The 54,676-nt window shown below is 64.8% G+C and carries 54 protein-coding genes; 30 read left to right on the plus strand and 24 right to left on the minus strand.

Features of this window, described 5'->3' with window-relative positions:
* Positions 1-135 precede the first annotated feature (135 nt).
* From KVT37_RS29285 to KVT37_RS29295, 3 genes are all read right to left on the minus strand, one after another.
* Positions 136-987 (minus strand): sugar phosphate isomerase/epimerase, encoded by an 852-nt coding sequence (locus KVT37_RS29285; protein ID WP_217578508.1) that lies wholly within the window; start codon positions 985-987, stop codon positions 136-138.
* 168 nt (positions 988-1,155) lie between these two features.
* Positions 1,156-2,343 (minus strand): Gfo/Idh/MocA family protein, encoded by a 1,188-nt coding sequence (locus KVT37_RS29290; protein ID WP_217578509.1) that lies wholly within the window; start codon positions 2,341-2,343, stop codon positions 1,156-1,158.
* Positions 2,344-2,492: 149 nt separating this feature from the next.
* The gene (locus KVT37_RS29295) at positions 2,493-3,548 is read right to left on the minus strand and encodes a sugar phosphate isomerase/epimerase (protein WP_217578510.1); all 1,056 of its coding nucleotides are present in this window, start codon (positions 3,546-3,548) and stop codon (positions 2,493-2,495) included.
* Between the two features lie 398 nt (positions 3,549-3,946).
* On the opposite strand from KVT37_RS29295, the gene KVT37_RS29300 reads away from it, so the two are divergent.
* The 5 genes from KVT37_RS29300 (at position 3,947) to KVT37_RS29320 (ending at position 8,346) form a co-directional block, all read left to right on the plus strand.
* Positions 3,947-4,834, plus strand: coding sequence for a sugar phosphate isomerase/epimerase (locus KVT37_RS29300; protein ID WP_112096661.1), 888 nt, complete (start codon positions 3,947-3,949; stop codon positions 4,832-4,834).
* A 56-nt stretch (positions 4,835-4,890) separates the two neighbouring features.
* A complete protein-coding gene (locus KVT37_RS29305; RefSeq protein WP_217578511.1) occupies positions 4,891-6,060 on the plus strand; it encodes a mandelate racemase/muconate lactonizing enzyme family protein in 1,170 nt (389 codons plus the stop codon).
* Between the two features lie 2 nt (positions 6,061-6,062).
* Entirely contained in the window at positions 6,063-6,779 is a 717-nt protein-coding gene (locus KVT37_RS29310; RefSeq protein WP_217578512.1) for a FadR/GntR family transcriptional regulator, read from the plus strand.
* Positions 6,780-6,937: 158 nt separating this feature from the next.
* The gene (locus tag KVT37_RS29315; protein ID WP_217578513.1) at positions 6,938-7,915 is read left to right on the plus strand and encodes a hydroxyacid dehydrogenase; all 978 of its coding nucleotides are present in this window, start codon (positions 6,938-6,940) and stop codon (positions 7,913-7,915) included.
* A gap of 44 nt (positions 7,916-7,959) precedes the next feature.
* Entirely contained in the window at positions 7,960-8,346 is a 387-nt protein-coding gene (locus KVT37_RS29320; protein WP_217578514.1) for a DUF6748 domain-containing protein, read from the plus strand.
* 22 nt (positions 8,347-8,368) lie between these two features.
* Here KVT37_RS29320 and KVT37_RS29325 read toward each other — a convergent pair whose 3' ends face one another.
* Positions 8,369-9,664, minus strand: a complete 1,296-nt coding sequence (locus KVT37_RS29325; protein WP_217578515.1) for an amidase — start codon at positions 9,662-9,664, stop codon at positions 8,369-8,371.
* A 118-nt stretch (positions 9,665-9,782) separates the two neighbouring features.
* Between KVT37_RS29325 and KVT37_RS29330 the strand changes: the two genes are divergently transcribed.
* A complete protein-coding gene (locus KVT37_RS29330; RefSeq protein ID WP_217578516.1) occupies positions 9,783-10,130 on the plus strand; it encodes a GFA family protein in 348 nt (115 codons plus the stop codon).
* Between the two features lie 68 nt (positions 10,131-10,198).
* Here KVT37_RS29330 and KVT37_RS29335 read toward each other — a convergent pair whose 3' ends face one another.
* Positions 10,199-11,413 carry an MFS transporter gene (locus KVT37_RS29335; protein WP_217578517.1) on the minus strand — a complete coding sequence of 405 codons (1,215 nt, stop codon included), beginning with the start codon at positions 11,411-11,413 and terminating at the stop codon, positions 10,199-10,201.
* 171 nt (positions 11,414-11,584) lie between these two features.
* Here KVT37_RS29335 and KVT37_RS29340 point away from each other — a divergent pair, with 171 nt between their 5' ends.
* The gene (locus KVT37_RS29340) at positions 11,585-12,553 is read left to right on the plus strand and encodes an AraC family transcriptional regulator (protein WP_217578518.1); all 969 of its coding nucleotides are present in this window, start codon (positions 11,585-11,587) and stop codon (positions 12,551-12,553) included.
* A 110-nt stretch (positions 12,554-12,663) separates the two neighbouring features.
* Positions 12,664-13,095 (plus strand): DUF4437 domain-containing protein, encoded by a 432-nt coding sequence (locus KVT37_RS29345; protein ID WP_217578519.1) that lies wholly within the window; start codon positions 12,664-12,666, stop codon positions 13,093-13,095.
* A 36-nt stretch (positions 13,096-13,131) separates the two neighbouring features.
* Here the strand turns inward: KVT37_RS29345 and KVT37_RS29350 are convergent, their stop codons facing one another.
* The 7 genes from KVT37_RS29350 to KVT37_RS29380 form a co-directional block, all read right to left on the minus strand.
* Entirely contained in the window at positions 13,132-14,217 is a 1,086-nt protein-coding gene (locus tag KVT37_RS29350; RefSeq protein WP_217578520.1) for an ABC transporter ATP-binding protein, read from the minus strand.
* Positions 14,217-15,323 (minus strand): ABC transporter ATP-binding protein, encoded by a 1,107-nt coding sequence (locus KVT37_RS29355; RefSeq protein ID WP_217578521.1) that lies wholly within the window; start codon positions 15,321-15,323, stop codon positions 14,217-14,219. Before KVT37_RS29355 ends, KVT37_RS29350 begins: the two co-directional genes overlap by 1 nt.
* Positions 15,320-15,541, minus strand: a complete 222-nt coding sequence (locus KVT37_RS29360) for a hypothetical protein (protein ID WP_217578522.1) — start codon at positions 15,539-15,541, stop codon at positions 15,320-15,322. The genes KVT37_RS29355 and KVT37_RS29360 overlap by 4 nt, the downstream gene beginning before the upstream one ends.
* Complete coding sequence (locus tag KVT37_RS29365; RefSeq protein WP_217578523.1) at positions 15,538-16,494, minus strand: carbohydrate ABC transporter permease; 957 nt, start codon at positions 16,492-16,494, stop codon at positions 15,538-15,540. Before KVT37_RS29365 ends, KVT37_RS29360 begins: the two co-directional genes overlap by 4 nt.
* A 1-nt stretch (position 16,495) precedes the next feature.
* Positions 16,496-17,401: a carbohydrate ABC transporter permease gene (locus tag KVT37_RS29370; RefSeq protein WP_217578524.1), complete on the minus strand. Its 906-nt coding sequence runs from the start codon at positions 17,399-17,401 to the stop codon at positions 16,496-16,498.
* 66 nt (positions 17,402-17,467) lie between these two features.
* Complete coding sequence (locus KVT37_RS29375) at positions 17,468-18,784, minus strand: ABC transporter substrate-binding protein (RefSeq protein ID WP_217578525.1); 1,317 nt, start codon at positions 18,782-18,784, stop codon at positions 17,468-17,470.
* 354 nt (positions 18,785-19,138) lie between these two features.
* Complete coding sequence (locus KVT37_RS29380) at positions 19,139-19,834, minus strand: TetR/AcrR family transcriptional regulator (RefSeq protein ID WP_217578526.1); 696 nt, start codon at positions 19,832-19,834, stop codon at positions 19,139-19,141.
* 155 nt (positions 19,835-19,989) lie between these two features.
* On the opposite strand from KVT37_RS29380, the gene KVT37_RS29385 reads away from it, so the two are divergent.
* Genes KVT37_RS29385 through KVT37_RS29395 form a run of 3 tightly spaced genes read left to right on the plus strand, consistent with a single transcriptional unit; the run spans position 19,990 to position 22,485 of the window.
* Positions 19,990-21,186: a Tm-1-like ATP-binding domain-containing protein gene (locus KVT37_RS29385; protein WP_217578527.1), complete on the plus strand. Its 1,197-nt coding sequence runs from the start codon at positions 19,990-19,992 to the stop codon at positions 21,184-21,186.
* An 11-nt stretch (positions 21,187-21,197) separates the two neighbouring features.
* The gene (locus tag KVT37_RS29390) at positions 21,198-22,064 is read left to right on the plus strand and encodes a phosphoenolpyruvate hydrolase family protein (protein WP_217578528.1); all 867 of its coding nucleotides are present in this window, start codon (positions 21,198-21,200) and stop codon (positions 22,062-22,064) included.
* Positions 22,065-22,068: 4 nt separating this feature from the next.
* Positions 22,069-22,485 carry a cupin domain-containing protein gene (locus KVT37_RS29395; protein WP_217578529.1) on the plus strand — a complete coding sequence of 139 codons (417 nt, stop codon included), beginning with the start codon at positions 22,069-22,071 and terminating at the stop codon, positions 22,483-22,485.
* 75 nt (positions 22,486-22,560) lie between these two features.
* On the opposite strand, the gene KVT37_RS29400 is transcribed toward KVT37_RS29395, so the two are convergent.
* Positions 22,561-23,751 (minus strand): Xaa-Pro peptidase family protein, encoded by a 1,191-nt coding sequence (locus KVT37_RS29400; RefSeq protein ID WP_217578530.1) that lies wholly within the window; start codon positions 23,749-23,751, stop codon positions 22,561-22,563.
* A gap of 335 nt (positions 23,752-24,086) precedes the next feature.
* On the opposite strand from KVT37_RS29400, the gene KVT37_RS29405 reads away from it, so the two are divergent.
* The 6 genes from KVT37_RS29405 to KVT37_RS29430 all read left to right on the plus strand — a co-directional run bounded on the left by KVT37_RS29405 (position 24,087) and on the right by KVT37_RS29430 (position 30,064).
* On the plus strand, positions 24,087-25,697 hold the full coding sequence (locus KVT37_RS29405) for an ABC transporter substrate-binding protein (protein WP_217578531.1): 1,611 nt from the start codon (positions 24,087-24,089) through the stop codon (positions 25,695-25,697).
* A 267-nt stretch (positions 25,698-25,964) separates the two neighbouring features.
* Complete coding sequence (locus KVT37_RS29410) at positions 25,965-26,951, plus strand: ABC transporter permease (protein ID WP_217578532.1); 987 nt, start codon at positions 25,965-25,967, stop codon at positions 26,949-26,951.
* Positions 26,948-27,778: an ABC transporter permease gene (locus KVT37_RS29415; protein ID WP_217578533.1), complete on the plus strand. Its 831-nt coding sequence runs from the start codon at positions 26,948-26,950 to the stop codon at positions 27,776-27,778. The genes KVT37_RS29410 and KVT37_RS29415 overlap by 4 nt, the downstream gene beginning before the upstream one ends.
* The gene (locus KVT37_RS29420) at positions 27,775-28,779 is read left to right on the plus strand and encodes an ABC transporter ATP-binding protein (RefSeq protein ID WP_217578534.1); all 1,005 of its coding nucleotides are present in this window, start codon (positions 27,775-27,777) and stop codon (positions 28,777-28,779) included. Before KVT37_RS29415 ends, KVT37_RS29420 begins: the two co-directional genes overlap by 4 nt.
* Positions 28,776-29,561, plus strand: a complete 786-nt coding sequence (locus KVT37_RS29425; RefSeq protein ID WP_217578535.1) for an ABC transporter ATP-binding protein — start codon at positions 28,776-28,778, stop codon at positions 29,559-29,561. The genes KVT37_RS29420 and KVT37_RS29425 overlap by 4 nt, the downstream gene beginning before the upstream one ends.
* Positions 29,558-30,064: an L-2-amino-thiazoline-4-carboxylic acid hydrolase gene (locus tag KVT37_RS29430; RefSeq protein ID WP_217578536.1), complete on the plus strand. Its 507-nt coding sequence runs from the start codon at positions 29,558-29,560 to the stop codon at positions 30,062-30,064. Before KVT37_RS29425 ends, KVT37_RS29430 begins: the two co-directional genes overlap by 4 nt.
* Before the next feature lie 111 nt (positions 30,065-30,175).
* Here KVT37_RS29430 and KVT37_RS29435 read toward each other — a convergent pair whose 3' ends face one another.
* The 3 genes from KVT37_RS29435 to KVT37_RS29445 all read right to left on the minus strand — a co-directional run bounded on the left by KVT37_RS29435 (position 30,176) and on the right by KVT37_RS29445 (position 33,759).
* The gene (locus KVT37_RS29435; RefSeq protein ID WP_254634339.1) at positions 30,176-30,964 is read right to left on the minus strand and encodes a DeoR/GlpR family DNA-binding transcription regulator; all 789 of its coding nucleotides are present in this window, start codon (positions 30,962-30,964) and stop codon (positions 30,176-30,178) included.
* Between the two features lie 120 nt (positions 30,965-31,084).
* Complete coding sequence (locus tag KVT37_RS29440) at positions 31,085-32,386, minus strand: FAD-binding oxidoreductase (protein WP_217578537.1); 1,302 nt, start codon at positions 32,384-32,386, stop codon at positions 31,085-31,087.
* A 2-nt stretch (positions 32,387-32,388) separates the two neighbouring features.
* Complete coding sequence (locus tag KVT37_RS29445) at positions 32,389-33,759, minus strand: glutamine synthetase family protein (protein WP_217578538.1); 1,371 nt, start codon at positions 33,757-33,759, stop codon at positions 32,389-32,391.
* A gap of 220 nt (positions 33,760-33,979) precedes the next feature.
* Between KVT37_RS29445 and KVT37_RS33885 the strand changes: the two genes are divergently transcribed.
* On the plus strand, positions 33,980-34,102 hold the full coding sequence (locus tag KVT37_RS33885) for a hypothetical protein (protein ID WP_306797030.1): 123 nt from the start codon (positions 33,980-33,982) through the stop codon (positions 34,100-34,102).
* Between the two features lie 42 nt (positions 34,103-34,144).
* Here KVT37_RS33885 and KVT37_RS29450 read toward each other — a convergent pair whose 3' ends face one another.
* The 5 genes from KVT37_RS29450 to KVT37_RS29470 all read right to left on the minus strand — a co-directional run bounded on the left by KVT37_RS29450 (position 34,145) and on the right by KVT37_RS29470 (position 38,951).
* On the minus strand, positions 34,145-34,906 hold the full coding sequence (locus KVT37_RS29450; protein ID WP_217578539.1) for an SDR family NAD(P)-dependent oxidoreductase: 762 nt from the start codon (positions 34,904-34,906) through the stop codon (positions 34,145-34,147).
* Positions 34,907-34,917: 11 nt separating this feature from the next.
* Complete coding sequence (locus KVT37_RS29455) at positions 34,918-35,730, minus strand: ABC transporter permease (protein ID WP_217578540.1); 813 nt, start codon at positions 35,728-35,730, stop codon at positions 34,918-34,920.
* Positions 35,730-36,593 (minus strand): ABC transporter permease, encoded by an 864-nt coding sequence (locus KVT37_RS29460; RefSeq protein ID WP_217578541.1) that lies wholly within the window; start codon positions 36,591-36,593, stop codon positions 35,730-35,732. Before KVT37_RS29460 ends, KVT37_RS29455 begins: the two co-directional genes overlap by 1 nt.
* Before the next feature lie 77 nt (positions 36,594-36,670).
* Complete coding sequence (locus KVT37_RS29465; protein ID WP_217578542.1) at positions 36,671-37,834, minus strand: PotD/PotF family extracellular solute-binding protein; 1,164 nt, start codon at positions 37,832-37,834, stop codon at positions 36,671-36,673.
* Positions 37,815-38,951 (minus strand): ABC transporter ATP-binding protein, encoded by a 1,137-nt coding sequence (locus tag KVT37_RS29470; RefSeq protein ID WP_217578543.1) that lies wholly within the window; start codon positions 38,949-38,951, stop codon positions 37,815-37,817. Before KVT37_RS29470 ends, KVT37_RS29465 begins: the two co-directional genes overlap by 20 nt.
* Positions 38,952-39,069: 118 nt before the next feature.
* On the opposite strand from KVT37_RS29470, the gene KVT37_RS29475 reads away from it, so the two are divergent.
* Positions 39,070-39,882, plus strand: coding sequence for a LuxR C-terminal-related transcriptional regulator (locus KVT37_RS29475; protein WP_254634340.1), 813 nt, complete (start codon positions 39,070-39,072; stop codon positions 39,880-39,882).
* Here the strand turns inward: KVT37_RS29475 and KVT37_RS29480 are convergent.
* Positions 39,860-40,513, minus strand: a complete 654-nt coding sequence (locus KVT37_RS29480; RefSeq protein ID WP_254634341.1) for a GntR family transcriptional regulator — start codon at positions 40,511-40,513, stop codon at positions 39,860-39,862. The genes KVT37_RS29475 and KVT37_RS29480 overlap by 23 nt on opposite strands.
* 338 nt (positions 40,514-40,851) lie before the next feature.
* On the opposite strand from KVT37_RS29480, the gene KVT37_RS29485 reads away from it, so the two are divergent.
* The 8 genes from KVT37_RS29485 to atzF are packed head-to-tail and all read left to right on the plus strand — an operon-like array spanning position 40,852 to position 49,192.
* A complete protein-coding gene (locus tag KVT37_RS29485) occupies positions 40,852-41,979 on the plus strand; it encodes a BMP family ABC transporter substrate-binding protein (protein ID WP_217578545.1) in 1,128 nt (375 codons plus the stop codon).
* A 28-nt stretch (positions 41,980-42,007) separates the two neighbouring features.
* Entirely contained in the window at positions 42,008-43,132 is a 1,125-nt protein-coding gene (locus KVT37_RS29490) for an ABC transporter permease (RefSeq protein ID WP_217578546.1), read from the plus strand.
* Entirely contained in the window at positions 43,132-44,058 is a 927-nt protein-coding gene (locus KVT37_RS29495; RefSeq protein WP_217578547.1) for an ABC transporter permease, read from the plus strand. Before KVT37_RS29490 ends, KVT37_RS29495 begins: the two co-directional genes overlap by 1 nt.
* Before the next feature lie 52 nt (positions 44,059-44,110).
* The gene (locus KVT37_RS29500; RefSeq protein WP_135870884.1) at positions 44,111-44,812 is read left to right on the plus strand and encodes a cysteine hydrolase family protein; all 702 of its coding nucleotides are present in this window, start codon (positions 44,111-44,113) and stop codon (positions 44,810-44,812) included.
* 10 nt (positions 44,813-44,822) lie between these two features.
* Positions 44,823-46,352, plus strand: a complete 1,530-nt coding sequence (locus KVT37_RS29505) for an ABC transporter ATP-binding protein (RefSeq protein WP_217578548.1) — start codon at positions 44,823-44,825, stop codon at positions 46,350-46,352.
* Positions 46,352-47,020: a cysteine hydrolase family protein gene (locus KVT37_RS29510; RefSeq protein WP_217578549.1), complete on the plus strand. Its 669-nt coding sequence runs from the start codon at positions 46,352-46,354 to the stop codon at positions 47,018-47,020. Before KVT37_RS29505 ends, KVT37_RS29510 begins: the two co-directional genes overlap by 1 nt.
* A complete protein-coding gene (locus KVT37_RS29515) occupies positions 47,013-47,363 on the plus strand; it encodes a cupin domain-containing protein (RefSeq protein WP_217578550.1) in 351 nt (116 codons plus the stop codon). Before KVT37_RS29510 ends, KVT37_RS29515 begins: the two co-directional genes overlap by 8 nt.
* The gene (gene atzF / locus KVT37_RS29520) at positions 47,360-49,192 is read left to right on the plus strand and encodes an allophanate hydrolase (RefSeq protein ID WP_217578551.1); all 1,833 of its coding nucleotides are present in this window, start codon (positions 47,360-47,362) and stop codon (positions 49,190-49,192) included. Before KVT37_RS29515 ends, atzF begins: the two co-directional genes overlap by 4 nt.
* A gap of 22 nt (positions 49,193-49,214) precedes the next feature.
* On the opposite strand, the gene uxuA is transcribed toward atzF, so the two are convergent.
* Positions 49,215-50,399, minus strand: a complete 1,185-nt coding sequence (uxuA, locus tag KVT37_RS29525; protein WP_217578552.1) for a mannonate dehydratase — start codon at positions 50,397-50,399, stop codon at positions 49,215-49,217.
* A gap of 208 nt (positions 50,400-50,607) precedes the next feature.
* On the opposite strand from uxuA, the gene KVT37_RS29530 reads away from it, so the two are divergent.
* From KVT37_RS29530 to KVT37_RS29540, 3 genes are all read left to right on the plus strand, one after another.
* Positions 50,608-51,390 carry an SDR family NAD(P)-dependent oxidoreductase gene (locus KVT37_RS29530; RefSeq protein ID WP_217578553.1) on the plus strand — a complete coding sequence of 261 codons (783 nt, stop codon included), beginning with the start codon at positions 50,608-50,610 and terminating at the stop codon, positions 51,388-51,390.
* Positions 51,391-51,549: 159 nt separating this feature from the next.
* Positions 51,550-52,248 (plus strand): GntR family transcriptional regulator, encoded by a 699-nt coding sequence (locus KVT37_RS29535; protein WP_217578554.1) that lies wholly within the window; start codon positions 51,550-51,552, stop codon positions 52,246-52,248.
* A gap of 237 nt (positions 52,249-52,485) precedes the next feature.
* Positions 52,486-53,841 carry a glutamine synthetase family protein gene (locus KVT37_RS29540; RefSeq protein ID WP_217578555.1) on the plus strand — a complete coding sequence of 452 codons (1,356 nt, stop codon included), beginning with the start codon at positions 52,486-52,488 and terminating at the stop codon, positions 53,839-53,841.
* A 10-nt stretch (positions 53,842-53,851) separates the two neighbouring features.
* Here KVT37_RS29540 and KVT37_RS29545 read toward each other — a convergent pair whose 3' ends face one another.
* Positions 53,852-54,493, minus strand: coding sequence for a ThuA domain-containing protein (locus KVT37_RS29545; protein WP_217578556.1), 642 nt, complete (start codon positions 54,491-54,493; stop codon positions 53,852-53,854).
* Positions 54,494-54,676: the final 183 nt, after the last annotated feature.

Below are 54,676 nucleotides of genomic sequence, written 5' to 3' on the forward strand. Positions count from 1 at the left end.
TGTCCGAAAGGACGACCAGGATCCACTCGGTCTCCTTCCCACTTCAACCATACACCAGAACCAACACACAGGATCCTTGGGTCTCCGCGTCCGCTTCGCTCCCGCTCCGCCCGTGGATGACGAACGGAGAGGCGCCTACGCGGCAGCCTTCCACCCATCCCTGATATGCCTGTATCCCTCGCGATAAACCGCCTCCGGGCTCTCCGCGAAATCCCGCCAAACCTTCGTCGCCGCCGCGAGGTCCTTCAGCGAGCGGCCAAACGACTCGATCGTCAGCCAGTCGTCATAGCCGCTTTTGCGGATGGCGGAAAAAGTCTCTTTCCAGGGAATGTTGCCGCGCCCCGGCACGCCGCGGTCGTTCTCCGAAATATGGATATGGACGACATTCCTGCTATTGCGGGTATAGGCGCCGATCGGATCGGCCTCCTCGATATTGGCGTGAAAAGTGTCGTACATCGCCTTGATGTGCGGCCGGTCGATCGCGTCGATATGTTCCGACAGATCGGCCATGGTGTTAACCAGATAGCACTCGAAGCGGTTGAGCGCTTCGAGCCCGATGGTGACGCCCTTCTTGCCGGCATGGTCGCCGATGGTGCGCTGCGAGGCGACCGAGCGCTTCTTCTCGGCAGCTGTCGGCCCGCTGCCGGAGAAGGCGCCGAGTGTCGAGTGCAGCGGCCCGCTCAGCCTGTTGGCGCCGAGCGCGGCACCGCAGTCGATCGCCCATTTCATATAGTCGATGCCGGCCTTGCGCGTGGCGGCATCCGGCGAGATCAGGTTCATTGCCGGATCACCCATCGCCGAGACCGCGGTGCGCTCCAGACCGATACGGTGGAGCATTTCGCCGAGCCTCCTGTAGTCGTCGGGCGCGCCGGCAAAGACAGGTATCTCGACGCCGTCGAAGCCGGTCGCCTTGATGTCCTTGAGCAGCGCCTCGTGCTTCTTCGAGACGCTGGTCGTCCACAAGAACATGCACATGCCGATCTTCATCGACACCCCTCCCCATCACCTACGATCTAGGGATGATGAGATTCAGGTCAGGCCGAGTCGAGAACGGTGGCTTCCGAGAACCGGAGCGGAGCGTACTTAAAGTACGTGAGCACCGGAAGCGCAGGAAGCCGCCGTTCACAGGCCCGCCTCACCTGAATATCGGCGCCCCTAGAGCTTCGTCCACGCCCCGTTTTTCTTCGACGATTTCACGCAGGCCTCGATGAACGCCATGCCTTCGACGCCGTCCTCGATCGTCGGGAAGACCACATCCTTAGCCAGCTTACCGCCCTTCCTGCGTGCCGCGCGGATGGCGCGGGCGGCCTCCTGGTAGATGTTGGCGAAACCTTCGAGATAGCCTTCCGGATGGCCGGGCGGCACGCGCGTGACACGCGCCGCGACCGGCATCGCGCCGGCGCCGGCGCGAGTTAAAAGCTGCTTCGGCTGGCCGAACGGCGTGTACCAGAGATAGTTCGGGTCGGCCTGCACCCATTCCAGCCCACCCTTCGAGCCGTAGATGCGCAGTTTCAGCCCGTTCTCATGGCCGGGTGCCACTTGGCTTGCCCAGATCATGCCCTTGGCCGCATGCTTGTTGCCGACCGGCTTGAAGCGCAGCATGACATTGACATTGTCGTCGAGCTGACGGCCCGGCACGAAGGCGTCGAGATCGGCCGAAAGCGAATCCAGCTCCAGCCCGGAAACGAAGCGGGCAAGGTTATAGGCATGCGTGCCGATGTCGCCAAGCGCACCGCCGGCGCCGGCCTGTTTCGGATCGGAGCGCCACGAGGCCTGCTTCTGGCCGGTGGCGGCGAGATCCTCGGTCAGCCAGTCCTGCGGATATTCCGACTGCACGATGCGGATGTCGCCGAGCTGGCCCTTGGCCACCATCTCGCGCGCCTGGCGGATCATCGGATAGGCGGTGTAGTTGTGGGTGAGCACGAACACCTTGCCGGTCTTCTCGACCAGGGCGGCGAGCTTCTTCGCCTCGGCCAGCGAGGTTGCCAGCGGCTTGTCGCAAATGACATGGATGCCGGCCTCGAGGAAGGCTTTCGCGGCCGGCACATGCACGTTGTTGGGCGTGACGATCGCCACCGCCTCGATGCCGTCCGGGCGCTTGGCTTCGGCCTTGGCCATCTCGGCATAGGAGCCGTAGCTGCGTGACGGATCGAGCCCGAGTTCCTCGGCCGAGGCCTTGGCCCGTTCCGGATTCGACGACAGCGCGCCGGCCACCAGCACGAAATCGTTGTCCATGCGTGCCGCGATGCGATGCACCGCGCCGATGAACGCGCCCTGCCCGCCACCGACCATGCCATAGCGGATCGGGCCGCCTCCTGTTTCCGACTTCGATGCGCCGACCATTTTTTCGTCCTCTCCTCTTTGGCTCCTCACCCTCTCCCTTGCGGAGAGGGCCGACGCGCAGCGTCGGGGCGGGGTATAAGGGTCCGCTGCGGCTTGGAATTCAATCCCACCCGGACCCGTGGTCGCGTCTTCTCAAGGAAATTCGCGGGTCAAATCCCCATCATCGCGCGCAGCAGCTTCTTGTCGGTCGTGCCGGCGGCGAAATCGTCGAACGCCTTCTCCGTGACCCGGATGATGTGGTGTTGGATGAAAGGCGCGCCTTCGGCGGCGCCGTCCTCGGGATGCTTCAGGCAGCACTCCCATTCCAGCACCGCCCAGGAATCGTAATTGTACTGGGTGAGTTTTGAGAAGATGCCGCTGAAATCGACCTGGCCGTCGCCCAGCGAGCGGAAGCGGCCGGCCCGGTTCACCCAGCCCTGGTAGCCGGAATAGACGCCCTGCCGCCCCGTCGGGTTGAACTCGGCATCCTTGACGTGGAACGCCTTGATCCGCTCATGGTAGATGTCGATGAACTCCAGATAATCGAGCTGCTGCAGCAGGAAATGCGACGGGTCGTAGTTGATGTTGCAGCGCTTGTGCCCGCCGACCGCGTCTAAAAACATCTCGAAGGTCGCGCCGTCGAACACATCCTCGGAAGGATGGATCTCGTAGCCGACATCGACGCCATTGTCCTCATAGACATCGAGGATCGGCTTCCAGCGCTTGCCGAGCTCGCCGAAGGCTTCCTCGATCAGTCCGGCCGGCCGCTGCGGGAAGGGATAGAGGTAGGGGAAAGCCAGCGAACCGGTGAACGACACCGAGGCATTGAGCCCGAGATTGCGCGATGCCTTGGCGCCGAACTTCATCTGTTCGACGGCCCATTTCTGCCGCGCCTGGGGATTGTTGTGCACCGATGGCGGCGCGAAGCCATCCATCTGCGCGTCATAAGCGGGATGCACGGCCACCAGTTGGCCCTGCAGATGCGTCGACAGTTCGGTGATCTCGACGCCGGCATCGGCGCAGATGCCTTTCACTTCGTCGCAATAGGTCTTGGACGACGCCGCCTTCCCGAGGTCGAACAGGCGTGCGTCCCAGGTCGGGATCTGCACGCCCTTGTAGCCGAGCCCGGCCGCCCATTTGGTGATCGAGGCCAGTGAATTGAACGGCGCGGCATCGCCCGCGAACTGCGCCAGAAACAGGCCGGGACCCTTCATCGTCGTCGGCATCGGCATCCTCCCTCGTTTGTTTTCGCAACCAAGCATAGCGTCGATTGGAGCGAGGGCCAGCCTGTTTGGGCAAACTTACCGGCATCTCAGCGCCATGCCATTCTGGTATTACCAAATCTCGCAAGTCGGTCAAGCGCCTGAAAACCACGAGGAAGCCGCCGCGTTGCCGCCGAGTTTCAAAAATTATCTTATGAAATCAGAGCATTGATCATGCAACTGAGCCTCGCCCTCCCCGTTCTTGCCGCGCATGAAAATTTGCTGTAGAGGTCATCATAGGCCCAATTGGTCGAACCAGTTTCGAAGAAATGCTGGCAACGCCTTGGGGAGGAAACATGCGGCCACCTCGGACGGAGGCGTCGCGGGTGAACGTGACAGGCGAATTCTGGGAAGGATAGACCATGCATCTTTCGACGCACAATTGGATGCGGGCGGAGCCACTCGAGGTGACGCTGAAGCGCATCAAGAAATTCGGCTACGAGTCGATCGAGATTTCTGGCGAGCCCGAGCAGTACAAGACCAAGGAGACGCGCGCGCTCCTGAAGGAGCACGGCATCCGCTGCTGGGGTTCGGTGACGCTGATGCTCGGCGAACGCAACCTCGCTGCCAAGAACCAGGGCCAGCGCGAGCGGTCGGTCCAATACGTCAAGGACGTGCTAACCATGGTGAGCGAGCTCGACGGCGAGATCATCACGCTGGTGCCTGCCACCGTCGGCAAGGTCGTGCCCGACGGCACCGAGGCGGAGGAATGGGGCTGGGTGGTCGACGCGACGCGTGAGTGCTTCACCCACGCCAAGAAGGTCGGCGTCAGGATCGCCGTCGAACCGCTCAACCGCTTCGAGACCTACCTGTTCAACCGCGGCGCCCAGGCGCTCGCGCTCGCCGATGCGGTGAGCCCCGAATGCGGCGTCTGCCTCGACGCCTACCACATCCACATGGAGGAATTTAACGTCTATGACGCCATCCGTCAGGTCGGAAAGCGCCTGTTCGACTTCCATGTCGCCGACAACAACCGCTTCGCCGCCGGCCTTGGCCAGATCGACTGGCCGAAAATCGTGCGCACGCTGAAGGACATCGGTTATGACGGCGCGCTGACCAACGAGTTCGTTGCCCCCGTCGACCGCACGCCGGCCGCGCCCTATCCGGAGATGGTCGAGCGCAATCCGGTCGACATCTCGCCCGAGCAGCTCAAATTCATCCAGGACCACGGCTCCAGCGTGCTCACGGAGAAGTTCTACACCGACCAGATGCGCATCACCGCCGAGACGCTGCTGCCGCTGATCAAGTAGGCCTCCGACTGAACCTGTCCTTTCTGCCCGGTGGGCGGAGAGGCCGAAGGGAAAACATGCGCATCAAAAGCGTCCAGGCCTGGTGGGTCCGTATCCCGATCGAAGTCGCGAGGCAGCATCGCAGCGACTTCGGTCAGGTGACGACGTTCGACGCCGCTATCCTGCGCATCGAAACCGATGACGGCCTGGTCGGCTGGGGCGAAGGCAAGAACGCCGCCGGCAGCGCTGGCAGCTATGGCGCGCTCGTCCACATGCTCAACCACGAAATCGGCCCGCAGCTCATCGGCCGCGATCCGGCCGACATCGGCGTCATCTGGGAAATGCTCTACAACGGCGTGCGGCATGAGACGGCCGCGCATGCCGGCCATGCCATGCCGCAGCTGGCGCGGCGCGGCATGAGCGTGGCGGCGATCAGCGCCGTCGACATCGCGCTCTGGGACATTCTTGGCAAGTCGCTCGGGCAGCCGGTGTGGCGGCTCATCGGCGGCCGCAAGGTCGAGCGCATGCGGGCCTATGCCTCGGGCGGCTGGGCTTCTACCGAGGCCATCGGCGAGCAGTTGAAATCCTACATCGCCAAAGGCGGCTTCAAGGCGCTGAAGATGCGCGTCGGCGCCATGGACGGCGCCCCGCATCTTTCGGCCGCGCGCGTGCGCGCCGCGCGGCAGGCGATCGGGCCGGATGTCGATCTCATGGTCGACGCGCACGGCACCTACACCGTCGCCGAGGCCAAGCGATTCATTGGTCTCACCGCCGATCTCGACCTTGCCTGGTTCGAGGAACCGGTGATCGCCGACGACAAGCCGGGCATGGCCGAAGTGCGCGCCTCGGGCTCCACGCCGATCGCCACCGGCGAAAGCGAGGCGACGCGCTACGCCTTTCGCGATCTGGCGGTGCTGAAATCGGCCGACATCTTCCAGCCGGATCCCGCCTTCTGCGGCGGCATCAGCGAGGCGATGAAGATCGGCACCCTCGCCAGCGCCTTCAACCTGCGCTTCGCCCCGCATCTGTGGGCCGGCGCGCCCTGCTTCTTTGCCGGGCTGCATGTCTGTGCCGCCTCGCCCGCCAGCTTCATCATCGAATATTCGCTCGGTGCCAATCCGATGATCCACGACCTCGTCGAGGAGACTGTCGAAGCAAAGGACGGTATGATAGCGATCCCTGAAAAACCTGGATTGGGATTCACCATCTCCGAGCGGTTCCTGGAGGCGCACGCGCAACGTATTTGACGATGAAAGAAAAGAACCTTCTCGCGGAACTTGCCGCCTATCTCTTCTCCAACTCGGACAACGAGTCCGGCCGCACGCCGTCCGAGCGCGAACTGGCCGAGCATTTCGGCGTCAGCCGCGGCCAGATCCGCGAGGCTCTCGCCATCCTCGAGGCCATGCGCATCGTCGAGCGTCGCGCCAAGTCCGGCATCTATATCGACACCAAGCAGGCGAGCGTGGAAGCGCTGGCGCTTTTCGCCCGCGCCGGCCTGCCGCTCGATCCGGTGCAGATCTACGAAACGGTCGAGCTGCGCAAGATCCACGAGATCAAGGCCGCCGAGCTGGCTTGCTCGCGCGCCACGGAAGAAAATTTCGAACGCCTTCGCGAGATCCTGAAAGCCTCGGAGGAGCGCATCGCCGCCGGCGAAGGCCTCGCCAAGGAAGACCGCGAATTCCACCTCGAGATCGTGCGCGCGACCAAGAACAGCGTCTTTCACAACATCTGCAGCGTCTATTACCTGATGGGCGAGCAGCGCCTGCCGATCTATTTCAACGACCCCGAACGCAGCGTCCGTTCGCATGCCGAGCATATCCAGATCTACGAGGCGCTGCTGCGCCGCGACGGCAATCTCGCCCAGGCCTTGATGAACGCCCATTTGCAGGGCGCCGAGAGCTACTGGAAGGGAATAATCGAAGGCCGCGGCAGCGAGCCGAAAAGCGCGGCGCTGGAAAAGGCCTGAGCAATTTCCAGGAAAAGTGTGAAACGGTTTTCCGTCCGGAATTGCGTGAAACAACGAGACAGGGCAGTTCGCCGTTTCCATAAACGGTGAAATGCCGTTGAGCATTTTGCAGCCAAGCGTTTAGCTTGGCGTCGCACAAATGCGGAAATGGAACGCCCATGCGCAAAATCCTTTCGACGCACCCGCTGCATCCGCGCGCCACGGCCATGCTGGCGGGCGCAGGCCGGCTTGCAATCGCTTCGGCGCTCGATCCCAAGACACTGACCAGCGAAGCCCACGACGCCGACATCGTCATCGTGCGCGCGCCGCTGCCGCTGGAGCTGTTTCAAGGCGCGGCGAATTTGCGCGCCGCGATCCGCCACGGCGCCGGGGTCGACATGATCCCGGTCGAGGCGGCGACCGCCGCCGGCGTGCTGGTCGCGAACGTGCCGGCGGTCAACGCGCGCTCGGTCGCCGAGCATGTGATGTTTACCGCGCTGGCTTTGCTGCGGCGCTTCCGCGTGATGGACCGCGACCTGCGCGCCAAGGGCTGGCTTGCCGGGCGCGAGCATGCCAATTCGACCAGCGAGTTGGCCGGCAAGACTATCGGCATCGTCGGCCTCGGCGCGGTCGGCCAGGCCGTCGGCCACATCGCTGCGCACGGTTTCGACCTCAATGTCGTGGCGACCACGCGCAGCCTGCGCCCGGCGCCCGAGCGCGTCGGCTTCCTGTCGATCGACGCGCTTGTCGAGCAGAGCGACATCATCGTGCTTTGCTGCCCGCTGACGGAGGAAACACGCGGCCTGATCAGCCGCGAGCGCATCGCCCGCATGAAGCCCAACGCGCTGCTGATCAACGTCTCGCGCGGGCCGGTGGTCGACGACGAGGCGCTGATCGAAGTTTTGCGGACGGGTCGCATCGGCGGCGCCGCGCTCGATGTCTTTTCCACGCAGCCGCTGCCGCCCAACCATCCCTATTTCGGCTTCGACAATGTCATCGTCACTCCGCATATGGCCGGCATCACCGAGGAATCGATGATGCGCATGGGCGTCGGCGCGGCGAGCGAGGCGCTGCTGGTGCTGGCCGGCAAGCTGCCCGTCAACCTGCGCAACGCGGAAGTCATCGAGCACTACCGGCGACGCTTTCCGGCTGGCTGACGCTCGCCTCAATTTTCCCGGATTTGACGACGACCTTCGTGTAAATGCGCAAGCGTGTCGCGAACCCCCTCATGATCGCTATTTGCTGTCTATCCGCGGCCGCAGCCCGCGCCGACGCACAAGGCAGCTACGTGCCGTGCGACAACGGCCTGCGCTGTGTGACGGCGCCCTGCCCTTCGACCAGTGCGCTCGACCTCGCCTCCGGCAAGATCATCAAGGGTGTGTCGGTCGACATTGACGGCCTACCGCAGCAGGACAGGGCTCTCGACCTGGCGGACAAGCTTTATGTCGGCAAGCTTGTCGTTGCTGGCACGATCGAAAACCGGCCGCATACCTTCAACGGCAAGCAATACAGCCTGCCGACGCTGGTGGCGACCGGCATTGAGCGCGCGGCGAAGGACGGCGAGCGCGGGCACTGCTCGGCGCGCTGAGGCTCGCGCCTCGCGGGCGCATTCAACCTGCAAGCAAAACCTCAACGGTCGCTGCAATCGCCAGCAACCGCCGATCTTCCCCATGCCTGCCTACCAGCATCAATCCGGCCGGCAGCTTGGTGCCGGGCATCGGCAGCGAGATCGCGCAGAGATCGAACTGGTTGGCGACTTGCGTGTTGCGCAAGAGCAGCCCTTCGGTCCTGTCGCGCCGCGCCTCGTCACCGGCCATGGCGGCAAGGGACGGCGCAAGCACCGGCACGGTCGGCAATGCCAGCATGTCGACCGGCTCCAGGCGCTCCGCCATGGCCGCCACGAGCTCGCCGCGACGGCGGATCGTGCGGATATAGGCCGAGGCGGGAATGGCCAGCGCGCGCGACAACGGCCCGGTGACATGCGGATCGACCGGCACCGGAGCGCCGCCAGCCAGCCAGTCGGCATGCACTTCGGCGCCTTCCATCGACGCGATCGTGCCGCGTTTGGTTGCCAGGCGCATCTCGGCGATGAGATCATCGATGGACAGATCGGCGGCGCGGGCGCCGGCCTGCCCGATCTTGTCGATGCAAGTCTCGAAAGCCGTGGCTACTTCGGTTTGTGTCTCGCCGAACAGCACGCCGCGCGGGATGCCGATGCGCAAGGTCGCGAGCGGGACCGGCTGAAGCGCTGCGGGCTCTTCACCCGCCATGATCGCATCGGCGATCGCGCAATCGGCGACGCTGAGGGCAAGCGGCCCGATCGAATCCAGCGTCATCGACAGCGGAAAGGCGCCCGCCAAAGGCACGCGCTTCGCCGTCGGCTTGAAGCCGACGACACCGTTGAGCGAGGCCGGAATGCGCACCGAGCCGCCGGTGTCCGAACCGATGGAGATTTCACTGGTGCCCTCGCCGACCGCGACGCCCGCCCCCGACGACGAGCCGCCCGGGATCAGGCTGGCGTCGGCGGCATTGCCCGGCGTGCCATTGTGCAGGTTGTCGCCGATCGCGGTGAAGGCGAATTCGGTCATGTTGGTCTTGCCGAGGATGACGGCGCCCGCCTGACGCAGCCTTTGCACGATTGCCGCATCCCGCGTCGCCGGCGCGGCGCCGGCGCGGATCAGCGACCCGGCCGCCGTCGGCTCGCCGGCGACATCGAACAGGTCCTTGATCGAGACGATGCGCCCGTCGAGCGGCCCGAGGCTCACACCGGCCTCGCGGCGGGCATCGGACGCGCCGGCGGCTGCCCGCGCCGCCTCGGCATAGAGCTTCGTGTAGACCTTCTCGTCCCCCGCGCGATTGGCAAGACGTGACAGGATGATTTCAAGACGGTCGCGGACGGATTGCATTTTCGATGTCGGGCCCCGCAAAATTGCAACGTCTTTTAGGCACGGCCTGATGTTGGGCCGGCGAAGAGATAACCCGGCAAGCGTGCTTTTGCATCCTGCCAGCGATAGGAAGATGCTGATGCTGTACAAAGGCGGTTGCCACTGCGGCAAGGTGGCATTCGAGGTCCAGGGCGAGCTCGGCATGGCCGTGCGCTGCAACTGCTCGATCTGCCGGCGCAAGGGCGCGCTGCTATGGGCCGTGCCGCATGACAAGCTCAATCTGGTCGCCTGGGGCGACGATCTCGGCCGCTACACTTTCGGCAAGACCCAGATCGCGCATCGTTTCTGCCGCACCTGCGGCATCCATCCGTTTGCCGAGGATGTCGGCCAAAGCAGCGAACGCTCCGCCTATATCAACATAAACTGCCTGGACGATATCGACCCTACCGCCATCGAAATCTTCGAGTTCGACGGCCGCGCGGCCTGAGCGACAGGCAACGCAATCGGCCCGGCGCTCCTGAGAGCCGCCGGACCGATGCTTGAGAGAGCGAGCGGCTACTCGGCGGCCTGCTTCGGTCCCATCAGGAAGGCCACCAGCGCTGCGAGCAAGGTCGCCGCGCCGCTATAGCCAAAGGCGCTGGCGACGCCGGCATGATCGACCAGGAGCCCGCCGACGATGGCGCCCAGCGCGATCGCCACCTGGAAGGTCGCGACCATCAGGCCGCCGGCACTCTCGGCCTGATCTGGCGCCGCTCGCACCAGCCAGGTCTGCAGCCCCACCGGCACGGCGCCGAAGGCAAAGCCCCAGGCGGTGACTGCGACCGCCGCCGCGATCGGCGAGGCGCCGAGCACCAGCAACGCCACCGCCGACAGGGCGATCAGCAGCGGAGCCAGGCCGACGGCCATCTTGAGGTTGCGCTCGGCGAGGAAGGCGCCGGCGAAATTGCCGAAGAAGCCGCCAATGCCATAGGCGAGCAGCACCAGCGAGATGGTCTCGATCTTCATCGCCGGAACCGTCTCGAGGAACGGCCGCACATAGGTGAAGCCGGCAAACTGTCCGGACGCCACCAGCAACACCACCAGCAGCGCCACGCGGATCATCGGCCGCTTCAGCACCGCGATCAGCGTGCGGAAGCTTGCGACGGTTGCCGGCGGCAGGCTGGGCAGAGTGGCGAGCTGCACCAGCAGCGCCAGCGCGCCGACGACCGCCGCGATCATGAAGGCGGTGCGCCAGCCCCAGATATCGCCGACATAGGCGCCGACCGGGGCGGCGGTCACGGTGGCGACCGAGACGCCGGTCAGGATGATCGACATGGCGCGCGGCATCAACCGCATCGGCACGAGCCTGAGCGCCATGGCGGCCGACATCGACCAGAAACCGCCAAGCGCGATGCCCAGCACGACACGGGCAAGAAGCAGCATGGTGAGCGAGGACGCGAAGGCGGCAAGCAGGTTGGAGACGATCAGCAGCGCGGAGAGCATCCACATCACCAGCCGGCGGTCGAGCCACTTGGTGATGATCGCCATGGTCGGCGCCGCGATCGCGCCGACGACCGCCGTCGCCGTCACCGCCTGGCCGGCGGCGCCTTCGCTGACGCCGAGGTCCTGCGCCAGCCGCGTCAACAGGCTGGCGGGCAGGAACTCTGCGGTGACCAGGCCGAAAACACCGAGCGCCAGCGAGACCACCGCGCCCCATGCCGGTTCCGTTCGTTCCTCCGGTTCGGTTTTGACGAGGGCGGCGTCGATGGCGCCCGTGGCGGGTTCGGTCATGGCAAATTCTCCGCTCTGTCTGCGGCGCCAGCTAGGGGATAACCAGTCATGGGCTCCACCCGTTACATGCCTGGCGGGCGGCTCGTCAGTTGATCTGGTTGCGGCGCAACATTTAGCTGCAGTGCAACATAGGGAGTGACCGACTGGAGTTTCCATGCTAGAAACGCCGAAATGAATTACAATTCGTCCAAAACCACTCTGCAGGCTTCCGGCGACCCGCTGACCGATATGCTGCGCGGATTGCGGCTCGACGGCGTCGATTACGGGCGCTGCGTTCTGGGCGAACCCTGGGCCGTTTCCTTTCCCGCGCAGAAGGCGGCGCGTTTCCATTTCATCGGGCAGCAGGGCTGCTGGCTGTTCTCGCCGGCAAAGGAATGGATAGAGCTCTCGGTCGGCGACGCGCTGCTGATCCCGCGCGGCGCTGAACATGTGCTTGCGAGCGCGCCCGGCGTTCCGCCGGTGCCGATCGGCCGCTACACCATCGAGCCGGTTTGCGAGAACATCTATGACGTCTCAAATGGCTGCGACGGCAACAAGACGCTGCTGTTTTGCGGCAGCATGCATTTCAATCTCGACGGCTCGCATCCGCTGCTGGAGATGATGCCCGACCTGATGCAGGCGCATAAGCTGATGGCGAACGCGCCGGGCATCCAGCATCTGCTCGACGCGATGGCCGGCGAGGTGACGATGGACCGCGTCGGCTCCGGCGGCATCCTCGCTCGACTGGCTGACGTGCTTGCCGCCACCATCATCCGCTCCTGGGTGGAAAATGGATGCGGTGATGCCACCGGATGGATCGCCGCCGTGCGCAATCCGGATGTCGGCAAGGTGCTCGCCGCCATCCACCTGCAGCCGGAGCGCGACTGGACGGTCGAGGCGCTGGCCAGGATGATGGGCGCCTCGCGCTCCGCCTTCGCGCAGCGCTTCGTCACCGTCGTCGGCGAGACGCCGGCTAAATATGTGCTGCGCGTGCGAATGCACCAGGCGCGGCAGTGGCTTGCCCGCGACAGCATGCGGGTTTCGGTGGCGGCGTCGCGGCTGGGCTACGATTCGGAGGCCTCTTTCAGCCGCGCCTTCAAGCGGGTGATGGGCGTGGCGCCGAGCCATTTCCGCAACATCGCAGGCGACGAACCAGCCTAGGCATCGCCGGTCCACGGGCTGCCAGGCTGGAGGAATTGCCAAGTCTTTTGGACGCCGCGCCATTCCGCGCCGGCCGGCACGGCATAAGCTCAATGGCGGAGGAAATCGCCATGCCCAATCATCTCGCATCGCTTGCATTTGCAGTAGCCGCCATCCTGCCGGGCCGGGCTTTTGCGCTCGAAGACAGCTACTTGCCCGCCGACAAGATCCCCTACGCCGTCGAAGCGCCGGGCCAGCCACAGCGCCTTGGTGCGCTTTGGGGCGAGCGCGCAAAAGGCCCGGCCGGAACGTTGCTGAAAGTTCCCGGCAACTGGCGCGCGCCCGTCCACGCCCACACCGCCGACTACCGCGCCGTGGTCATCAAGGGCCTGTGGGCGCACTGGCAGATGCAAGGCGGCGAAGCGACCAAGGTCGAGCTGCCGCCCGGTTCCTACTGGACCCAGAAGGCAAACGAGATGCATGACGATGCCTGCCTGTCGGACACCGAATGCGTGATCCTGTTGATCAACGACACGCCTTATGAGACCTACCTGCCGAAATAGGCGCAGGTCGACAGCAAACAGCCGCGACGCCGGACTCTATCCGGCGTGCCGCAAGCTGACGCCGCTGCCCTTGTCGAACATCACCACTTTGTCGGGGTTCCAGGCGAAGCGCACCGGCTGCTCGATGGCGACAGCTGTCCGCGCCGGTACGGTGGCCCGCAGCATCGTGTCGCCGACCCTGAGCGTCACGATCTTCTCGACGCCGTGGTTCTCGACATCGTGGACCTGCGCTTCGACCGGCGCGCCGCTTTCCAGATAGACGTCCTCCGGACGGATGCCGAAGACGAGCGGGCGACCGTCGGCCGCTCCGCTCGCCTTGGTCCCCCCTGATAGCGGCAGTTCGAAATTCATCGGCGCCATTACCGCGCGGTTTTCGACCAGTCTGCCGTCGATGAGGTTCATCGGCGGCGAGCCGACGAAGCTCGCGACATAGGTGTCGCGCGGATTGTTGTAGATCTCCTGCGGCGTGCCGGTCTGGACGATGCGGCCATGGTTGAGCACGCCCACCTTGTCGCCCATCGACATCGCCTCGATCTGGTCGTGGGTGACGAACAGGAAGGTGGCGCCGAGCTGCATCTGCAGGTTCTTGAGTTCCGTGCGCAGCGCCTCGCGCAGCTTGGCGTCGAGCGCCGACAGCGGCTCGTCCATCAGGAAGACGCGCGGCTTGCGCACGATGGCGCGGCCGATCGAGACGCGCTGCATCTCGCCGCCGGAAAGCCGGTCGGTCTTGCGGTCGAGCAGATGCTCGATCCGGAGCGTGCGAGCCGCGCGCGCGACGCGGTCCTTGATTTCGGCGTCCGGCAGCCGGCGGATCTTCGGCTTCAGCGGGAATTCGAGGTTCTCGCGCACCGTGTAGCGCGGATAGAGCGAATATTGCTGCAGCACCAGTGCCACGTCGCGCTCCGCCGCGCCCCATTCGGCGACATCGACGCCGTCGATGAAGACCTGGCCCTCGGTCGGCTTTTCGAGCCCTGCGATCAGTCGCAAAGCCGTGGTCTTGCCGGCGCCGGTTTCGCCGAGCAGCACGAAGAACTCGCCGTCGGCGATGTCGAGGTTCAAGCCCGTCAGCGCGGTGTGGCCGCCGAACTTCTTGGTGATGTTCCTGAGTTCGATATGGGCCATTACAGCCTTACTCCGAGTGACTTGCCGCTTGCCGTGTCGAAGAAATGCGCCTGCTCCGGATCGATGCGGACATGCACCTTTTCGCCCGGACCCGAAACGTAGCCCGCCTTGGTGCGGGCGCGCAGCATCTTGGAGCCGACCTTGAGGTCGACGATGTCGAAGGAACCCAACGGCTCGATGATGTTCGCCTCGACTGGAATGTAGCCGGGCGCCGCATCGTGCCGTACGAGCACGCCCTCCGGGCGGATGCCCAGCGTCAGGCCGCCATTGGCTGCATGCCCGTTGAGCTTGGACAGGAGCTGGCCCGGGAACTCGAAGCCGGCCGGCGCGTCGCCGACCGTGACCGAGGCGGCGCCGGCCTGATCCGCGACGCTGGCCTCGGCGATGTTCATCACCGGGCTGCCGACGAATTGCGCCACGAACAAATTAGCCGGATGCGAATAGACATCATCGGGCGTGCCGACCTGCTGGATGAAGCCTTCATGCATGATGACGATGCGGTCGGCGAGGCTCATCGCCTCGATCTGGTCGTGCGTGACATAGATCGTCGTCGACCCTTGCTTGACGTGCAGGCGCTTGATCTCGGCGCGCATCTCCTCGCGCAGCTTGGCGTCGAGCGCGCCGATCGGCTCGTCCATCAGCATCGCCTTCGGCCGCCGCACCAGCGCGCGCCCGATCGCCACCCGTTGCATGTCGCCGCCCGAAAGCGCCGACGGCCGCTTGTCGAGCAGGTCGGTGATGCGCAGGACCCTTGCGACCTCGCGCACCGACTTGTCGACCTCGCCGCTGCTCATGCGCGTGGCGCGCAGCGGAAAGGCGACGTTCTCGTACACCGTCATATGCGGGTAGAGCGAGAAGGACTGGAACACCATGGCGATGTCGCGGTCGGCGGCCTTGAGGTGCTGCACCGCTTTGCCGTCGATCAGGATGTCGCCTTTGTCGATCGTCTCCAGCCCGGCGATCGCGCGCAGCGTCGTGGTCTTGCCGCAGCCCGACTGTCCGAGCAGCACGATGAACTCGTTGTCGGCGATGGCGAGGTTCAGATTGTGGATGACCTGGACGGCACCGAAGAATTTCTCGATGCCGCGAAGTTCGATCTGTGTCACTGCCGGGCTCCCTCATGCGCCGCGGCGCCGGTTTCCTCGCTCTGCTCCGGTGCGATCTTCGACGTGATGTTGAAGCCGATCAGGCCGGCCAGGATGATCGTCACGCCGTAGGAATGCAGGTTGAGGCTCCATGGCTGGCAGAGCGCGACGATGCCCAGCACCATCAGGATCTGCGAGGCCGGGAACAGGTACTTCTCGTTGATGGCGCGAAAACTCATTTGCGGATCGCTCCGAACGTCACGCCGCGAAGCAGATGGTTGCGCAGCAGGAAGGTGAAGATCGCGACCGGCAGCAGGAACAGGAAGGTGCCTGCCGCGATCGTGGTCCAGTCCGGCAGGCCGGAGCCGATCTGCGACGGGATGAAGGGCGGCGCCGTCTGGGCTCGCCGGTTGGTCATGATCAGCGCGAAGGCGTATTCGTTCCAGGCGGTGATGAAGCAGAACACGGCGGTGGCGGCGATGCCGGTCGCCGCTTCCGGCAGCACGATCTTGAAGAAAGCCTGCATGCGCGTGTAGCCGTCGACGAGCGCCGCTTCCTCATACTCCTTCGGGATCTCGTCCATGAAGCCCTTCATCAGCCAGACCGAGAAGGACAGGTTGAAGGCGACATAGAGGATGATCAGGCCGATATGCGAATCGTTGAGACCGACCATCCGGTACATCAGGAACATCGGGATGGCGACCACCACCGGCGGCAGCATGCGCGTCGACAGGATGAAGAACAAAAGATCCGCTTCGCCGGCGATCTTGAAGCGGGAAAAACCATAGGCGGTGAAGGTTCCCATGCCGACGGCGAGCACCGTGCTGATGACCGCCACGATCAGGCTGTTCATGAACCGATTGGGATATTGCGAAAGCTGCACGTCGTTGCCGACCTTCAGCACCCGCTCGCCGCCGTCATAGATGCGCTTTTCCCACCACGGCGCGGCCTCGTAGACCTGCGGGTCGACGGGCTTCTGCATCTGCACGCGCTTGGTGAACAGACGGATGAACGGCGTGACCTCCGGCTCGAACAGCACGGTGGGCGGCACGCTGACGGCGAGCTCCTTCGGCTTGAACGCCGTCGAGGCGATCCAGTAGATCGGCGCCAGGAAGATCAGCGTCGCGATCAGCACCGCGGCAATCGCGATGCGGTTGAAGGCGACTTCGGAAGAAGTGCGGACGGCGGCCATCTCAGCGCTCCTTCACCTTGTTGAGGTACTTCACGTAGAGGTTGGTGATGGCCAGCACCATGATCAGCACGATGTAGGCCAGCGCGCAGGACTTGCCCGTGTCCCACTGCTGGAACGCCTGTTTGTAGAGCCGGATCGCGATCAGTTCGGCGGTCGGCTGCGTCGTCATCGTGTAGGCGATGTCGAAGGTCTTGAAGGCTTCCATGGTGCGGAAGATCAGCGCGATCAGAAGGATGGGCGAGACCAGCGGCAAGGTGATGCGGGTGAAGGTGTACCACCATCCGGCGCGGTCGATCGCGGCGGCCTCGTAGAGATGCTGCGGCACCGCCGACAGGCCGGCGAGCGACAGCAGCATGACGAAGGGCGACCACATCCAGATATCGGTGATCGCGACCGCGTAGAGCGCGCTGTCGGGATTGGAGAGCCAGGCGAAGTCGCCAAGGCCGAAGACGTAGTTGATCGGGCCCCAGGACGGGCTGTAGAGCAGCTGCCAGAACAGGCCAACGACCGCAGCCGACATCATCATCGGCAACAGCAGCAGCGTGGTGATCAGGCCCTTCATCGGAAAGCTGCGGTTGAGCAGCAGCGCAAGGCCGAAGCCGACGATCATCTGCCCGGCCACCGAAACGATGACATATTTCGCCGTGATGACGAAGTTCGACCAGATGTGGTCGTCGCTGAGCAGCTCGCGATAATTCTGCAAGCCGACGAACTGCCATGGCTCGCTGCGGTTCGCGGCGAAGTTCGTGAAGGAATAGCCGAGCGAATAGATCAGCGGAAAGATGTTGAAGACGATCAGGAAAACCAGCGTCGGGATGATGAACAGGTTGCGGATGGTCAGATCCGACCAGCCGCGCGCGGCGGCCCTTGAGGCCGGATCAAGATGGGTGAGGGCTACCGAAGCCAACGAATGTCTCCCTGAAAACAGGAATGCCGGAGGGGAAACCCTCCTCCGGCATTCTGACTGTGGTGCTTACTTGTAGCGGTTGTACTTGGTGAACGTCGCCTTCCAGTCGGCGGCGGTCTTGTCGAGCGCTTCCTGGGCTGTGCCCTTCCCGCCGACCACGAACGGATAGATGTTCTGGTTCAGCTGATCGAGCACTTCGGCGTATTCAGGCGTCGCCCAGAAGTCCTTGACCATGAACATCGTGTCGTAGAACGCCTTGTTGTAAGGCGTGGCCTTCTGAAAGGCTTCCGACTTCAGCACGGCCTGGCTGCAGGTGTAGCCGCCGAGCTCGGCCCACTTCTTCTGGGTCTCGTCCTTGATGAACCATTCGAGGAACTTCATCGCCTCGTCCTTGTTCTTCGAATACGAGACGACCGAAACGCCCTGGCCGCCGAGAGCGGCGAAGCGCTTTCCGTCCGGGCCGGCCGGGTTGGCGAAGAAGCCCGTCACGTCGGCGTATGGGTTGGTGGCCTTGTTCACCAGCGGCGGGAAGAAGGCGAAGAAGTTCATGCTCATCGCGGCGAGGCCGCCGGTGATCGCCTGGTTGTCCTCCACGAAGAAGGTCTTGCCCCAGCCGGGAGGCGTGAACTTGTAGAGCTCCTTGTACATGTCGAGGCCGGCGGCGGCCTCTTTCGAATTGGTGATGCCGTCGACCTTGTAACTTGCATAGTCGCCGAGATCGCCGCCGTAGCTGAAGATGGCGCTTTCGACGCCCATCGCCATCGCGTCATAGGAATTGTCGGTGTAGATGGCGACGCCGTAGCGCTTCTGGTCCGGACGGTGGAAGAACTCGGCGATGTCGCGCAGCTGCGCGTAGGTCGTCGGCACGGCGAGGTCGTACTTGTATTTCGCCTTGAAGGCTTCCTTCTCCTTCGGGTCCTCGAACCAGTCCTTGCGGTAGGACCAGCCGATCGCATCGCCTTCCAGCGGGATCGCCCAGTATTTGCCGGAACCGCCGGGATATTCGGCGTAATATTTGATGGTCGCGGGCGCCATCACGTCGGTGAGCTTGTGCTGGTTGAAGAAGTCGGTCAGGTCGACATAGTGGCCCTGCGTCGAACCGGCGCCCAGCCATTGCGAGTCGCCGACGACCAGATCGTAGGCGTCGCCATGAGCGTTGAACTCGGTGAAGGCCTTGGTCTGGAAATCAGGCCATGGCGTCGTCTGAACCGTGACCTTCACGCCGGTCTCGGCCGTGTAATCATTGACGAGTTCCTGCAGATAGTTCGCCGGATCCCATTCCGCCCAGAAGATGGTGAGTTCCTTGTCCTGCGCGCGGACGGATGTCCCGCAGGCAAGCGCCAGCCCGATACCAGCAATCACGCTGGTCACTATCTTGCGCATAGTTTTCCTCCCTTGTGCGCATTCTACCGCGTCATGCGAGCCGGCAGCGAAACCGGCCCTGGTAGTTCCTCCTGTGATGGCACCTCTCCGGTTCCAGGCCTCCTCGCCCCTGCCGGAAATGGATCGCAGCCCTTCACTTTTGATCCGCTTTATCCGTCTTGATCTGGTATTACCAATTCCGGCTTGGCGTCAAGCGCTTTCTTGAGGCGACGGAACCAGCCACACAAGCCAAACATCGCGATATCTGTCTGTTTTGCCTTGTTTTTCCTACTATTTGATATGTGTGACCCTTGTCACGGGCGGCTCATCGCAACTAACATTCAAAACTGCTCACGCAATCTGGTCGAACCAGATTTAAGCGATTGCAGTCTTCGAGGCCGCCGGGATTCCTGCCGATCCAACCCCTGATTCCGCCATCGCGGCGCGAACCAGCGCGCCAGCCGCCCATTGCGCCACCGACATCATCTCGGTGCTGTCCAGCCCCCAGATATCCTTCAGCACCGTCACCACCTCGACGCCGAACATCAGCGACAGCGCCTGGGCAAGGCGCCTCAGCTGGCGCGGCTTCAGGCGGCCCTTGAGCGGCGCGATCGCATCTTTCAGCAGGTCGACGCGATGGCCGCGCGTGAAGGCAGGCTCCGATCCGAGCGTGCCGGCCTGACGCCGCGCCCATTGGTCGAGGGACAGCTTCAATGCCGCCTTGAAGGTCGCCTCGAAGGCCTCGATGCGCGGCATCGCGGTGGCAAACAGATCCGCCACGCGCCGCTCGGCATCGTTCGACGCGGATTTCCAGGTCAGGATAGGGCCGAGCCCCTCATCGACCACAGCCTGCACCAGCGCTGCCTGGCTTGGGAAATACCGGTAGGCGGTCGCGCGCGACACCGCCGCTGCCTCCGCGACCTCGCTGACCGAAGGCGTCATGCCGGACTGCATCAGCCTTGTCGCCGTTTCCAGCATCAGCCGCCTGGTGCGGGCGCGCGCCCCCCTCTCGACGGCCGGCACCGGGGCGGCCTCGTCATTGGCGGCGGCTTGTTGACGTGAGACATCCATATCAATACGATACGCGCGTCTCAAAAATTTGCAATGGCGCAATGCCGGGCAATGACGGGGTCCCCACCAGCGACGAGGCTTTTGCCGAGGAGCTTAAGGGTGGGCGAAAAGGCAGGCGGCGATGCCGAACATGCCGGATGACGGGGAGCCACGGGATGAGGCACATCTATGTGGTCGGCACCGCCGACACCAAAGGTGAGGAACTCGCCTTCCTGGCCGATGTAATCGCCAACGCCGGTGGCGCGGTCGTTCGTGTCGATATCGGCACGCGCAGCGCGGCCGTCCCGGTCGATATTCCCGCCAGCGAGGTTGCCGCGCATCATCCCCGGGGAGCCGGCGCGGTTCTCGGCATCGACGACCGCGGCGCGGCGGTTGCCGGCATGGGCGCCGCCTTCGCCAATTTCATCCGGTCGCGCGACGACGTCGCCGGCGTGATCGGTATCGGCGGCGGTGGCGGCACCTCGATCATCACCGCCGGCATGCGCGCGCTGCCGCTCGGCCTGCCTAAAATCATGGTCTCGACGCTGGCCTCCGGCGACACCGCGCCTTACGTCGACGTCTCCGACATCATCATGATGCCGTCGGTCACCGATATGGCGGGACTGAACAGGCTCTCGCGTGTCGTGCTGCACAACGCCGCCCAGGCGATCGCCGGCATGGCGGCAAAGCCGGCCCCGGCCGCTGCAGGCAAACCGGCGCTCGGGCTCACCATGTTCGGCGTCACCACCCCTTGCGTGACCGCAATCGTCGACCGCTTGCGCGCCGACTATGACTGCATGGTCTTCCACGCCACCGGCACCGGCGGCCGCTCGATGGAGAAGCTGGCCGATTCCGGCTTGCTTGCCGGCGTCCTCGACATCACCACCACCGAAGTCTGCGATTTGCTGTTCGGCGGCGTGCTGCCGGCGACGGAAGATCGCTTCGGCGCCATCGCACGTACAAAGCTGCCTTACGTAGGCTCGGTCGGCGCGCTCGACATGGTGAACTTCTGGGCGCCGCCGACTATCCCGGAAAAATATCGCGGGCGGTTGTTCTACGAGCACAATCCCAACGTCACGCTGATGCGCACCACGGCCGACGAATGCCGCAAGATCGGCGAATGGATCGGCGGCCGCCTCGCGCGCTGCGATGGCCCGGTCCGCTTTCTCATTCCGGAAAAAGGCGTCTCGGCGCTCGACATCGAAGGCGGCGCCTTCTTCGACCCGGAAGCCGACACCGCGCTGTTCGAAGCGATCGAACGCACGATCAAACCGAATAGGAACCGCACGGTGACGCGGCTGCCGCTGCACATCAACGAACCCGCATTCGCCACGGCCGCCGCCGAGGCTTTCCTCGACATCGCCAACAAGTGAGACCGATAAGCATGGCCGCCATTCCGCGCAAAAAGATCCTGGAAAAATTCCGCAAGATGATCGCCGACGGCGTGCCGATCGTCGGCGGCGGCGCCGGCACCGGTCTGTCGGCCAAGGCCGAGGAAGCCGGCGGCATCGACCTGATCATCATCTACAATTCCGGCCGCTACCGCATGGCCGGACGCGGCTCGGCCGCCGGCCTGCTCGCCTATGGCAACGCCAACGAGATCGTGAAGGAGATGGCCTATGAGGTGCTGCCGGTGGTGAAAAAGACGCCGGTGCTGGCCGGCGTCAACGGCACCGATCCTTTCGTCATCATGCCGCTGCTTCTCGCCGAGCTGAAGACGATGGGCTTTTCCGGCGTACAGAATTTTCCGACCGTCGGCCTGTTCGACGGCACCATGCGCCAGAGCTTCGAGGAGACCGGCATGGGTTTTGGACTCGAGGTCGACATGATCGCCGAGGCGCACAAGCTCGACCTTCTTACCACGCCCTATGTCTTCAACCCGGAGGAAGCCCGCGCCATGACCAAGGCCGGCGCCGACATTGTCGTCGCCCATATGGGTGTGACGACCGGCGGCTCGATCGGCGCCACTTCGGCGAAAACGCTCGACGCCTGCGTCAAGGAGATCGACGCCATTGCCGATGCCGCGCGTTCGGTGCGCAAGGATGTGATCCTGCTTTGCCATGGCGGGCCGATCTCGATGCCCGACGATGCCCGTTACATCCTCGACCGCTGCAAGGGCCTGCACGGCTTTTACGGCGCAAGCTCGATGGAACGGCTGCCGGCGGAAGCCGCGATCGCCAGGCAGACGGCGGATTTCAAGGCTGTGACACTGCACGACCTGAAAGCAACGCCAAAGAAAAAGAAGGGATGAGAGAATGGCCGACAGAAGCAAGGTTTTCGTCTACCCGAAGGATGTCAGCGCCTTTGGCTTCGACTGGGGAAAATTGTCGCTTACCGTCGCGCCCGAGGTGAACGGCGCCGAACGCTTTTCCGGCGGCGTCGTCGACTTGCCGCCCGGCCAGGGTCACACCCGTCACAACCATCCGGGCGCCGAAGAGATCATCTTCGTCATCTCCGGCAGTGGCGAGCAGATGGTCGAGGACGAGAAGGGCAATCCGGTTGTGGCCAAAGTCGGTCCCGGCTGCACCATCTACGTGCCGGAAAGCCGCTTCCATTCGACGCTCAACACCGGCGACCAGCCGATGCAGCTCTTCGTCGTCTATTCGCCGGCCGGACCGGAACTGACGCTGCGCGATCTGCCGGACTTCAAGCTGCTGCCGGCGGGAAAATGATGAACTTCCCTTCTCCCCGTTCTACGGGGAGAAGGTGCCCGAAGGGCGGATGAGGGGCAGCGCGGGCCTTCGGCTCTATGAAATCCCGCCTCTGTTCCAGCCGCGCCCGCGGTCGCCGAACATCACATAGCCGGCGTCGGTCACCGCGACCGTGTCCTCCAGCTTGATGAAGCCGCGTGTCGGGTGAAGCATGGTCGTCTCGACCGACAGCACCATGTTCTTCTCCAGCGGCTTGGCCGCATAGGTGCCTTCATAGGCGACCGGATGGTTGGTCATCAGGAACGGCGCCTCATGCGTGATCAGCCCCATGCCGTGGGCGAAGAAATCCGTATAGGCCGCAACCTTGGAGGCCTTCAGAACGCTCTCCGCATGCGCGATCATGTCGCCGCCCAGCGTGCCGGCCTTGACCTTGGAGAAGGCCGCCTGCTGCACGGTTTCGACTTCGGCCAGAAGATCCTCCAGCTCGGCATCCGGCTCGCCAAGCACGCCCATGCGGCAGAGGTCGCCGATATAGCCGTGATAATTGCCGCCGGAATCGATCGACAGCACCTCGCCCTTCTTCCACGCCTGGCTTGAGGAAGCGCGGTTGTGGCTGGAGCCCAGCGTCAACAGGCAATATTCGAAATGCGCGCCGCGATTGGTCTCCTCCCGCCTGAGGTGCTCGATGATATCGGCCTTGGTCGTCCCCTCGCGCGCCCAGCCGATCGTCGCCAGCATCGAGTCGGTGATCAGTTCGGAGGCGATGCGCAGCTGTTCGAGCTCAGCCTCGGTCTTGATGGCGCGCATGCTCTCCAGCATGCCGGTCGCATCGATCAGCTTCGCGTCCGGCAGCGCCTTGCGGACCAGCGTGTAGGCATCCGACGGCAGGAAGCCCGGCTCGATGCCGATGCGCGCCGCGCTTTTGCCGATCTGCTTGAGATGCTCCACCGCAAGATTGGCGGCGTCGAGCGTGCCCCAGCAGGCGGCATGCAGGGTCGGCGTCCAGAACGGATGGTTCTGGTGCTCGCCGCCTTCCATCTTGTTGCCGATATAGGCGGCATGCTCCGGCCCACCTTTCTCATAGAGCACGATCGGCAGATAACGGCTGTGACCGATCGCATCCATCGCGGCAAAGAAGATGAACTTGTAGCCGCCGAGCAGATATTGGGTGTTGTGCTTGGAGGTAGCGAAGAGCACGTCAATGCCGGCTTCCTCCATCAGCCGGTCCACCCGCGCCCGGTCGAACGGAATGCTGCTGACCTCGGTCTTGCCCGGAGCGATGTTCATCTGCCTCTCCCTATTTTTTTCATCGGCCGCAGGAGCGCCGAACGTCACGATTTATGGCTGTTGGCCAAATCTGCATCATCTTGGCCACTCTGGTCCAGCCAGAGCTGATCACTTTCGCGCCAAAGGCGCTTCTTCGTCCCAATCTCGGTCCATCTTCGCCAATCTGGTCTTACCAGATAAGGACATAAGAGCTTCTTTCGGCTGGCTGGTCCAGCGGACGGAAATTTCAAAGCCAAGCCATGATGCGCCAAATCCGTCTCTGGCGAAACCTTTGCCAAGCGCCATAATCACGCGATTGCCGCGCCTGCCATGGCGCGAAGTGGGGAGTTTGAGCGATGTCCGAATTGACGATTTCACGCCGCGGCCTGCTGGCCGGCTCGGCGCTGCTTCTGGCCTCGACCGCGCTGCCGACCATCGGCTTTGCACAGACGCCGAAGAAGGGCGGCCGGCTGATCGTCGCCGCCGACTCCGAGCCGCGCAACCTCAACCCGGCGATCGTCGCCTCCAACGGTGTCTTCTTCATTTCCAGCAAGATCGTCGAGACGCTGGCCGAAGCCTCCTCCGACGGCAAGGACGGGCTTGAGCCGCGGCTGGCACTTTCCTGGGAGGGTGCTGCCGACGGCCTGTCGGTGACCTTCAAACTGCGCGAAGGCGTCAAATGGCATGACGGCAAGCCCTTCACCTCCGCCGATGTCGCCTTCTCGGCGCTGCAGATCTGGAAGCCGCTGCAGAATCTCGGCCGCACCGTGTTCAAGGACCTTGCTGCCGTCGACACGCCGGACGAGCTGACCGCAATCTTCAAATTCGCCAAGCCGACGCCGTTCCAGCTGATCCGCAACGCGCTGCCGGCGCTGTCGAGCGTCGTGCCGAAACACGTCTATGCGGTGGGCAAGATCGAGGACAACCCGGCCAACAACGCGCCGGTCGGCACAGGCCCGTTCAAATTCGCCGAATACAAGGCCGGGCAATATTACCGGCTAACGAAGAACGACGCCTATTGGGGCAAGGATGAGCCCTATCTCGACGAGATCGTCTACCAGGTGTTGCCGGACCGCACGTCGGCCGCCGCGGCACTCGAAGCCGAGGAGATCCAGCTCGCCGCCTTCTCGGCCGTGCCGCTTGCCGACCTCGACCGCATTTCCAAAGTGCCAGGCCTGAAGGTCATCACCAAGGGCTATGAGGGGCTGACCTACCAGCTCGTCGTCGAGATCAACCACCGCCGCAAGGAGCTGGCCGACCTGAAAGTGCGGCAGGCGATCGCGCATGCCATCGACAAGGACTTCGTCGTCAAGACGGTCTTCCTCGGCTACGCCGCGACCGCGACCGGCCCGGTGCCGAAGAACGATCCGCAATTCTACACCGCCGACGTGCCGACTTATGCCTTCGACGTCGCCAAGGCCAATGCGCTGCTGGACGAAGCCGGCTACAAGCGCGCCGACGACGGCAAACGCTTTGCGCTAAAGCTGCTGCCGGCACCCTATTTCAACGAGACGAAGCAGTTCGGCGACTATCTGCGTCAGGCGCTCGCCGCCATCGGCATCGACGCCGAGATCGTCAACAACGACTCTGCCGCGCACATCAAGGCCGTCTACACCGACCATGCCTTCGACCTCGCCGTCGGTCCGCCGGTGTTCCGCGGCGACCCTGCGATCTCGACCACCATCCTGGTGCAGAGCGGCATTCCCGACGGCGTGCCCTTCTCCAACCAGGGCGGCTACAAGAACGCCGAGCTCGACGCGCTGATCGCCAAGGCATCCGAGACGCTCGACACATCGGCCCGCACCGAGCTCTACAAGGAGTTTCAGAAAAAGGTCGCCGCCGACTTGCCGCTGATCAACGTCGCCGAGTGGAGTTTCATTTCCGTCGCGCGCGATACGGTCGGAAATATCGCCAACAACCCGCGCTGGGCGGTGTCGAACTGGGCGGACACCTATTTGGAATCGTGACACATTCGCGCGGATGAAAATTCGCGAAGAAATCGGAATTTGGCCGGAGGCCGCGTTCCGTCACCCCCCTCTCTGTCCTGCCGGACATCTCCCCCTCAAGGGGGGAGATCAGCCGTTTGTCCGTCCCGCCAGTCCTGCAACGTCGAAAATTGGCGAAGCCGTAGATGAAAGCCAATCTCCCCCCTTGAGGGGGAGATGTCCGGCAGGACAGAGAGGGGGGTCTGGGCGCAATCCTAGCCAGCGTACCGCCAACCTCAAGAGGCGCGCATGACCCGCGCCCTCACCCTCATCCGCCGCCGTCTCGTCGGCAGCGTCTTCGTCCTCCTCATCGTCATCATCGGCAGCTTCCTCCTGCTCGAAGCAGCCCCGGGCGATGCGGTCGATGCCTATATCGTCTCGACCGGCGGCGATGCCGGCATGATCGAATTGCTGCGCCACCGCTGGGGCCTCGACCAGTCGGAACTGACGCGGCTCGCCAACTACCTCTGGGCACTGCTGCATCTCGATCTCGGCCAATCCATCACCTTCTCCAGGCCGATCCGCGAAATCATCCTCGAGCGCCTCCCGACCACGCTCATTCTGATGGGCAGCGCCACCGCGCTCTCCTTCGGCCTCGGCTCGGCGCTCGGCATCTACGCAGGCGCGAAACCCGGCAGTTTTCGCGACCGCGTCCTCTCCATCGGCTCACTGGCGCTTTATGCGGTTCCCGGCTTCTGGCTCGGCCTAGTGCTGATCGTTGTCTTCGCCGTCGATCTGCGCTGGCTGCCGATCGGCGGCATCGAGACCATTGCTTCCGGCAAGACCGGGCTCGCCCGGGCCGCCGACATCGCCACCCATCTCGTGTTGCCGGTCGCGGCGCTCGGCTTCATCTATCTCGCGCTCTATCTGCGAATGATGCGCGCCGGCATGGCCGAGGCCTGGCGGCAGGATTTTGTCCTGGCCGCCCGCGCCCGGGGGCTGACGCGCCGCCGCATCGTGCTTGCCCATGTCGCCCGCAACGCGCTTCTGCCGCTGGTCACGATGCTTGGCCTGCAGTCGGCGCAGATGCTGGGCGGCAGCGTCGTCATCGAAAGCGTCTTTGCCGTGCCCGGGCTCGGCCGGCTGGCGCAGGAAGCGGTCGCCGGCCGCGACACGCCGCTGCTGCTCGGCATTATCCTGGCCAGCGCCTTCCTGGTCATCGTCATCAACCTCCTGGTCGACCTCGCCTATGCCTTCCTCGATCCGCGCGTCGGCGCCAGCGAGGCAAACGCATGAGCCGCCTGCATCGCTTCTTCCGCACACCAGAGGCAATCGCCGGCGCGCTCATCCTCGCTCTGCTGGTCGCAATGGCGCTGGCCGCACCACTGCTTTTTCCCGGCGATCCGCAGGCGATCGCCGGCCCGGCGCTGCTGCCGCCTTTCCAGGACTGGTCGCTGCCGCTCGGCACCGACCGCCTCGGCCGCGACGTGCTGGCCGAGCTTTTCCACGGCGCCCGCACCTCGCTGGCGGTGGGATTGGCGGCGGCTGCCGCCGCGCTCCTGATCGGTGCCGCTGTCGGTACTCTAGCCGGCTTCGCCAGCGGCCTGCTCGACGAAGTGCTGATGCGCGTCACCGACGCCTTCCAGACCGTGCCGAGCTTCCTGCTGGCGCTCGCCTTCGTCAGCATTGTCGGTCCCTCGCTGGGCGTTGTCGTAGCGGCGATCGCGCTCAGCGCCTGGACCGGACCCGCGCGCGTCGCCCGCGCGGAAGTCCTGTCGATCCGCGAACGCGACTATGTCGCCGGCGCCCGGATCATCGGCATGCATCCGCTCGAGATCGCCTTTCGCGAGGTGCTGCCCAACGCGCTGCCGCCGGTGCTGGCGCTGTCCTCCGTGATCGTCGCGGCGGCGATCCTGACCGAAGCAGCACTTTCCTTTCTTGGCCTTGGCGATCCCAACCGCGTCACCTGGGGCGGCATGATTGCCGAGGGACGCACGGTGCTGCGCACCGCGCCGTTTCTATCGATCGTTCCGGGCGTGGCGCTCGTGCTGACGGTGCTCGGCGTCTACCTCGCCGGTGAAGGCGTGGTGGAAAGCACCGCGGTGCGCAGGAGCCTGTCATGACGGTGCTGCTTTCCATTCGCGATCTGGTGATTGCCTATCGCCGCGACGGTATAGAGGTGCCAGCGCTGAAGGGTGTCAGCCTGGAGGTTCTCGCAGGAGAGCGCCTGGCGATCATCGGCGAAAGCGGCTCGGGCAAGAGCACGTTGGCATTGGCGGTTGCGGGGCTGCTGGCGAGGGGGGCCAGGGTTGGTGGAACGATTGGGTGGCTCTTGCCGGCAAGCGCTGGCGCCAAGGCCCCCCTCTCTGTCCTGCCGGACATCTCCCCCTCAAGGGGGGAGATTGGCAATTCCGGCGCCGGCTCTCTTCTTGCGACCTCGAAGATTGGCGAAGGCGGAGATCACAGCGTAATCTCCCCCCTTGAGGGGGAGATGTCCGGCAGGACAGAGAGGGGGGCGAAGGATCGCCAACCGTCCGCACTTGCCACAAGCCAGCCCCGCCTCGGCCGCGACATCGGCTTCGTCTTCCAGGACCCCTCTTCCAGCCTCGATCCGGTCATACCGATCGGCAAGCAAATCGCCGAAGTCGCCCGCACGCATCTCGACCTGACCTGGCCTGACGCCTACACCAAAGCCAAAACCCTGCTCGAACGCGTCCACCTGCCCAATCCGGACGCCACCCTCCGCGCCTACCCGCACCAGCTCTCCGGCGGCCAGAAGCAGCGCGTGGCCATCGCCGCGGCAATCGCCGCCGCACCAAAACTCCTGATCGCCGATGAAGCGACCAGCGCGATCGACACCATCGTCCAGGCCGAGATCGTCGCCCTGATCCGCCGGTTGGTGGCCGAGGATGGCATGACGCTCATCTTCATCAGCCACGACATCGCGCTCGCCACCACATTGGCCGATCGCATCGCGGTGCTGCGCCACGGTGAACTGGTCGAGCTTGGCGAAGCCCGCCAGATTATCGAAGCTCCGCGACACGCCTATACGCGCGCATTGCTCGACGCCCATCTCGGCCTCGATGCGAAGCCTTTGCTGGACCGGCAAGGCGCTTCGGCATGAGCCTGCTTGCCGTCTCCAATCTCGCCAAGCGCTACCGTCGCGGCGGCAAGCCCTTCGCGGCGGTCGACGACATATCCTTCGAGATCGGCCCCGCCGAAACGCTGGCGCTCGCCGGCCCGTCCGGCAGCGGCAAATCGACGATCGCAAAGCTGGTGCTGCGGCTGATCGAGCCAGATGCCGGCCGCATCGACTTCGAGGGCGGCGACTTCCTTGCACTGTCAGGTGCCGCACTGCGCACGCGCCGCGCCCGCCTGCAGATGGTGTTCCAGGATCCGCTAGCCGCCTTCAATCCGCGCGCCACTGTTGCGCGGGTCCTGGACGACCCCTTGCGCATCTACAACATCGCTTCGCGCGCCGAGCGCCCGCGCCGGATTGCGGCGCTGCTGGAGCGCGTCGGCCTCGATACCAGCCTCGCCGCGCGTGCCATCCATGAGATCTCCGGTGGCCAGCGCCAACGCGTGGCGATCGCCCGCGCCATCGCCACGCGGCCATCGCTGATCGTGCTCGACGAAGCCGTGTCGGCGCTCGATGTCTCGGTGCGCGGACAAATCCTGGAATTGCTGCTCGACCTGCAACGGCAGGAACGGATCGCCTATCTGTTTATTTCCCATGACCTCGGCGTCATCCGCGCCGTCGCCCATCGCGTCGTCATCCTCGATGCCGGCCGGATCGCCGAGAGCGGCGATGCCCGCGCCGTCATCGCCGATCCGCAATCGGCGGTCGGCAAGGCGCTGGTGGCGGCGACGCCGAAGCTTGTCAGGACCAGTCAGGACGCATCATGACCAATCTCGAAACCGTCAGAGCCGAAAAACTGTCGCGCGAGCTCGACTCCGCCTTTCGCAACCGCGCCGACCTCTATCGCCTCTTCCTCGACGAGCTGACCGCCGCGCTCGGCGCTGCGAAGGCCGAAGCGGTGATGGTGCGCACCATCGAAAAGCGCGGCCAGGAAGTCGCGGCGGCGGCTTTCGCCGGCTTCGGTCCAAACGACGCGCCGGCGATCGGCGAAGCATTCCTCTCCGTCAGCCCTGATGGCGGCCGCATGTATCCGACCGACGTCGATCGAGGGCCGGACCACATCGCCTTCAAGGTGAAGCGCTGCCCGCTGAAAGACGCCTGGGTCGAGGCCGGCGTCGGCGAGGAAAAACTCGCCACGCTCTGCCGCATCGCCGGCGCCTTCGACCGCGGCCTGTTCGAGGCGACCGGCGTGCGCTTCGACAATGTCACCTGGACGCCGGGTCACGGCTCCGGCTGCTGCCACATCGCGCTGACCAATCGGGATGCTTAGAGCAATTCCAGGAAAAGTGTAGGTGGTTTTCCGTCCGGAATTGCGTCAAAACAAAGAGATAGAGCCATCGCCGTTTCCGTGAAACGGCGAACGCTCTATCCGATTATCTATTCAGCTCTCGGCAAACACATGCAGCTCACCGCCCGCTTCGTCGATCGCGGCGCGCAGTTCGGCTGCCGGCTCGCTGTCGGTGACGACATCGGAAATCTCGCTCAGCGCGCAGACGCGCTCCAGGCCGCTGCGGCCGAACTTGTCGTTGGTCACGACCAGCATCGTCGACAATGACCGCCGCATCATTGCTCGCTTCACCGCCGCCGCGCCCGAGATCATGTCGCTCGGCCCTTCGGCGTTCAGCGCCGAGGCGCCGATGATGGCGACGTCGGCATTGTAGCGGCGCACGAATTCCACCGTGTCCTCGCCGAGCACAGCGGCCTCGCGGCTGTCATAGGTGCCGGGGCAAAGGATGACGCGGAAGCCGGGATTGGCGCCGGCCACCGAGGCGACGCCGATGGAGTTGGTGATGATCGTCAGGTCGCGGCCGTGCTGCGAGAGGCTGCGCGCCACCTCGTAGGTGGTCGACCCGCCGTCGATCATCAGGATCGAGCCTTTCTCGATCAGTCCGGCCGCGCCACGCCCGATGCGGGCCCGCTCCTCGACCATGGTGAGGCCACGTTCGGCGATCACCGGTTCCGACGTCACCAGTGAGATGGTCGCGCCGCCATAGGTGCGGTTGAGCAGCCCCGCCTCGCCGAGTTCGATGAGATCGCGGCGGATGGTCTCGCCGGCGACACCGATGCGGCGCGCCAGCTTCGAGATGCGGATCGACGCCGAGCGCCGGACCTCCGACAGGATCAGCTCATGTCGCTCCTTCTTGGTCAGTCGGCCCGGCTCGATGTTCATCGCCCTTCCTTCTCGGATTTCGTCCCGGCGTGGGGACATTAGCCACGCCGGGGACAGGAAGCCAGCCGGGGGGCTGTCGAGATTCTGGTCAGGCCGACCTCACCTGAATATCGACAGACCCTAATGCCTGAGCCGATCGCGCATCGCGTACCACAACATGCCGAGCACATAGAGCGGCCCACGCAGCGCCGTGCCGCCCGGGAAGGGCAGCGGCGTCAGTGTCGAGAACAGGTCGAGGCGCGAGGCGTCGCCCGTGATCGCTTCCGCGAGCAGCTTGCCCGACAGCGTCGACAGGATGACGCCCTTGCCGGAATAGCCATGCGCGAAATAGACCTCGCCGTAATGCCCGACATGCGGCAGGCGCGACGTCGTCACTGACACCAGCCCGCCCCAGGCATGGTCGATGCGGCAGCCCTTGAGTTGCGGAAACGTCTTTTCCATATGCGGCCGCACAAAGCCGGCGATGTCGGCCGGCGGCGACGGCGTGTAGCGCTCGCCGCCGCCAAACAGCAGGCGTCCGTCGGCCGACTTGCGGTAGTAGTTGACGACGAACAGCGTGTCGGACACCGCGACATTGGCTGGGATGACGTCGGCCTTACCGTCCAACGGCTCGGTGGCGACGATATAGTTGCCGACCGGCATGATGCGGCTGTTGACGCGCGGCTCGAGACCTTTCAGCAGCGCATCGCCGGCCAGCACGACATGCCGGGCACGCACGGAACCCTTGTCTGTATGAACGCGTATCGATGGCTCACGCTCCAGCCGCGTCGCAATCGAGTTTTCATGGATGACGACGCCGGCGCTGACCGCGGCGCGGGCGAGGCCGAGCGTGTAGTTCAGCGGATGCATATGGCCGCCGAGCGGCTCGAACACCGCGCCCTGATAGGGCGTGTCCACCTTTTGCCGGGCCTGCGCCGCCGAGAGGATCTCGACATCGGTAAAGTTCATGATCTTGGCGAGACATTCGGCTTCGTCCTCGAAGTCGCGCATGTCGGAGCCGTTGACCGCGCCCACCAGATGGCCGGTCAGCCTCAGGTCGCAGTCGATGCCGTGGCGTTCGATGATGTCGAGCACCAGCCCACGCGCCTCGAAGGCGAGGTCGAACAGGGCCTTGGCCCGTTCCGGTCCGAAGCTTTTGGCCAGCCCCCTGGCGCCTTTGCGCAGCCCCGGGATCATCTGGCCGCCATTGCGCCCGGAAGCGCCCCAGCCGATCTTGCCGCCTTCGAGCAGCACCACTTTCAGGCCGCGCTCGGCCGCATGCAGCGCCGCCGACAGGCCGGTGCAGCCGCCGCCCACCACCACCAGATCGGCTTCGACATCGCCGGCTAGAGCCGGATGGTCCGGCGCCGGATTGGCGGTGGCGACATAGTAGGACTTGCCGATATCGAGACCGGAATTGAAACCTGTTGAACGCGAGGCCATCGTCACACCTTGAGCAGCAGGTGGTCGCGTTCCCAGGACGTCACCACGCTCTGGAACAGGTCGAGCTCGACGCTCTTCACGCGCAGATAAGTCTGGAAGAAGTCCTCGCCGAGCAGCGCCCGCACGGGTTCGCAGGCGGCCAAGCGGTCCAGCGCCTCCTCCATGGTTTTCGGCAGCGTGCTCTTGCTCTTATAGGCATTGCCGGACGCTTCGGCGGATCGCGCGAGCTTCTCCTCGATGCCGAGATAACCGGCGATCAGCGAGCCGGCCATCGCAAGGTAGGGATTGGCGTCCGCCCCAGGCAGCCGGTTCTCGATGCGACGCGCGGCGCGACCGCCCATCGGCACGCGCAGGCCGCAGGAGCGGTTGTCATGCGACCATTCGATATTGGCCGGCGCGCTGTGGTTCGGCCGGATGCGCCGATACGAATTCACGTTGGGTGCAAACAGCGGCATGATTTCGGGGACGTATTTCTGCAGGCCGCCGATGAAATGCGCGAACATTTCGCTGTCCTCGCCGTCCTCGCCGGCAAACAAGGGCTCGCCCTTCCGGTCGACGATCGACATGTGCAGATGCATCGAGCTGCCGGCCTGCGCGGCGATCGGCTTGGCCATGAAGGTGGCATGCATGCCGTTGGCTTGCGCCGCCTGCCTGGCCAGGCGCTTGAACAGGAGCACCTTGTCGGCGAGCGCCAGCGGATCGCCATGCAGGAAGTTGATCTCGAGCTGCGCCGTGCCGGATTCATGGATCAGCGTCTCGAGCGGCAGGCCTGCGGCCGCCGAATGCGCGTAGATGCGCTGGATGACCGGTTCGAATTCCTCCAGCGCCTGCATGTCGTAGGGATGCTGCACGCTTTCCGGCCGGCCGTTGCGTCCGACAGGCGCGGTCAGTGGCCGGTCCGGGTCGGGATTGGGGGCCGTGAGATAGAATTCAACCTCCGGCGCCATCACCGCGCGCCAGCCGCGCTGCTCATAAAGGTCGAGCACGGCTTTCAGCACATGGCGCGGCGAAGCCATCCACGGCCGGTCGTCCATGTGGAACGTGTCGGCGAAAACATAGGCTCTGCCGGCGCTGCCGGGCGCAAGGCACAGGCTGGAAACATCCGGCACCATGCGCATGTCCGGATCGGAATAGGCAAAGCCCTCGTCGATCGAGCCGGAATAGCGGCCGTCGATGGCGACCAGGAAGGCGCTGCTCGGCAGATAGAGCGCGCGGTCGTCGAGCGACTTCAGAAATTTGGCGACCGGCAGGGTCTTGCCGCGCAGCACGCCGTTGACGTCCGGCACGAAGCATTCGACTTCGTTGATCGCGTGCGTCTTCAGCCAGCTTTGCGTGTCCGCGCCAGCGAATGAGGTGTTCAGATTGTCAGGCATTGGTCATGTCCGTACGAAGGAGAGATCGCTTCGGCGGGCATGTCCGTTCCGGGTGGGGCGTTACTAAGCTGCGTTATCCGAGGACGGACGCCCGCCTGTGGCCGGCCGCAAGGCCGGATGCGGAGCGGCCTGCACCCCTTCGGTCCAGCCGTCGCGAACGACATGCGAACCGACTTTCGTATCCTCGGCACGCTGCAGGTTCTCGTGGCGGCAGCAGCGCATGATCAGCGATACCCGGCGCGCGCAAAAGAAATACCGCCGGCAAAAAACGGATGCCTTTCGCGATATCGCTGTCTTGCAGCTTGCATGGCGGGTCTCATCAGGTTCGGAGTTGATGGTTTGACCGATCATCGCTGCCGACGCAAGTCCGCTTCGCTGGACCAGATCAGCCGATGCTCTCGCCGCCGTCGACCACCAGGGCCTGGCCGGTCATGAAGGATGAACGGTCGGAGACTAGGAACAGGATGGCTTCGGCGATCTCCTCCGCGCTTGCCCAACGCCCCATCGGGATCTTGGTGCGGACATAGTTTTCGATCGCGTCACGCCCGCCCATCTGGGCGATGAACGGTTCGTTGAACGGCGTGTCGACCCAGCCGGGGCAAAGCGCGTTGATGCGCACATTGTGCTTTGCATAGTCGAGCGACATCTGCCTGGTCATCGCCACCACGGCATGCTTTGAGGTGGCATAGGCGATCATCTCGCGATCGTAGAAGACGCCGGAATTGGACGCCGTGTTGAGGATGACACCGCCGCCTTGCGCGATCATCGCCGGCATGACGGTCTTCGCCGCGAGGAACTGCGCCCGCACATTGATGCGCCATGAGGCGTCCATGCCGTCGGTGCCGACTTCCGTCAGCGTGCCGCCGACCTGGATGCCGGCATGGCTGTGCAGGATGTCGATCCGGCCATGCCTGCCGAGCGTTCCCTCGATAAGCCCCTCGACGGCCGTATCATTGCCGACATCGGTGGCGACCGCCTCTGCACGGCCACCTGCGTCGCGAATGTCGGACGCCGTGGCTTCGCCGGCCGCCGGATCGCGGTCGGCGATGACCACGAGCGCCCCTTCCCGCGCCATGATCATGGCGCCGGCGCGGCCGATGCCCGACCCGGCGCCTGTCACCACGGCGATACGGTCCTTCAAAATCATGGATCTGTCTTTCAAGGCGATGGCTTTCGCCGGCCGAGCTGCCATTGCGCGAGCAGCACCAGCACGACCGAAGCGCAGAGCACGATCGTAGCGATGGCGTTGATCTCCGGCGTCACGCCGCGGCGGATCGAGGCGAAGACATAGATCGGCAATGTCGTCTGGGCGCCGGCGACGAAGAAGGCGATGATGAAGTCGTCGAAGGAAAAGGTGAAGGCGAGCAGGAAGCCGGCAATCACCGCCGGCATGATCTGCGGCAGCACGATCGAGCGGAATGTCGTCAGCGGCGTGGCGTAGAGATCGCTCGAGGCCTCGACCAGATTGCGGTCGAGGCTGGCGAGCCGCGTGCCGACGATCATCGTCACCAGCGCCATGGAAAACAGCCCGTGCGCGGCGATGATCGAGCCATAGCCGAGCGAAAGCCGTGGCGGCTGGTCGGTCGGCCAAAGCTCGGCGAGGAACGGATTGACGACGGCGAAAAGCTGCACCAGCGCCACCAGCGTCGAGATGCCGATGACGACCCCAGGAACGACGATCGCCGCGCCCAGCAGCGCATCGAAGAGCGCCCGCGTCCGCGCGCCGACCCGTTGCAGCCCGAGCGCCGCGGCCGTGCCGCAGAACGCCGCCAGCAGCGCGCTGGTGGTGGCGATGAAGAGGCTGTTCTTCAGCGCTTCGACCAGGAACGGGTTCGACAGCGCCTTGCCGTACCATTGCACCGAGAAGCCGGTGAACTCGCTGGCATGATGGCCGGCATTGAAGGAGAACAGCACGACCAGCGCGATCGGCAGATAGAGGAAGGTAAAGACGGCAACGACGAAGGCGCGCATCAGATCAAATCCACCCGGCGTGCGCCCGAGAGCCGGGTCGAGACGCGGTTGGCGACGATCAGCACCACCACCGACACAAGCACCAGTGTGATGGCGATCGCCGATCCGAACGGCCAGTTGCGCGATTGCAGGAAGAGATCGACCAGCGCATTGCCGATGAAGAACACCTTGCCGCCGCCGAGCAGCGTTGGGATCAGATATTCGCCGAGCAGCAGGATCATCACCAGCGAGAAGCCGGTCATCACGCCGGGCAGCGACAGCCTGAGCGTCACGCCAAGGAAGGTCGACAAGGGCGTCGCGCCGAGATCGGCGGAAGCCTCGAGCAGGCGCCGGTCGAGCCGCTCCAGGCTGACATAGATCGGCAGGATCATCAGCGGCAGATAGCCATAGACGATACCGAGCAGCACCGCGCCCGGCGTGTTGATCAGCCGCAGGTCCTCGATGCCGACATAGGCGAGCAGGGCCGGAATGCCGCGCCCGCCGAGGATGTACATCCACGCATAGGTGCGCATCAGCAGGCTGGTCCAGAACGGGATGACGATCATCGCGAGCAGGATCAGCCGCCAGCGCTGCGGTGCGCGCAGCGCCAGATAATAGGCGACCGGATAAGCGACGAGCAGGCAGGCCAGCGCCCCGACCGGCGCCAGCACCATCGTGTTCCAGAAGGCGGTCGCCCGCGCCGGCAGGTTGGCATATTGCGCGAAGGTGAGCGCGGCCTGATAGCCGCCCTCGGGCGCCCGCTCGCCAACGCTGAAAATGGCGATGGCGATGAAGGGCAGCACCAGGAACACGACCAGCCACAGCGTCGCCGGCGCGAGCAGCAGCGCCGTCATCAGGTTTTTGCGAAGAAGACTGCCGCGCATCGAGAAAGCCGGTTGGGAACCGGCGGACTTTCGTCCGCCGGTCGCATTGTCTGGTTCGGGTTTGTGGCCGGTCTCGCTCAAGCCGACTTGAAGCGCGCCATCAGCTCGGCGCGGCCCGGATCGGTCAGCGTCGCCGCGGCGCCGAACTCGAGCGGCTTCAACAGATCGGCCGCCGGATAAAGGATCGGGTTGTCGAGCACTTCCTTGGGCAGCAGCGCGTTGACCCGCGCGTCGGTCGAGGGCGCGCCATTGGCCAGATGCTCCTTCACCGCGACCTTCGGGTTCATCAGGTAGTTGAGCAACGCATAGCCGGCCGGCTTGTTCGGCGCGTCCTTCGGGATGGCGTAGAAGTCGGTCCAGATCTCGCCGCCTTCCTTGCCGAGCACATAGGCGATCTCGGGAATGTCGCGGTGGAGCTGCGCGCCGTCATTGGTCCAGCACATCGTCATCCAGGCATCGCCGGCGCGCATCCCCGGCTGGTAGTCGCTCGACACCGCGAACAGATGCGGCTTGACCTTGAGCAGCAGTTCCTCGGCCTTGGCGAGCTCGTCCTGTTTCAGCGAATTGAACGAATAGCCGTAATATTTCAACGCATTGCCGATCGTGGTCAGCTGGTAGTCATGCACCATGGTGCGGCCGTCGCCTTCGGCCATGGCGGTGTCCCAGAACTCCTTCCAGCTCGTCATCGGCTTGGCGAGCTTCTTGGTGTTGATCGCAATACCGGTCGTGCCCCAGTTCTTCGGCACCGCGTAGATCGTCCCGTCGATCGTGCCTTCCGCGGTGAAGCGCGCATCTTCCGACTTGCCGTCGAAATTGCCAAGCTTGGCCATGTCGAGCGCTTCGATGATGCCGAGCTTCTTGTAGGTCGAGATCGTGTAGTTGGTCGGCACGAACAGGCTCCAGCCCGAGCCACCGGCCTGCAGCTTGGCCAGCATCTCCTCGTTCGACCCGAAGACGTTGACCTCGACGGCGACGCCGGTCTCGGCCTTGAAGTTCTCGAAGGTCTGCGGATCGTGGTAGTTCGGCCAGGTGGCGATCGACATGCGGTCGCCGAGGTTTTCGGCGGCGAAGGCCGGCGTCGGCATGATGCCGAGCTCGCGCGCCATGACCGCGGTTGCGACACCGAGGCCGGTGAGGCCGAGGAAGTCGCGCCGGCTGATCGAGCCGCGCTTAAGGCGCATCAACTGGTCGACGAATTTATCGGGGCTTATCGGCAGTCCGTCACGATAGGATTTCGGCATTTTGGTCTTCCCTCTGGTTGGTCCCGTTATTGTTGGCGTGCGGAAACGCCAGCGGCGCTCCGGCGGCAAAGCCGATGGCGACGGGTTCGCCCGGCTTGAAGAGATTGCCCTGGCCGATCACGTGGTCGGCCTTGGCGAGTAGCGATCCGATGCCCTGGACCTCGATCGCGTATTCCGCCGTCGAGCCCAGGAAGATGCGGTTGCGGACGATGCCTTTCAGGCTGCCGCTTCCGGGCGCCGAGAGGCTGAGCGATTCCGGCCGCAGGCTGACGGATACGGCCTCGCCGCGGCTGAGCGGCACCCGCTTGCGCGCCGAAATCATCGTGCCGTCGGCAAGCGCGACATCGACCAGGTCACCGGACAACCCGGCCACCTTGCCGCTCACGAGATTGGTCTTGCCGACGAAATCGGCGACGAACAGGTCGGCCGGCTCGTCATAGATCTCGCTCGGTTGTCCAAGCTGAACGACGCGGCCGCCATTCATGACGCAGACGAAGTCGCTCATCGACAGCGCTTCCTCCTGGTCATGCGTGACCAGCACGAAAGTGATGCCGATCTCGCGCTGCAGGTTCTGCAGCTCGATCTGCATGTCGGTGCGCAGCTTCTTGTCGAGCGCCGCCAGCGGCTCGTCGAGCAACAGCACCGCCGGCTTGTTGACCAAAGCGCGGGCCAGCGCCACGCGCTGCTGCTGGCCGCCGGAAAGCTCGTGGATCTTGCGGCGGCCATAACCGCCGAGCTGCACCATCGAAAGCGCCTCGCCCGCTCTCTGGCTGATCTCGCGCGACGACAGCCGCGGCCTCGCCTGGCGCAGCCCGTAGGAGATGTTGTCCTCGACATCGAGATGCGGGAACAGCGCATATTGCTGGAACACCATGTTGACCGGCCGCCGGTAGGGCGGCGTTCCAGCCATGTCGCGGCCGCGGATCAGCACCTGGCCCTCGCTCGGCTGCTCGAAGCCGCCGATCATGCGCAGGCACGTCGTCTTGCCGCAGCCCGAGGGGCCGAGCAGCGCGACGAAGGCGGAAGGCGGGATGGCAAGGTCGATGCCGCTCACCGCGGTGACCGCGCCGTAGCGCTTGGTGACCGCGCGAAATTCGATATCGGGCACTGCAGTCAAGCCACGGGCTCCAGCGACAGCGTGAGGCAATGTCGTGACGCTAGCAGAGCCAATGCCGGCTAGTATATACCTCGCAGGTGGTATATTTAGCCGATTTTATCGTTTAGAGGGGTATGAATTGGCTGCCTCCCGGAGTGACGACTACAATTCTTTGGCCGCCGTGATTGCCGCGTCGCGTGAAACGGCAGGCGACCATTTCGGCAAGGCGATCGTCGGCTGGCTGCGCGGGCATGTCCGGTTCGACCATTGCGTGATCTTCGGCTATCGCGGTGCCGCGCGGCCGCCGCTCCTGTTCGAGACCTTCTCGCCGGCGGAGAGCCACATCTTCGTCGCGCTCTACCAGGAAGGACCCTATCTGCTCGACCCGTTCCATCACGCCGCCGTCGAGCGCAAGGAAGGTTTCTGGCGCATGCGCGAGCTGGCGCCCGACCGCTTCTATGCCAGCGAATACTACCGCTCCTATTACAGCCAGACCCGGCTGGCCGAGGAGGTCGGCTTCTTCGTGCCGCTGGCCGGCAAGGACGCGATGGTGCTTTCGCTGATGCGGCTGCGCGCCACCGGATCGTTCGGCACCGCCGACGCCCGGCTGCTGCGCGACATGGCCCCGGCGGTGATCGGCTTCTGCAAGCAGCGTTGGCCGGCTTTACCTGCCGACGAAGCCGCTATCCTGCCGACGAATGAAACAGCCACCATGCCCAACGACCTCGACCGTGCCCATATCTGGAAAAGCCTGTCGCTGACCTCGCGCGAGAAGCAGGTGGTAGACCTCGTGCTTCAGGGCCACTCCACGGAATCGATCGCCAGGGCGCTCAGAATCGTGCCGGGGACGGTCAAGGTCCACCGCCGCAACATCTACCGCAAGCTCAAGATCAAGTCGCAGGCCGGCCTTTTCGCCCGCTTCGTCGAGATCATCGACGCGCGGATCGGCTGAGCCTCTGTTCCATCGGGTCCGCGGCCGCGAACACCGCGCTTGCCTCGCTGACGATCGAAACGTGATCCCGGGCCGCCTTGCCCGCGGCCGCGCCGTCGCCACGCATGATCGCGGTGACGATCACATCGTGCTCCTGCCAGGATTTGGCCAACCGGCCGGGCAGCATGAATTGCGCGCGCCGAAACGGCGCCAGCCGGCTGCGGGTCGTCATGGTCAGATCATGGATATGCGTGCTGTGCGCGCCGCGATAAAGCCTGCTGTGGAAGTCGGTATTGAAATACTCGTAGTCCTCCTCGGCGCCGAGCTGCACCAGGCGCGCCGACGCCTGATGCTCCAGCTCCAGCGAGCGGCGCTCTGCGCCGGTCATGCGCTCGGCGGAGAAACGGGCGCAGATCGCTTCCAGCTCGGCCATGCTCTCGAACATCGAGGCGAGATGTTCCTGCGTGATCACGGCGACGATCGCGCCCCTGTTGGGCCGCCTTTCGACCAGCCCCATGGCGCTCAGATGGCCGAGCGCCTCCCGGACCGGCGTGCGCGAGACCTCGAAGCGGGCGGCGAGCGAGCCCTCGTCGAGCTTTTCGCCGGGGCGCAGATAGCCCGTGACGATGCGGTCCGCGATCGCCCGAACCATCTGATCCACGGTCGTGCCCGACCTGACCAAGCTGCGCTTTCCCGACACGTCTCCTCCCGCCCAACTTATTGCGGACGGCCCGCAAGGTGGACGGCCCACGGGTTGTTTCGACTCAAGGCCGCATCCCTGTATGCCTAGATTTTGACCTCAGTGTCAAATTGATCGCTTTTCAGGCAAAAAGTGCATGCACTTGCCTTTGGTTTATGCAGGCCTTCTAAATTCATCCATTGATTTTATTACAGAAAATCAGAAAAAGAAACTGGCATAGCGATTGCATGCACTTTCTTGACAACATGTTAACCGACCCCGTCAGGGTCCAAGAAAGGGGAGCATTCGATATGACCGGGAAATTCATGCTTAGCCGCCGCGACCTGCTCAAGACCTCCGCCGCCGGGGCGGCGCTCGGCCTGGCCTCGGCAGCCTTTCCGATCCGCGCCGCGCGCGCCGCCGCCGCGACCGTCGGCTTCATCTATGTCGGGCCGAAGGACGACTATGGCTACAACCAGGCGCATGCCGAAGGCGCGGCCTCGCTGAAGGGCATCGAAGGCATTTCCATCGTCGAGGAAGAAAACGTCCCCGAGACGGTCGACGTCCAGAAGACGATGGAATCGATGATCAATCTCGACGGCGCCTCGCTGATCTTCCCGACCTCCTTCGGCTATTTCGACCCGCATATGCTGGCCATGTGCGCCAAGTTCCCGGACGTGCAGTTCCGCCATTGCGGCGGCATGTGGAACAAGGACAAGCACCCGATGAATGCCGGCTCCTATTTCGGCTATATCGGCTTGGGCCAGTACCTCAACGGCGTCGTCGCCGGCCACACCACCAAGTCGAAGAAGCTCGGCTTCGTCGCCGCCAAGCCGATCCCGCAGGTCCTGCTCAACATCAATTCCTTCCTGCTCGGTGCGCGCTCGGTCGATCCGGCGATCACCTGCCAGGTGATCTTCACCGGCGAATGGTCTCTGGCAGTGAAGGAGGCCGAGGCCACCAACGCGCTGGTCGACCAGGGTGCCGACGTCATCACCTGCCATGTCGACAGCCCCAAGGTGGTGGTCGAGACGGCCGCCGGCCGCGGCGCCTTCGTCTGCGGCTATCACGCCAATCAGAGCCCGCTGGCGCCGGAGAAATACTTGACCGGCGCGGAGTGGAACTGGGCCAAGGTCTACAAGATGTTCGTCGACGACCTCATCGCCGGCAAGCCGCTGCCCAACTTCACGCGCGGCGGACTGGCCGACGGCTTCGTCAAGATGAGCCCGCTTGGCCCCGCCGTCGGCGAAGCGGCGCGCAAGCAGTTCGACGCCACGCTGGCGGAAATGATGAAGGGCGGTTTCTCCGTCATCAAGGGACCGTTGAAGAGCAACAAGGGCGCCGTCGTCGCGACCGAAGGCCAGGCCTTTGTCGAAACCGCCATCGAGCTCGAAAGCATGGACTATCTCGTCGAGGGCGTCGTCGGCTCGACGGCCTGAACCGGGCAGGCTCCGAGGGAGACGGGACATGGCGGACACTGTGAGCGGCCCGGATGTGCGGACCATCCTCGACGCCGGAGGATACCGGGCGGCGCTCGAATGGACCGCAAGGCGGGCGGAGGCCTTCGTCATTCCGCTCGCGGCGCTGGTCGTCGGCATGGTGCTGTTCAGCCTGTTCATCCTGGCTGTCGGCAAGTCGCCGGTCCAGCTCTACGAGACGATGTGGCGGGGCGGCTTCGGCTCCTGGTTCTCGATCCAGAACTCGCTGTCGCGCGGCGCGCCGCTCCTGCTTGCGGCGCTCTGCGTGGCGCTGCCGGCTCGTCTCGGCCTGGTGGTCATCGGCGGCGAGGGCGCCATCGTGCTCGGCGGGGTCGCCGCGGCCGCCATCGGCGTGGCGCTGAACGGCGCGCCGTCTTTTCTCGTCATCCTCCTCATGGGCGTGGGGGCCCTGGCCGCCGGCGGCATCTGGATAGGTGTCGTCGGCGCGCTCCGCCATTACCGTGCCGTCAACGAGACGATCTCCAGCCTGCTGATGGCCTACATAGCCATCGCGCTGATGAACCATCTGGTGGAAGGGCCGCTGCGCGATCCGGCCTCGCTCAACAAACCCTCGACCCAACCCCTGGCCGACATCTACCGCGTCGGCAACATCCCGGGCATGGAGGTGCATTGGGGCCTCGTCGTCGGCATCCTCGCCTGCGTGCTCTCCTGGCTGCTGATGGAGAAGACCCGCTGGGGCTTTGCCGCCCGCATCGCCGGCGGCAATGTCAGGGCGGCACAGGTGCAGGGCTTGGCGGTCGGGCCGCTGATCGCCGGCTTCACCGCGCTGGCGGGTGGCTTTGCCGGACTTGCCGGCATGCTGGAGGTCGCGGCCGTGCAAGGCAGCGCCAATGGCTCGCTTGCCGCGGGCTACGGCTATACCGGCATCCTCGTCGCCTTCCTCGCCCGCCACAATCCGCTTGCCATCATCCCTGTCGCCATCCTGCTTGGCGGCATCGACGCGTCCGGCGGGCTGATCCAACGCCGCATGGACTTGCCCGACGCGACCGTGCTGGTGCTGCAGGGCATGCTCTTCATCGTCATCTTGTTCAGCGAAACCTTCTACGGCCGCTTCAAGCTCTTCAACCCCGATCTCTGGCAGAGGGGCACCTGATGGAAACGACCGACATCGGCCTGTGGGGCGTGCCGCTCGCCTTGCTTGGCGGCGCCATCCGCGTCTCCACGCCCTTCATCTTCGTCTCGCTCGGCGAAGCCATCACCGAGCGCTCCGGCCGCATCAATCTCGGCCTCGAAGGCACGCTGGTGTTCGGCGCCATGAGCGCCTACGCGGTCGCGGTGATCACCGGCTCGCCATGGCTCGGCCTGGTGGCCGCAGCGCTCGCCGGCCTCTGCTTCGGTCTCTTCCACGGCTGGATCTGCAAATTCCCGAAGGTCAACGACATCGCCATCGGCATCGCCCTGATGCTGTTCGGCTCTGGGCTAGCGTTCTTCTTCGGCAAGCCGTTCATCCAGCCCTCCGCGCCAGACCTGCCGGCGATCCCCTTCGGCGCCTGGTCGAACATCCCGCAGGTGCAGGCGGCGCTCAACGTCAACGTGCTGTTCCTGATCGGCGCGGCGCTTGCCGTCTTCCTCTGGTGGGCGTTCCGCAACACCCGTGTCGGCCTGATCGTGCGCGTGGTCGGCGACAGCGCCGACGCCGCGCGCGCCATGGGGTTGAATCCGAACACGGTGCGCCTTCTGGCCACCGGCGTCGGCGGCGCGCTCGCCGGCATCGGCGGCGCCTATCTGTCGCTCTACTATCCGGGCAGTTGGACCGAACGCATCTCGTCGGGCCAGGGGTTGATGGCGGTGGCGCTGGTCATCTTCGCGCGCTGGAACCCGCTCGGCTGCTTTGCGGCGGCGCTCCTGTTCGGCGGCGCCGGCGCCCTAGGTCCGGCGCTGCAATCCGTGGGCGTCACGCAGGGCTACTACCTCTTCTACGCCGCGCCCTACATCCTCACCCTCATCATCATGATCGCCACCTCGTCGCCGAGCCGCACGCTCGCCGGCGCGCCGGGCGAACTGTCGATCACCAAATGACCGCGCGCCACGAACCGCCCCTGGAACGGCTTGAGAGACCGGAGTCTTTGCCATGAACGCCAGAGCCGAGATCACCCAGCGCTACATCGACGCCGATCCCTATCCCTGGCCCTACAATGGCGATTTGAGGCCGGACAACACGGCGCTGATCATCATCGACATGCAGACCGATTTCTGCGGGCCGGGCGGCTATGTCGACCATATGGGCTACGACCTGTCGCTGGTCAGGGCGCCGATCGAGCCGATCAAGTCGGTGCTCTCCGCCATGCGGGCCAAAGGCTACACCATCATCCACACCCGCGAGGGCCATCGCCCCGACCTCGCCGACCTGCCGGCCAACAAGCGCTGGCGCTCGCGCCGCATCAATGCCGGCATCGGCGATCCGGGCCCGTGCGGCCGCATCCTGGTGCGCGGCGAGCCGGGTTGGGACATCATCCCCGACCTCTATCCGGCCGAGGGCGAGCCGATCATCGACAAGCCCGGCAAAGGCTCGTTCTGCGCCACCGACCTGGAGCTGATCCTCAACCAGCGCGGCATCGAAAACATCGTGCTCACCGGCATCACCACCGATGTCTGCGTACACACCACCATGCGCGAGGCCAACGACCGCGGCTTCGAATGCGTGATGCTGGAGGATTGCTGCGGGGCGACCGACTACGGCAACCACCTGGCGGCAATCAAGATGATCAAGATGCAGGGCGGCGTGTTCGGCGCCGTCTCGAACTCCGCCGCGCTCGTCGCGCAGTTGCCGTGAGGAGCCGGCGATGAGCGGAACGCACAGAAAGGCGATCGGCGTCGAGACCATCGGCATGACCATGCGCTTCGGCGCCTTCACCGCGCTGGACGATGTTTCCATCAAGGTACCGGCAGGCTCCTTCCATGCCTTGCTCGGCGAGAACGGCGCCGGCAAGTCGACGCTGGTCAAATGCATGATGGGTTTCTACCACCCGACATCGGGCGACATGCTGGTCGACGGGCGCCAGGTCGCGATCGCCAGCCCCAGGGATGCCTCGGCCCTCGGCCTCGGCATGGTCTATCAGCACTTCACGCTGGTACCTTCGCTGACGGGCGCCGAGAACCTGGTCATCTCGCGCGAGAAGGTGCCCGGCGTCATCGACTGGCGCAAGGAGCGCGGCGAGCTTGCCCAGTTCATGGAACGCATGCCGTTTAAGCTGCCGCTCGACGTGAAGGTGGCCGAGCTCGCCGCCGGCGAGAAGCAAAAGCTGGAGATCATCAAGCAGCTCTATCTCGGCCGCAACTTCCTGGTGCTGGACGAGCCGACATCGGTACTCACCCCTGGCGAGGCGCAGGAAGTGCTTGGCCTGGTGCGCGGCATGACGAAGGCGGGCGATCTCACCGCGCTGATGATCTCGCACAAATTCCATGAGGTTACGGCATTTGCCGACGACATCACCGTGCTGCGCAAGGGCAGGCTCACGGGCACCGGCAAGGTTTCCGACCTCTCCCACAGGGAGATGGCGGCGATGATGATCGGCGACCAGCCGATCGCCGCGCTCGACAGCCGCGCCGCGCCGAAGCCGGACGCCGAGATCGTGCTCAAAGTGAAGGCGCTGAAGGCGCCGGACCGCACCGGGCTGAAGTCGATCGACATCGCCGACCTCGGCGTGCGTTCCGGCGAGATCGTCGGCATCGCCGGTATCTCCGGCAATGGCCAGAAGGAGTTTTTGGAAGTGCTGGCCGGACAGCGCCCGCGCAATGGCGGCGAGGTGATGGTACGCGGCAGCGCCTACGCAGCGACGCGCGCCGAGGCGCGCGCGCTCAACGTGCGGCTCATCCCGGAGGAGCCGCTCAAGAATGCCTGCGCGCCAAGGATGACGGTCGCCGAAAACATCGCCTTCCGCACCTTCGACATCGACGGCAGCGGCAAGCCGGTGAGCTGGATCAGCGCCGGCGCCATCAAATCCTTCAGCGCCCGGCTGGTCGAGCAGTTCAAGGTCAAGACGGCTTCGCTCTCCTCACCCATCGCCTCGCTGTCCGGCGGCAATGTGCAGCGCGCGGTGCTCGCCCGAGAACTCACGGGTGAGGTCGACTTGCTGATCGTCTCAAACCCGTGCTTCGGCCTAGACTTCTCGGCCGTCGCTGAAATCCGCGCCCGCATCATGAAGGCGCGCAATGCGGGGGCAGCGGTGCTCCTGATGTCGGAAGACCTCGACGAACTCCTGGAACTCTCGGACCGCATCCTCGTCATGTCCGACGGCTCGCTCGTCTACGAGACTCCGATCGCGCAGGCGAGCGTCCAGACGATCGGCGAACACATGGCGGGGCATCATTGATGGCCGAGATCGCGGCACAGCCTTTCGCCTTTGCGTTCAAGCCTGAGACGACGGCGCTCATCGTCATCGACATGCAGCGCGACTTCGCCGAGCCGGGCGGCTTCGGCGCCAGCCTCGGCAACAATGTCAGCCGTGTAGTGGCGATCGTGCCGACGGTGAAGCGGCTGATCGAAGGCTTCCGTGCCGCCGGCCTGCCGGTGATCCACACCATGGAGTGCCACAGGCCGGACCTGTCGGACCTGCCGCCCGCCAAGCGCGACCGCGGCAACCCGTCGATCCGCATCGGCGATACCGGCCCGATGGGACGTGTGCTGATCGCCGGCGAGCCCGGCACCGCGATCCTCGACGAGCTCGCGCCGGCGCCCGGCGAGATCGTCATCGAGAAGCCCGGCAAGGGCGCCTTCTACGCGACTGGGCTTAGCGACGACCTCAAGCGGCTCGGCATCCGGCAACTGGTCTTTGCCGGGGTGACGACCGAAGTCTGCGTGCAGACGACGATGCGCGAGGCCAACGACCGCGGCTATGAGTGCGTCGTCGCCGAAGATGCGACGGAGAGCTACTTCCCCGAATTCAAGGCGGCCGCCCTGGCCATGATCAGGGCGCAAGGCGCGATCGTCGGCTGGACGGCGACGACCGACCAGGTGCTCGAGGGAATTGCGAATGCCTAATCTCAGCTTTGCCGGCCTGCTTGACGGCGGCTGGCGCGACTTGGCGTTCGAGCCTTTCCGCGACGGCATCGGCGTGCACTGGCTGCTCAAGGGCGGCCCGGTCGAGCCGTCGGTCGCGCTGCTCAAATACCAACCGGCCGCCAGCGTGCCGCGCCATCGCCACGCCGGGCTGGAAACCATCGTCGTGCTGGAGGGTATCCAGAGCGACGAGAACGGCGACTATCCGGCGGGCAGCGTGATCCTCAATCCGGTCGGTACCGAGCATTCGGTGTGGACGAAGGACGGCTGCGTCGTGCTGATCCAATGGGACCTGCCGGTGATCATTCTGGGGGAGACGAAATGAACGATATCCGCTTCGACATCGGCAGCCTGCACGCTGCCTACCAGGCCGGCGCCAGCGTTACCGAGGTCATCGATTGGATCTTCGCCCGCATCGAAGCGGCAAGCGACCCCGGCATCTTCATCCACCTTGCGACGAGAGCCGAGATACTGGCCGAAGCCGAGGCGCTCGGCCCGTTCGATCCCGCGGCGAAGCCGCTCTGGGGCATCCCCTTCGCCGTCAAGGACAACATCGACGTTGCCGGCATGCCGACCACCGCCGCTTGCGCCGAATATGCCTATACGCCCGTCAGGGATGCGACCGTCGTGGCGAGGCTCAAGGCGGCAGGCGCCTTGGTCATCGGCAAGACCAATCTCGACCAGTTCGCCACCGGCCTTGTCGGCGTGCGCACGCCATGGCCGATCCCGAGAAATGCCATCGATCCGAAACTGGTGCCCGGCGGCTCCTCCTCCGGCTCGGCGGTGGCGACGGCGCGAGGCATCGTCTCTTTCGCTCTTGGCACCGACACCGCCGGCTCCGGCCGCATTCCGGCTGGCCTCAACAACATCGTCGGGCTGAAGCCCACGGTCGGCGCGCTGTCCACGGCAGGCGTGGTGCCGGCCTGCCGGACGCTCGACTGCGTCTCGGTCTTCGCGCTGACCGTCGACGACGCCTATACGGTGTTCTCGGTCGCCGCGGCGCACGATCCCGCCGATCCCTATTCGCGCGACGTCGCCGTCCAGCCACTCGCAGCCCGCCCGCCGGTGCTGAACGTCGGCATCCCGGCAAAGGCCGACCTGAAGTTCTACGGCGATGCGTCGATGCAGGCTGGCTTCGAGGCTGCTCTCGCTGCCCTGGAAACGCTCGGCGCCAGGCTTGTCGAAATCCCGTTCGGCGACTTCTACGCCACCGCCGATCTTCTCTATGAAGGCGCCTGGGTGGCGGAGCGCTACGCGGCGATCCGCGATTTCTTCGAGGCGAATGAAGCAGCGCTCCATCCGGTGACGCGCAAGATCATCGGCGGCGCCAGAAACCTGTCGGCCGCCGACGCCTTTCGCGGCCTCTATGCCTTGCAGGCATACAAGGCGCGGCTCGCCCCCGTCATCGCCTCCGTCGACCTTTTCTGCGTGCCGACCGCGCCGACCCACTACACGGTCGATGCCGTGCTTGCCGATCCGATCGCCACCAATAGCCGGCTGGGCACCTACACCAATTTCGTCAATCTGCTCGACATGTGCGGCATCGCCGTGCCCACCGGTACGCGCGACGACGGCCTGCCGATGAGCGTCACCTTGCTGACGGCCGCCGGGCGGGACGCCCTCATCGCATCGGTCGGCCGTGACTTGCATGCCGCGAGCGGCTTGGCTCTCGGCGCGACCGGATGGCGACAGCCGGGCGCGCAGCCCGCCAGCGTGTCGGCCGAGGACGGCACGATCGAGCTTGTGGTGGTCGGCGCACATCTGTCGGGGATGCCGCTCAACGGCCAATTGAAGGAGGCCGGTGCGCGCTTCAGCAGGTCGGCACGAACGGCTCCGTCCTACAAACTTTATGCGCTCGCCGGCCAGACTCCGCCCAAGCCGGGGCTGGTCCGGGTCGGCAACGGTGGCACCGCCATCGAGATCGAGGTATGGCGCCTTTGCGCCGACGCCTTCGGCCGCTTCGTTGCGGCCATCCCGCCGCCGCTCGGCATCGGCACCATCGAGCTCGACGACGGCACGTCGGCTAAAGGCTTCCTCACCGAGACCGCGGGCCTATTGGCGGCGACGGACATCTCGCACTATGGCGGCTGGCGCAGCTTCGTAGCGAAAGCCATCGAGCCGGGACGACGGCTGGAAAGCGCCCCGGCGAGCTGAGCAGTGGTCGCGCTGGCCAGCCTCAGGCCAGCTCGAACCGCTCCACCGCCCGCATGATACCGCGCAATTCAGCCAAGCCCTTGAGCCGGCCGATCAGCGAATAGCCGGGATTGATTTTCGTCTTGCCGATATCGTCGGCGAGCAAGTGGCCGTGGTCCGGCCGCATCGGAATGCGCCAGTCGGACCGCCCCTCCTTGCGCCGCCGCGCCTCTTCCTTCATCAGCGCCAGGATGACTTCGGCCATATCGGTCGAACCTTCCAGATGCTCGGCCTCATAGAAGGAGCCGTCCTTTTCGCGTGTCACATTGCGAAGATGCGCGAAATGTATCCGGGGAGCGAATTCCTCGATCATCGCGACCAGGTCGTTGTCGGCGCGCACGCCGTAGGAGCCGGTGCAGAAGGTCAGCCCGTTCGACGGGCTGTCGACCGTGCCCAAGATGAAACGGGCGTCATCGGCGGTGGAGACGACCCGCGGCAGGCCGTAGAGCGAGAAGGGCGGATCGTCGGGATGGATGCACATGCGTGCCCCGACTTCCTCGGCCGCCGGAATGATCTCCTTCAGGAACCAGGCGAGGTTGGCGCGCAGCTCGGCCGGGCCGATCGCCGCGTAATCGGCGAGCGCATCGCGCATCGTCTCGCGATTGTAGGTGCGCTCGGTGGCCGGCAGTCCGGCGATCAGGTTGCGCTCGATCTTGTCGATGTCCTCATTGCTCAAGATCTTGAGCCGCGCTTCCGCTTCTTTCAGCCGCGCCGGGGTGTAGCTCGCCTCGGCATTCGGCCGCTTCAGCACGAAGACGTCGTAGGCGGCGAAATCGAGCGCATCGAAGCGCAGTGCGTAGCCGGTGGTCGGCAGCCTGTACATCAGGTCGGTGCGCGTCCAGTCCACCACCGGCATGAAATTATAGCAGATCGTCGAGACGCCGGCCTTGGCCAGCGCTCGGATCGTGTCCCGGTACCTGCCGGCGTAGCGCTCCCGCTCCGGCGTTCCGGTCTTGATCGAATTGTGGACGGGAATGCTTTCCACCACCGACCAGATCAGGTCCGCCGCCTCGATGATGCGCTTGCGGTCGAGGATCGCGTCGAGCGGCCAGGCGCTGCCGTCATAGATGTTGTGCAGCGCCGTGACGATGCCCGTAGCGCCTGCCTGCTTGATGTGGTCGAGCGTGACCGGATCGTTCGGGCCATACCAGCGCCAGCATTGTTCCATGACTGCCTCTCAAAGCATGCGTTTCAATGCATGTCGGGTTCTGAATGGCCGCCATGCACCGAAACAAAAACGTAAAGCGCGAGCGCTTCAGCGTGGTTGCGATCGACCATATTGTCGGATGACAATGGCCGTCAAATCAGGTGATTTCAGCGCCTTGCGCGCGAACCATCGACAGGCGCTTTCGTCCATCATTGCAGGAGTTTTGTCTATGAACGATTTCGACGGCAAGGTCGCCCTGGTGACGGGAACGACCGGCATAGGCGAGGCAACCGCGCGCCGTCTTGCCGAGGGTGGCGCCGCGATCATCGCGCTGGGCATCGACCAGGCGGCCAACGCGATGCTGCAGGGCGAGCTCAATCGTGCGGGCGCGGCCGCGCTCGTGCTCGCCACCGACGTTGCCGTGCCAGACCAGGTGGAGAAGGCAATCGCCGCCGGCGTCGCGAAATTCGGCGGGCTGGACGTCATCGTCAATTCGGCGGCCGTGCATCCCTATGGTACCGCGACGACGACGGATTTCGAGACCTGGAACCGGGCGATGTCCGTCAATGTCGGATCGATCTATCTCACCGCGCGTTTCGGCATTCCCGAAATGATCAAGCGCGGCGGCGGCGCCATCGTGAACGTCGCCTCAGTCCAAGGCACGGCCTGCCAGGAAAATGTCGCCGCTTACGCCACCACCAAGGGCGCGATCCACACGCTGACGCGCTCGCTGGCGCTCGACTATGCCCGAAAAGGCATCCGTGTGAACTCCGTCAGCCCGGGATCCGTCCGCACCCCGATCCTCGAACGCGCCGCCCGCGCCGGCGATCCCAATGCGGATGTCGAAGCCGCCTTCAAACGCTTCGGCGAAGCGCATCCGATCGGCCGCATCGGCGAGCCGGAGGAAGTGGCGGAACTGATCGCGTTCCTGTGTTCGTCCAAGGCAAGCTTCTGCACCGGTTCGGACTACCGAATAGACGGCGGCCTTTTGGCGGGTATCGGCGTGAGATAGCGCAACAGTCGCAGTCAAGCGGTTGGGAGGCGGACGCGCGCTCCCTTGCGACGGCGCGCTAACCGTCTATCGTGCATCGCCAATGCCACCGGGAAAGCATCCCCGCGGCGAACAGAGCGATGAATCAGATTTCAGGACGAATGAAGCAACGCATAACCCATGGCCGACAAATCGCAATTCGGACTGACCGCCGTCGCTACCGTTCCCCTGCATGAGAAAGTCTATCTGGAGCTCGTGCGGGCCCTTATGTCGGGCCAATTGCAACCCGGCCAGAAGCTGACCTCTCGCAAGCTGGCCAAGGAGCTCGGCACCAGCGATATGCCGGTGCGCAGCGCCTTCACGCGGCTGCAGGCGCTGAGGGCTCTAAGCCCGATGCCGAACGGCAGCGTCGAGGTGCCGCTGATCTCGGCCGAGCGCTTTGCGCAATTGACCGCGGTGCGCACGGTCCTGGAAGGCACCGCGACCGAGCTTGCGACCAAACGCATCAACGGTAACAATCTGCGCGCCATCCGCCGCCATTGCACCGAGTTGACCCAGGCCGCGCGCAGCGGCGACATCGAGAACTATCTGCGCAAGAACCACGACTTCAAATTCGGGGTCTACCGCCACTGCGGCAACGAGCAGATGATCTTCCTGATCGAGACGGTGTGGATGCAGGTCGGTCCGTTCCTGCGCAACCTTCGCATCGGCTTCGAGGACGATCTCGCCGGCATTCTCGGCATCGATTACCATGAGGAGGTCGTGGCGGCGATCGAGGCCGGCGACGGCGAGCGGGCGCGCGCGGCGATCGTGCGCGACATCGACGAGGGCGCGACCCACATCCTCGGCCAGGTGAAGTTCCCGGAACTGCGCCACTGACGTGCCGGAGCGAAGCGTGCCGATTCCAGCTTGGCTTTCGTCGGTCGGGCCGCTATGTTGCGATCGCAGATCGCAGAGAACGGACCCGAAATGCCACCCGATATCCCAGCTAGTGACTTGAAAAAATGAAGGAAAGTTATCCGGCGCAAGCCGGAGCAGCCTTCATGAACTCCTAAGCTGAAAATTGGATATCGTAGCCCACAAGGGCTACAGCACCTCAAAAACAGGGGCTGGAAATTGAGCGATGCGATTGCGGACGTTTTGAATTGGCTTGAAAGCAGGAAGGATATCCAGAGCCTCAGGGCCGCGGTGTGCGACCTGAACGGCATCATGCGCGGCAAGCGCATTCCGGTCGAACAGGCGCGCAAGGCGCTCGAAGGCAAGCTGCGCATGCCTTATTCGGCCATCGGCCTGGACATCTGGGGCGAGGACATCGAAGGCAACGCCCAGGTGTTCTCGACCGGTGACGCCGACGGGCTTTGCCACTGGACCGGTCGCGGCATACTGCCGGTCGACTGGACGGCGCATCCGACGGCGCTTCTGCCGCTCTGGCTGGCGGACGACAGCGGCGCGCCCTATCTCGGCGATCCGCGCCGCGCGCTGGCCCGCATCCTCGACCGCTATGCTGCGCTTGGCTTGACGCCGGTCACCGCGACCGAGCTCGAATTCTACCTCGTCGACCCGACATCGCAGCGGCCGGTCGGCCCGGTCTCGCCGGTCACCGGCAGGCGGCTCGATTCGGACGCTGCGCTCTCGATCGACGAGGTCGACGATTTCGAGGCCTTCATCCACGATATCTACGAAGCCTGCCGCATGCAGGACATTCCGGTCGACACCGCGATCGCCGAGAATGGCGTCGGCCAGTTCGAGATCAACCTCAACCATGTGCCCGACGCCTTGCGCGCCGCGGACGACGCGGTGCTGTTCAAGCGCACCGTGAAGGGCATTGCCCGCAAGCATGGCTTCGCCGCCTGCTTCATGGCCAAGCCCTATGGCGAGCGCGCCGGCAACGGTTTCCATGTCCATTTCAGCGTCCTCGACAAGGACGGCCACAACATCTTCGACGACGGCTCAGACCAGGGCTCCGACACCATGCGCCATGCCGTCGGCGGCCTGCTGGCCGCGATGGCGCAAAGCACGCTGGTGTTCGCGCCGCATTTCAATTCCTACCGCCGGCTGCGGCCGCGATCCTACGCGCCGACCGCCGTCGCCTGGGGCTACGAAAACCGCATGGTGGCGATTCGCATTCCGGGCGGCCCGTCGGCCGCGCGCCGCATCGAGCATCGCGTCTCCGGCGCCGACGCCAATCCCTATCTCGTGCTGGCGGCGATTCTCGGGGCGGCGTTGATCGGCATCGAGCGCCAGCTCTCGCCCGGCGAACCGACCGGCGGCGAAGGCCAGGGCCTGACACTCGCCAAGCTGCCGCCGGACTGGGCCTCGGCGATCGCCGCCTTCGAGGCAGGCCCGCGCGTTGCCGAGATCTTCCCGGACGTGCTGCGCGACGCCTTCGTCGCCTGCAAGCGCCAGGAGCTGAACACATTCGCGCTGAATGTCAGCGACTTCGAGATCGAGACCTATCTGGAGAGCGTTTAGGCAGCCTCGATCAGCGCGCCGCCCACGCAAGGCCACGGCGCAGGATGGTACGCATCTGCGGCACCTCGAACTCGGCTGCCACGTGACCCAGCGAGGAATAAAACACCCGTCCCTTGCCATGCCGGCGCTTCCAGACCACCGGCATGACGACGCCGTCGATCCACGCCGCATGCTCGCCTGAGAAGGTGGTCGTTGCCAGCACCTCGTTCGAGGGGTCGACATGCATGTAATATTGTTCGGAGCGGTAGGGGAAATCCTCGATGTCTTGCATGATCGGGTCGTCGCGCCGCGTCACCTTCACCTGATAGTCGATGATGTTGCCCGGATGCGCGACCCACTGCCCGCCGCACATGAACTGGTAGTCCGTCGACTCGCGAAACGCGTCACCCATGCCGCCATGATAGCCGCCGAGGCCGACGCCGTTCTCGACCGCCTTGGTCAGGTTGGCCACCTCTTCCTTGGCAATCTTGGACATGGTGTAGATCGGCACGATCAGACTGAGCTCCGCGATGGCCGGATCGGCGAAGACCGCGGTTGAGTTTTCGACCTGGACGGCAAAACCTTCTTCCTCGAGCATCGCCTTGACGGCACGCGCCCCGGCTTCAGGCTCGTGGCCCTCCCAGCCGCCCCACACGATCAGAGCCTGCCGCATTTTCCTCTCCTCATGCCTTGCGCCGGCCGGGTTTGCGGCAATGCGGCGTGAGGCGACCATCGCCGCAAAGTTCCGGTGAGTCGAGTTGGAAAGAAACTGAGCGCGAAAACAAAAACGGCCCGCTTAGATCGGGCCGTTTATTTGGCTTTGCGGGCAGGAATTGGTTTTGTCGGTTGTGGTGGG

Origin of the sequence: Mesorhizobium sp. GbtcB19, from assembly GCF_019091085.1 — a bacterium.
Classification (GTDB): domain Bacteria; phylum Pseudomonadota; class Alphaproteobacteria; order Rhizobiales; family Rhizobiaceae; genus Mesorhizobium.

Bases quoted from the DNA above. Each gene is read 5' to 3' on its own strand.
- KVT37_RS29385 (WP_217578527.1), top strand. From the start codon at position 19,990: ATGAGGCACATCTATGTGGTCGGCACCGCCGACACCAAAGGTGAGGAA.
- KVT37_RS29425 (WP_217578535.1), top strand. From the start codon at position 28,776: ATGAGCCTGCTTGCCGTCTCCAATCTCGCCAAGCGCTACCGTCGCGGC.
- KVT37_RS29515 (WP_217578550.1), top strand. From the start codon at position 47,013: ATGCCTAATCTCAGCTTTGCCGGCCTGCTTGACGGCGGCTGGCGCGAC.
- KVT37_RS29500 (WP_135870884.1), top strand. From the start codon at position 44,111: ATGAACGCCAGAGCCGAGATCACCCAGCGCTACATCGACGCCGATCCC.
- KVT37_RS29360 (WP_217578522.1), bottom strand. From the start codon at position 15,541: ATGAGTTTTCGCGCCATCAACGAGAAGTACCTGTTCCCGGCCTCGCAG.
- KVT37_RS29445 (WP_217578538.1), bottom strand. From the start codon at position 33,759: ATGCCTGACAATCTGAACACCTCATTCGCTGGCGCGGACACGCAAAGC.
- KVT37_RS29315 (WP_217578513.1), top strand. From the start codon at position 6,938: ATGCGCAAAATCCTTTCGACGCACCCGCTGCATCCGCGCGCCACGGCC.
- KVT37_RS29435 (WP_254634339.1), bottom strand. From the start codon at position 30,964: ATGAACATCGAGCCGGGCCGACTGACCAAGAAGGAGCGACATGAGCTG.
- KVT37_RS29510 (WP_217578549.1), top strand. From the start codon at position 46,352: ATGGCCGAGATCGCGGCACAGCCTTTCGCCTTTGCGTTCAAGCCTGAG.
- KVT37_RS29420 (WP_217578534.1), top strand. From the start codon at position 27,775: ATGACGGTGCTGCTTTCCATTCGCGATCTGGTGATTGCCTATCGCCGC.
- KVT37_RS29485 (WP_217578545.1), top strand. From the start codon at position 40,852: ATGACCGGGAAATTCATGCTTAGCCGCCGCGACCTGCTCAAGACCTCC.
- KVT37_RS29505 (WP_217578548.1), top strand. From the start codon at position 44,823: ATGAGCGGAACGCACAGAAAGGCGATCGGCGTCGAGACCATCGGCATG.
- KVT37_RS29490 (WP_217578546.1), top strand. From the start codon at position 42,008: ATGGCGGACACTGTGAGCGGCCCGGATGTGCGGACCATCCTCGACGCC.
- KVT37_RS29375 (WP_217578525.1), bottom strand. From the start codon at position 18,784: ATGCGCAAGATAGTGACCAGCGTGATTGCTGGTATCGGGCTGGCGCTT.
- KVT37_RS29320 (WP_217578514.1), top strand. From the start codon at position 7,960: ATGCGCAAGCGTGTCGCGAACCCCCTCATGATCGCTATTTGCTGTCTA.
- KVT37_RS29530 (WP_217578553.1), top strand. From the start codon at position 50,608: ATGAACGATTTCGACGGCAAGGTCGCCCTGGTGACGGGAACGACCGGC.
- KVT37_RS29495 (WP_217578547.1), top strand. From the start codon at position 43,132: ATGGAAACGACCGACATCGGCCTGTGGGGCGTGCCGCTCGCCTTGCTT.
- KVT37_RS29400 (WP_217578530.1), bottom strand. From the start codon at position 23,751: ATGAACATCGCTCCGGGCAAGACCGAGGTCAGCAGCATTCCGTTCGAC.
- KVT37_RS29335 (WP_217578517.1), bottom strand. From the start codon at position 11,413: ATGACCGAACCCGCCACGGGCGCCATCGACGCCGCCCTCGTCAAAACC.
- KVT37_RS29535 (WP_217578554.1), top strand. From the start codon at position 51,550: ATGGCCGACAAATCGCAATTCGGACTGACCGCCGTCGCTACCGTTCCC.
- KVT37_RS29415 (WP_217578533.1), top strand. From the start codon at position 26,948: ATGAGCCGCCTGCATCGCTTCTTCCGCACACCAGAGGCAATCGCCGGC.
- KVT37_RS29455 (WP_217578540.1), bottom strand. From the start codon at position 35,730: ATGCGCGCCTTCGTCGTTGCCGTCTTTACCTTCCTCTATCTGCCGATC.
- KVT37_RS29390 (WP_217578528.1), top strand. From the start codon at position 21,198: ATGGCCGCCATTCCGCGCAAAAAGATCCTGGAAAAATTCCGCAAGATG.
- KVT37_RS29365 (WP_217578523.1), bottom strand. From the start codon at position 16,494: ATGGCCGCCGTCCGCACTTCTTCCGAAGTCGCCTTCAACCGCATCGCG.
- KVT37_RS29285 (WP_217578508.1), bottom strand. From the start codon at position 987: ATGAAGATCGGCATGTGCATGTTCTTGTGGACGACCAGCGTCTCGAAG.
- KVT37_RS33885 (WP_306797030.1), top strand. From the start codon at position 33,980: ATGATCAGCGATACCCGGCGCGCGCAAAAGAAATACCGCCGGCAAAAA.
- KVT37_RS29325 (WP_217578515.1), bottom strand. From the start codon at position 9,664: ATGCAATCCGTCCGCGACCGTCTTGAAATCATCCTGTCACGTCTTGCC.
- KVT37_RS29290 (WP_217578509.1), bottom strand. From the start codon at position 2,343: ATGGTCGGCGCATCGAAGTCGGAAACAGGAGGCGGCCCGATCCGCTAT.
- KVT37_RS29380 (WP_217578526.1), bottom strand. From the start codon at position 19,834: ATGGATGTCTCACGTCAACAAGCCGCCGCCAATGACGAGGCCGCCCCG.
- KVT37_RS29395 (WP_217578529.1), top strand. From the start codon at position 22,069: ATGGCCGACAGAAGCAAGGTTTTCGTCTACCCGAAGGATGTCAGCGCC.
- KVT37_RS29465 (WP_217578542.1), bottom strand. From the start codon at position 37,834: ATGCCGAAATCCTATCGTGACGGACTGCCGATAAGCCCCGATAAATTC.
- KVT37_RS29340 (WP_217578518.1), top strand. From the start codon at position 11,585: ATGAATTACAATTCGTCCAAAACCACTCTGCAGGCTTCCGGCGACCCG.
- KVT37_RS29310 (WP_217578512.1), top strand. From the start codon at position 6,063: ATGAAAGAAAAGAACCTTCTCGCGGAACTTGCCGCCTATCTCTTCTCC.
- KVT37_RS29295 (WP_217578510.1), bottom strand. From the start codon at position 3,548: ATGCCGACGACGATGAAGGGTCCCGGCCTGTTTCTGGCGCAGTTCGCG.
- KVT37_RS29345 (WP_217578519.1), top strand. From the start codon at position 12,664: ATGCCCAATCATCTCGCATCGCTTGCATTTGCAGTAGCCGCCATCCTG.
- KVT37_RS29330 (WP_217578516.1), top strand. From the start codon at position 9,783: ATGCTGTACAAAGGCGGTTGCCACTGCGGCAAGGTGGCATTCGAGGTC.
- KVT37_RS29410 (WP_217578532.1), top strand. From the start codon at position 25,965: ATGACCCGCGCCCTCACCCTCATCCGCCGCCGTCTCGTCGGCAGCGTC.
- KVT37_RS29305 (WP_217578511.1), top strand. From the start codon at position 4,891: ATGCGCATCAAAAGCGTCCAGGCCTGGTGGGTCCGTATCCCGATCGAA.
- KVT37_RS29545 (WP_217578556.1), bottom strand. From the start codon at position 54,493: ATGCGGCAGGCTCTGATCGTGTGGGGCGGCTGGGAGGGCCACGAGCCT.
- uxuA (WP_217578552.1), bottom strand. From the start codon at position 50,399: ATGGAACAATGCTGGCGCTGGTATGGCCCGAACGATCCGGTCACGCTC.
- KVT37_RS29450 (WP_217578539.1), bottom strand. From the start codon at position 34,906: ATGATTTTGAAGGACCGTATCGCCGTGGTGACAGGCGCCGGGTCGGGC.
- KVT37_RS29460 (WP_217578541.1), bottom strand. From the start codon at position 36,593: ATGCGCGGCAGTCTTCTTCGCAAAAACCTGATGACGGCGCTGCTGCTC.
- KVT37_RS29405 (WP_217578531.1), top strand. From the start codon at position 24,087: ATGTCCGAATTGACGATTTCACGCCGCGGCCTGCTGGCCGGCTCGGCG.
- KVT37_RS29300 (WP_112096661.1), top strand. From the start codon at position 3,947: ATGCATCTTTCGACGCACAATTGGATGCGGGCGGAGCCACTCGAGGTG.
- KVT37_RS29430 (WP_217578536.1), top strand. From the start codon at position 29,558: ATGACCAATCTCGAAACCGTCAGAGCCGAAAAACTGTCGCGCGAGCTC.
- atzF (WP_217578551.1), top strand. From the start codon at position 47,360: ATGAACGATATCCGCTTCGACATCGGCAGCCTGCACGCTGCCTACCAG.
- KVT37_RS29440 (WP_217578537.1), bottom strand. From the start codon at position 32,386: ATGGCCTCGCGTTCAACAGGTTTCAATTCCGGTCTCGATATCGGCAAG.
- KVT37_RS29350 (WP_217578520.1), bottom strand. From the start codon at position 14,217: ATGGCCCATATCGAACTCAGGAACATCACCAAGAAGTTCGGCGGCCAC.
- KVT37_RS29480 (WP_254634341.1), bottom strand. From the start codon at position 40,513: ATGGTTCGGGCGATCGCGGACCGCATCGTCACGGGCTATCTGCGCCCC.